Genomic DNA, 57370 nt, shown 5'->3' on the forward strand with positions numbered 1-57370 from the left:
GCCCCGCCGCCGTAGGCATAGGAGCCCCAGGCGAGGAAGGCATCGGCGAAATCCTCCCGCCCCTGCCAGATACCCTCATCCATCAGCGCCTGAAGACCGGCACCATAGGCACCGGGCATGGAGCCGAACACGCGGATGGAGGCCTCGGCAAAGGCATCATCCCGGGCAAGGCCCCTCGCCTGCAGCTCCGCCCGCTCGGCCCGCACCCGCGCGGCCATCGGATTGGCGCTTTCCGGCTCGTCGAGCGCGGCCACCGCCCGCACCGCACTGGTGAACAGGTCCATCTGATGCGGGAAGGCATCGCGGAAGAAACCGGAGATGCGCAGCGTCACGTCGATGCGCGGCCGGCGCAGCTCCGACAGGGGCATGATTTCAAAGCCGGTGACACGGCCCGAGCCCGGCTCCCACACCGGCCTTGCGCCGATCAGCGCCAGCGCCTGCGCAATGTCATCGCCGCCGGTGCGCATGTTGGCGGTGCCCCAGCAGGTCAGCACCAGCGCCTTCGGCCACTCGCCCTCGTCCTGAAAATAGCGCAGCGCCACTTCCGCCGCCGAAGCCTGACCCAGCCGCCAGGCAATCTCGGTCGGCACGGCGCGCACATCGACCGAATAGAAATTCCGGCCCGTCGGCAGCACATCCGGCCGGCCCCGCGTCGGCGCGCCAGACGGCCCCGGCGGCACGAAACGGCCATCCAGCGCCGCCAGAACCGCCGCTGTTTCCGCAGATCCGGAGGCGACGACGGCAGGCCTCAAAGTGGATTCAATCTCCTGAAGAGCAGAAGCTGCTGCAACCAGATCCGGACATTTCATTTCCCCGGAGACAAGCTTGACGGCCAGAAGCTCCAACCGCTCCACCGTGTCACCGCAGGAGCGCCACAGGGCATCGGACATGCCCGCCAGAAGCTCCGGCTTCGGCCCATTCCAAGGGGCGGCAAAATCGCAGGACAGCGGATCGAAGTCTGGCGCATCGGCGAGCAGATCACGCGCCAGCGCCCGGATCAGGCTTTCATCCTGAGGCCTGCTTCCACGCGGCACGCGCACCAGCGCGACCAGCAGATCATGCAACAACCGCCCCTGCGGGCTCTCGCCCAGCACATGCAGCCCGTCGCGGATCTGCAATTCCTTGAGGTCACACAGATGCGCATCCAACCGCGCCAGACGGGTCGTCTCGCACATGTCCGGCGTCAGGCCGATATCCGCATCAAGCCCGTGAACGGAAGCAAGCTCCAGAATATCCCGCGTGAGCACCTTCTGCCGGCGCGGATCAACACCGCTGGCGAGATAGTACTCATCGAGCAGGTTTTCCATTTCATTGGCAACGCCATAATTTTCGGCCCGCGTCAGTGGCGGCGTCAGGTGATCGACAATAACGGCGGAAGCCCGGCGCTTCGCCTGCATGCCCTCACCCGGATCATTGACAATGAAAGGATAGATGTTCGGTACCGGTCCTAGCACCGCTTCCGGGTAGCATTCTTCGGACAGCGCCAGCGCCTTGCCCGGCAGCCATTCCAGATTGCCATGCTTGCCGAGATGGACGACGGCATCGATACCGGCCACCTCGCGCAGCCAGATGTAGAAGGCAAAGTAGTTGTGCGGCGGCACCAGATCCGGATCGTGATAGGTCGCCTTGGGGTCGATGTTATAGCCGCGCGCAGGCTGAATGCCTGCATAGATGCTGCCAAAGCGGGTCAGCGGCAGTTCGAAAGCGCCATCGCGCAAGGCAGGGTCATCCTCCGGCCCGCCCCAGCGCGCCGTCACCTGCGCCTGCACCGCCTCTGGCAGGGACGCAAAGGCCCTGCGGTAATCCGCAAGCGCAAAGCGCACATCCACCCGGCGCCCGGCACGCCCATGGATATCATTGGTCACGCCCGCCGTCAGATGGGCCATCAGCGTTTCGGAAGTAACCGGCGCATCAATTGGGACGTCATAGCCTGCGTCCCGCAGATCCGCGATCAGCGCCGCGCAGGAGGCGGGCGTATCCAGCCCCACACCATTGGCAATGCGCCCGTCGCTGTTGGGATAATTCGCCAGCACCAGCGCCACCTTGCGCGCGGCAGCGGGCTTGCCGCCCAGCTTCGCCCAGTTTGCCGCAAGAGCGGCCACATAGGCCATGCGGCTCTCTTCGGGCCTGAAGACCACGGGGCGGAACTGGGTGGCAGGATCAAGGATGCCTTCTTCCTTGAAGGAGACCGCCCGCGTCATCAACCGGCCGTCCAGCTCCGGCAGCACCACATGCATGGCCAGATCGCGCACGGAAAGGCCCTGCGTGCTATCGGCCCAGCCCGCACGGGACGAAGAGGAGAACACCACCTGCAGCACCGGGCGGCCCGGCGCATCCAGCGGCGACGGCTGATGCACGCGTCCGCCACTGGAAACGGCAAAGGCCGTCGCATTCAGCACCACGGCAGGCGGCAGCGCCTCGAACAGGGCCGACAGCACGGCAGCCGATTCCGCATCCTTCAGCGAGGCCACGAAGATGGGCAGCACGTTGAGCCCCTGCCCCTCCAGATGACGGCAGAGCGCCTCGGCAGGCGCCGTCTCGCCCGCCTGCACCAGCGCCCGGTAGAAGACCAGCGCCGCCACCGGCCTTGCCGGATCTGCGAAGCTGGCCGTCAGATCATCGAGCCCCGGCGCGGTGTGGCCGGGCAGGAAAATGCCCGCACGCGGCAGCGGCGCAGGCAGCGGCGGCTCCTGATCCTTGCCAATGAGATGAGCGCAAAACCTCAGCGCATTGCGGTAATTCTCTGCGCCACCTTCAATGCAGTAGCGCCACAGCCGCCGCACGGCGTCCACCGGCACGGTGGAGAGAGCGGCCAGATCCTCATCCCACTTGTCGCAACCCGCAAAGACGGCCAGCTGCAACCCGTTGCGGTTGACTTCCTCCCGCAGCCGGTCGAGCCCGTAGGACCAGTAGCCCGCCCCGCCCAGCAGCCGCAGCACCACAAGCTTTGAACCGGCCAGCGTCTTTTCCGCGTAAAGATCGACGGAATAGGGATGGGTCAGCGCCAGAATGCTGGCCAGCCGCAGCGAAACGGCCCCGCCAAGGGAGGCATGCGCGGCGGCGAAAGCCGATAGTTCCGTATCGGCTGCCGACAGGAACACCAGATCGGCCGGGTCCTGCGCGAGGTCCACGGCATCGCCGCCGTCATCAATTCGCCGGGTTTGACTTGCGAGGATATGCATCTGGCACGCCTTCAATAGGCTCAGACTGGGTGTGCCTGTCCCCGCGTCCCGCCCCTTGCGCATGATGCGTCAGGAGCGGGGCGGCGGGGGTCCACACCGCGAAGGATCAGGCCGCGCGGCCTGCCTGCAGGGAAGCGAGTGCGTCCGTGACGGCGGCGAGATCCAGCCCCTTCAGACCGATCACCACCAGCTTGCCGGGCGCCTTGGCACCTGCCGCGAACCAGGCCTCGACACGCGGGCCAACCGCCTGCACCAGCGCAGGCGCGGCCTTGCCGGAGACCGTCACCGCGCCCTTGATGCGCAGCACGCCCTTCAGCGCCATGGCCTGCTGCACCACCGCCTCAACGTCCTTCAGCGAGGCAAACTCGGGCGCTGCGACCACGTGGCTCTCGAAATCATCGTGGTGGTGATCATGATCATCATGGTCATGGTCATGGTCATGGTCATGGTCATCATCGTGGTCGTGGTCATCATCGTCATGATGATGGTGGTGATGATGCGCACGGCGGGCGGCCAGATCATCCTCGGCCGCAGAGGAGCGGCCCAGCAGTACGTCGATGGGCAGCGAGCCCTTTTCAGCGGCGATGATCTCCACCCCGGCGCGCACATCTTCGGCGATATGCTCACGGATATGCTCCAGTGCGTGATCATCCACCAGATCGGCCTTGTTCAGCACCACCAGATCGGCGCAGGCGAGCTGATCGTGGAAGAGTTCCTCCACCGGATTGTCATGATCCAGCGTTTCGTCGGCAGCGCGCTGCGCGGCAAGGGCTTCCTCATCCAGCACGATGCGCCCTTCGGCGAGAGCTGCCGCATCCAGCACGGTGACGACACCATCCACCGTCACCCGCGTCTTCACGCTGGGCCAGGTGAAGGCCCGCACCAGCGGCTGGGGCAGCGCGAGGCCCGAGGTCTCGATGACGATGTGATCCGGCGGCGTTTCGCGGGCCAGCAGCATTTCCATCGCCGGGAGGAAATCATCGGCCACGGTGCAGCAGATGCAGCCGTTGGTCAGCTCCACCACATCATCGGCAGAGCAGGACGGATCGGCACAGCCATCCAGCAGCGAGCCGTCAAAACCCATATCGCCGAACTCGTTGACGATCAGCGCAATGCGCCGCCCGCCCGCGTTGGTCAGGAGATTGCGGATGAGCGTCGTCTTGCCCGCGCCCAGAAAGCCGGTGACGATGGTGGCCGGGATCTTGGCCACGGCTGGGGTCTGAAAATCGGTCATAGGGAGATATCCGGTTGGGAGGAAGGCTTGAGCACGAGCGGCAGACCGGCGGCCACGAAGACCACCCGGGTGCAGACGGCAGCAAGCTCCTGATTGAGACGGCCCTGCGCATCGCGGAACTGACGCGCCATGGCGTTGTCCGGCACGATGCCGAGGCCCACTTCATTCGAAACGAAAACAACAGGCGCAGGCAGATTGGGCACAAGCGCGCAAAGCGCCTGCGTGGCGGCAGCAAGGTCTACCCCGGCCATCATCAGATTGGTCAGCCAGAGCGTCAGGCAATCAACCAGCACCGCCCGTCCGGGCAAGGCTTCGCGCCGGAGCACGTCCGTCAGATCCAATCCGACGCCGCCCTTGTCCTCGATGGTGCGCCACTCTACCCCGCGCCGGGCGCGGTGCAGGCCGATGCGGCCTTCCATCTCCCCGTCCCATGCGGCGGAGGTCGCCACATAGACAGGCTCAAGCCCGCTTCCGAGGATCAGCTGCTCTGCATATCTGCTCTTGCCGGAGCGTGCGCCCCCCGTCACCAGAACGGAAGATGCGGCCCCCTGCCCTTCAGCCTGCGCCATGGGTCAGCCGCAGGCTTGCGGCATGGCAGCGTCGGGCTCTCTTGCGGACGCGCGGGCGCGATCCGCCCTGCCATCCGCCCAGTCTGGGGGAGTAGAAATCATGTCAGGTCCTCCGGTCCGCCCACCCGGCGGCCTTGGGGTTGCACCACATCAGGCCGGTCTCCTGGCTCGCGGGTCTTCACCTTGCCGCGCCTTCCCGCAAGGGCTGGCCTTGCAGTGGCATGAGGCGGCAAGATTCTCCGCTGACAGTTGCGGGGGCAGCTGCGGCTTTGGAGCCCCGGATTGAGTCGCTCCGCACCGCATTCCCGTTTCATCCCCTTGGGCTTGGCCCGCCGGGGAACCTGATCCTCTCCTTGTAACGGCTTGACGCCAGCGCAGCAAGGACGCCCTTTGGGCACCTCTGCGGCGCAATCGCCGCCCCCGCATCCCGGGCAATGGGTTCAAGCACCGGCACGGATGGGTTATCCACTGGCCCAAGCCGTTGAAAGACCGCAGATTTCCGCCAAAGCCGCCCCTGTGGAAAACTTTCTTGAAGAAAGGGCTTGGCAAATGCTCAAGGCCTTTGTTATACGCCTCTCACCGACGGCGGCGCACACAGCCGCCACCGCAAAGGGCACTGCCCTTCTGGTGATCCGCGATAGCTCAGTTGGTAGAGCGTTCGACTGTTAATCGAATGGTCGCAGGTTCGAGTCCTGCTCGCGGAGCCAACCTTTTCTCTTCCCTGGATAAAATCCAAAGCTTGCCAGCAACGGCAAGGCTTTTTGCGTTTGTGCGGTAGACTGCGCCTCACGCGGGCTTGCGGTAGAGCAGCCAGAGGAAATACGGCCCGCCGATGAAGGAGGCGAGGATGCCGGCGGGGATCTCGTAAGGAAAATCGAGCGTGCGGCCCAGCCAGTCGGCGCTGACCATCAGCGCTGCGCCGATCGCTGCAGCACAGACGATCCGCAGCAGCGCACGCCCCGGCGCCACAGAGGCCGCAATATGGGGCGCGATCAGGCCGATGAAGCTCAACGGGCCGGTGATCAGCGTTGCGGCGGCCGTCAGCAGGGCCGAGAACGCCAGAAGCGCGGTGCGCGAGCGGCGGGGCGAAAGGCCCAGCGCCCGGGCTGTGGTGTCGCCCAGCGGCAGAATGTCGAGCCAACGCCCCATCAGCGGCAGCACCAGCAGCACAACGAGCAGGATGCCGGAAGCGGCAAGGGCCGTCAGTCCGGCGGCGCGGTAGGTCGGCCCCATGGACCAGGCCAGCACGAAGACCGCACGCGGATCACCGCTGGCCAGAATGAAGGATATGAGCGCGGCGGCAAACGTGCCGATGGCAACACCGGCCAGCAGCACCGGCCCCGGTGCGTGGCCGGACTTGCGGGTGATGGCCAGTACGAAGAGGAAGGCAAGCACCGCCCCGCCCGCTCCGCCCCCCAGCAGCAGGAGCGGCGAGAAGGAACCGGTCAAAAGCAGCGCCCCGGTGATGCCGAGCCCCGCCCCGGAACTGACGCCCAGCCCCTCGGGACTGGCGAGCGGATTGCCGGTCATCGCCTGAATGAGACCTCCGGCCAGCGCCAGCATCGCCCCGGCAGCGGCTGCGGCCAGCACCCGCGGCCAGCGCCCTTCAACTAGTTCTCCGGCGGAGAGGCCGCCGGGATGCAGCTGGCTGGTGAGGGAAAAGACCGTGAGCGCGGCAAGACAGGCCAGAGCCAGCAGCAGGACGAGGCGCTGACGGCTGGCGGCCAGAACGGATGGCGCCGGCATGTGTGAACCGCCGATGCGCGTGCTCGCAGGCATGCGGCGCAGCAGCACCAGCAGCAGCACGGCTCCGGCCATGGCGGTGGCTGTTCCCGTGGGCACTTCGGCAATCATGCCGGACAGCGCCAGGACGATGCTGTCGGCAAGCAGCAGCAGCGCCGCGCCGATGATGGGCGCAGAGACAAAACGCCCGGCAAAACTCCGGGCACCGGCCAGCGTTGCCAGATGCGGCGCGGCAAGGCCGACGAAGGCAATCACCCCCACGCGCACCACCACCAGCGCGGAAAGACAGCAGGCCAGCGACAGGGCAACAAGCCGGATCGTGCGGATGGAGAGGCCCAGGCTGCGGGCGCTGGCATCATCGAGCCCGGCAACCGTCAGCGGCCTGAGCAACAGTGCCAGCAGCGGCACGCAGACCGCAAGCCTGACGGACAGGGCCGAGGCATCGGAAAAATCATTCTGCACCAGCGAGCCGCTGGCCCAGATGAAGACCGAGCGCAGATATTCATGCTGGAACAGGGCCAGCACAACGGAAGCCGATCCGGCAAAGAAGCTGACGATCATGCCGCACAAGAGCAGGGTCACCGGCGAAAAACCGTGGCGGGAGGCAAGCATCCCCACCAGCGCCAGTGCGGCAAAGCCGCCCGCCAGCCCCGCCGCCTCGCGCTGCCACATGGCGAGTGCGGGCACGAGCAGCGTTGCCGCCATGATGCCAAGCTGTGCACCGGAAAGAAGACCAAGGGTTGCCGGTTCCGCCAGCGGGTTCTTCAGTACCTGCTGAAACACCACTCCCGCCAGCGCCAGGGCGGCCCCGGCCAGCACCGCCACAGCAAGGCGCGGCAGCAGCGCATAATGCAGATAGATTTCCCCGAAGACAGCCGGGTCCGGATCAAGCAGCGCCGCGCCCAGCGCAGACAGGGGCACATGGGCGCTGTAGGACAAAAGGGTCAGGACGGCGGCAGGCACCAGCAGCGCCGCAAGAAGCAAGGGAAGACGAAGCGTCATGAGGTCTGCAGGGCCTTGGTGAGAATACCGGCAAAACGCAGGGCGGACGGCAAAGCTCCGAAGACCCAGACCGGTGGAATGCTGACAACGCGCCCTGCCCGCACCGCCGGGATGGCCCGCCACAACCCGCTGGCGGCGAGCGCTTCCGGCGGACCAGGCTCGATGATGACGATGCGTGCTTCCGGGTTGGCGGCAATCGCGTCGAGGCCTGCGGTCGAGAAGCCCCAATGACTGCCGCTGTGCTGCCAGGCGGATGGCAGGCCGAGACGGCCCAGCACATCGTGGAAAAGACTGCCGGGGCCGTAGATATCGGCGAGCCGGTCACTGGCAAATTTCAGGATCAGCAGAGGCCGGCCATCATAGGACTGAAGCTCGTTTCGCAAGGCTGTGAACTGGAACTCAGCTTGTTCCAGATAGGCACGCCCCGCTTCCTGAAGCTGCAGGCGGGCGGCAATCACCTCAAGTCCCTCTTCAGCCCGTTTCAGCGGCTGGCGTTCCGGTGTGTAGAGCGGCAGGGAAAGCACGGGCGCAACCGGCTCCAGCATGGCCGCCGGAACGCCATAGCCGGTCTGGGTGACAATCAGATCCGGCCGGAAGGCGCGCAGCAGTTCCATGTTGGGCCAGGAGCGCAGGCCCAGATCGATGGTGCCCTCCGCCAGCGCCGGGCTGACGACACGCGCGCCATAGAGCGGGGCTTCCGCCACCGCGGCAGGTGCCACGCCCAGCGCCAGCAACGTTTCGGCCCAGGCCCAGTCCAGCACGGCGATGCGCGGCGCCAGCTCTCCTGCCCGGCCGGTCCGGGCCAAAAGCGGGAGGGAGGCAAACCCAAGCAACGCGGCGGCAAATTGCCGCCGCGTCAGAGCATTCGGTCCGGAGATCATCCGCTCCGGCATTACCAGCTGTATTTCAGCGTGGCATAGACCGTGCGGCCCTCGCCCCAGTAGCAGCCCGTCGTGCTGAGACAGGTGGAGACATACTTCTTGTCGAAGATGTTGCTGACATTGAGCGAGGTCTTCAGCCCGGCGAGCTTCGGATCCACCTTGCCGAAGTCATAGCGCAGCGCCGCATCAAACAGGGTGTAGTCCGGCACATCGAAGGCGTTGGCGTTGTCGCCGAATGTCTGCCCCATGTAGCGGGCGCCGCCGCCGAAGCTGAGCCCACCCCAGGCCTGATCGGACTGGACGGTGTAGTCCAGCCAGAGCGATGCCTGGTGCTCGGGCACGAAGGCCAGACGCTTGCCCTTGTTGCTGGTGCCGCTGGAGGTGGCATTGTCGCGGGTGATCTCGCTGTCCGTATAGGCATAGGAACCCGTGAGCGAAAGGCCGGAGGCGAGTTCGGCCTTGCCTTCCAGCTCGATGCCGCGCATGCGCACCTCACCGGTCTGCACGCGGAAGCTCGTGTTGACCGGATCAGGCGTGAGCACGTTCTGCTGCGTCAGCTGATAGGCCGACAGGGTGATGAAGCTGTTCATGCCATTGGGCTGGAACTTCACCCCGGCCTCGAACTGCTCGCCCGTGGTCGGATTGAACGGCGAACCGCTGCGGTCCGTGCCGCTTGCCGGGTTGAACGAGGTGGAGTAGCTGGCATAGGGCGACAGGCCATTGTCGAAATTGTAGACGAGGCCCGCCCGCCAGGTGAACTTGCCGTCCTGCTGGTTCACCGGGGTGTTGGTTGTGGCTGTCCGGGTGCGCGTGTCAGTGTTGGCCCAGTCATAGCGCCCGCCAAGCGACAGGACGAAGTTGTTCCACTCGATCTGGTCCTGCGCATAAAGCCCTGCCTGCGAGCGCTGCTGGTCGATCCAGGTCGCCGTCGCAGGGCGGGAGATGCTGGTTGCCCCATAGACCGGATTATAGGCGTTGAAGGGCGTATAGATCACCGAAAGCGCCGATTCTTCAAACGAGCTGTCCTCGAAGGAGTAATCGAAGCCGAACAGCATCGTGTGCTTCGCACTGCCGGTGCTGAACCGCGCAATGGCGTTGTTGTCCACCGTGAAGAGGTTCGAGGTTTCCGGGAAGGCCCAGGCATAGCGCAGCAGCGAGGATGGGTTGCAGCTGGCCGCAGACAGGCAGAAGGCCTGCACGCGCTGTGTATCGGTATCGACGAAGCCATAGCGCAGGTTCTGCCTGAACGACCATGTGTCGTTGAACTCATGGCTGAATTCATAGCCGATGAAGGCCTGCTCGTTTTCGAACTTGTCATAGCCCGGTTCGCCGACGAAGGCGTTGCGCGGCAGGGCGGAATAAGTGCCGGTGTATAGCGTGCCATTGGCAGGCAGCGCCGGAGCACCGCCGCCGCCGGGGGAGTCGATCTTCTGGTATTCGCCCAGAACCGTCAGCGTCGTGGCATCGAACAGCTTGAAGGTGAAGGACGGCGCGATGTAGCCCTTCTTCTCTTCCACATGGTCATACTGGGTGTCGCTGAGGCGCCCCACGCCGACGATGCGGTAGAGCATGGCACCGTCCTGATCGAGCTTTCCGCCAAAATCGAAGGCGGTCTGGAACCGGTTGTGGCTGCCATATTGCAGCTCGACTTCGCGGATCTCCTCATTGCGCGGCCGCTTGCTGACCATGTTCAGCATGCCGCCGGGCTGGCCCTGACCATAGAGAACCGACGCTGGCCCCTTCAGCACTTCGGCGCGCTCCAGCCCATAGGGCTCGATCCTCGGCTGCGAATAGCCGCGAGCACCGAAGGGAAGGCGCAGGCCGTCCTTGTAGCGCCCCGGCGTGAAGCCGCGCACCGTCAGCCAGTCGTGGCGCACATCCGTATCGGCGTACTGAGCGACGACGCCGGGCGTGTAGCGCATCGCCTGCGTGATGGTCGCAGCGCCCTTCTCCGCCATCTCGTCACGGGTCACGACATTGACGGCTTGCGGCGTGTCCCTGAGTGACGTTCCGGTCTTGGTCGCCGTCGCGCTCTGGGTGGCGACGATGCCATTCACCGGGCCCCAGGCGTTTTCGCCCTCGATGGTCACCGTCTGCAACTGTGTCGCGCCATCCACCGTGGCGCCTGTGGCAGCGGCTGCGGCCGGATCAACAATGGTCACCGTGTTGGCGGCGGTAAAGCGGTAGGACAGGCCGGTTCCAGCCAGAATCCGGTTGAGCGCTTCGGAGGGCGTCAGCGTGCCGGAAACGCCCGGCGACGTCTTGCCCTGCACAAGAGCTGCCGGATAGAGCACCTGCAGATTGGACCGGTCGCCAAAACGGGAGATCGCTGTACCCAGCGCACCTGCCGGAACGGAGTAACTGACAGTGGCCGCCTGCTGCGCCGCTGCCGGGCCGGTGTAGATCACACTTGCGGTGAAAACCGCCGTTGACGCCAGAAGCGCCAACCCCAAACCGCTCATCCGCGCTGCCCGCGCCCCGGATGCCCTTTGCCCAAACTGCTTTGCCATGACCCCTGTCCAACTCTTGCATTTGCATTTTGTCCGGGCGCGAACGCACCCGTCTGATGCAAGGACGGTTTCAAAGGCCAGACACCTCACCCCCAAAGTGGAAAATAATTATCAGGTTTCTTTTCCGGCTGTGTCCACCCGGTCAGACCGGGTGCAACACGACCAGCCAGGGCGAGATCTGGAAGCTTCTCACCGGCAGCGTCTGGCGGATTGCCTCCAGAACGCCGTCCGGATTGCGGATGTCGAAGATGCCGCTGACACGCATGTTCAGAAGGCGGCTGTCCGTCACCCGGATCGTGCCGGAGCGGTAGCGGTTGACATCCGCCAGCACCTGCCGCAGCGGCCTGTCCTCAAAGATCAGCTTGCCGCGCCGCCAAGCGATTTCCGCTTCCATGTCGACGGGACGGATCTGGCCCAGATGCACATCGTCATAGGTGACAAGCTCGCCTGCCTTCACGACGGTATCCGACTTGTCCGGCCCAACCACCGAAACGGCGCTTTCCTCCACCGAAACCGTGACGGCCCCGCCCCATTCATGAACAACGAAACGGGTGCCCAGCGCGGTTGTGGAACCGGCGGCCGCCAGCACGGTAAAGGGGCGGCCGGGATCTTTGGCCACATCGAAGAAGGCGCGCCCGCGCAGCAGACGGATGCTGCGAAGGGTCTCGCTGAAATCCAGCGCAATGGCGGTGTCTGCATCAAGGTCCACCCGGCTGCCATCCTCGAGCGTCAGGCTGCGCTGTTCGCCGGTGCCGGTGAAGTGATCGCTTGTCAGGAAATCCGGCGGGCCGGCAACCGCCACCACACCGGCGGCAGCCAGCGCTGCGGCACCAGCGGACAGGAACGCACGGCGCGAGGCAAAGCCCTTCCGGGCAGAGGGCGGAACCATGGCCCCGGACATGTCCAAGGCCTCACGCGGATCCGCAATCCGGCCGAGATCCTGCCAGATGCCGCCGAGCCGCGCATATTCGGCCCGGTTCAGCGGATCGGCGGCCATCCAGCGTGCATGGCCGGCGCGGTCCCCTTCTCCCGCATCACCTGAGTTGAGACGGACGAACCAGCTCAGAGCCTCATCGCGAGCTCTCTGCTGTCTGTCTGTATTCGTTGAACCCATCATGGCCACCGGCTGTTTCCCCGTGCGCGGCCGCACGGCACGCCCTTGCGCGCATATCCTTCCCATAGACGGATTCGGTAGCGTCTCACCTCACCCATATCGCGCATCTTTTTGCCGGATTCAGTCAATGAGTGTACCCATCCGGTCGCGCAGATGCGCGAGCGCCTTCATGACCAGCTTCTCGACAGCACTTTTCGTGATGCCCAGTTCAGCGGCAATCTGCGTGTGCGTCAGACCATCGAACTTGTGCATCAGGAGCACCTGCTTCTGGCGCGGCGGCAGCTCAGCTATGGCTTCCTGCAGGCGCAGAAGGCGCTGGCGGTAGTCGGTGATCTGCTCCGGCGAGGCGCTGTCATCCACGGCAGCGGCCAGTTCCTCGCTGGGCGCGTAGCCCACCGCAGAGCGCTGCCCGCGCAGCCGGTCGGTTGCAACATTGTTCGCCATGCGGAAGAGATAGGACCGCGGATTGCGGATGTCGCTCTCGGCGGGAATCGCTTCAAGCCGCAGATAAGTATCCTGCATCACGTCCTGCGGATCGAGATCACGGCCGAAGCGGCGCGAGAGATGGCGCGACAGCTCCGTGTAACTGGACACGAAGCAGTCAAGCATACTCTTCTTCTTGTCTTCGGCCATGCAGGAACCAATCGGGGCAGGAACCAGTCAGGAGCTTCGCCGCTCACGCACAGGCCCGAACGGACAGAAATCTCTCACGGCAGCGTTTGGGGTTATTCCCGCTGCCGTGTTCCGTCTTTAGCAAAAGTCTACTTTAAAAATCCAGTTTTATAAGCAGCTGCATGGGGACTGTTGAACAGACCTGCGGGGAAAGTCCGCATGACGGGTGTCTCAGCCCCTTCAGCCATCCTTCCGCTGCGTTTCTGCCCCCTGCCCTGCGGCCTGCAGGATCCGCGCGCGCAGCCAGCGAAGGGCCGGGTCCCTGTCGCGGCTCTTGTGCCAGATCTGAACGTAAGGCACGGGCGGCAGCGGAATGGGCGCCGGCAGAATGATCAGGTGATCGTCCAGAACAAGGTCCCGCAGGCTGCCTCTGGCGACCGTGAGAATGAGGTCCGTGCCCGCAATCAGCTCCGGTGCGACGCCCCAGTGCGGCAGCACCAGCGCCAGCCGGCGGGTGTGGCCGGAACGGGCAAGCGTTTCGTCCACCTCATTGATGGTGTCATCACGCATGGCGACCATGGCATGGGGCCGCGAGAAATACATTGCAGCATCCAGCGGCTTTCCCTCCAGCGTCCGCCGGTCCAGCAGGCAGGCATAGTCATCGTTGATGATCAGCTCCGACCTGACCTGCGGCGGCAGAACGGGGAACACCCCGAGCCCGAGATCCAGATCACCATCGCAGACACCGGCGGCCATGGCTTCACGGCTGAACTGGCTGATCGCAAGATCGATGCCCGGCGCATGCTGCCGCAGATCGCGCACCAGATGCGGCAGCAGCATGGCCCCGCCATAATCCGACATGGACAGGCGGAACCGGTGGCGGGTGCCTTGCGGGTCGAAACCCTGCGGCCCCAGCACGCCGCGCACCCCGGCCAGCGCATCGGCCAGCGGCTGGGCGATTTCCAGCGCCCGGATGGTCGGAACAAGGCCGCCGCCCTGGCGCACCAGCAGCGGATCCCCCAGCAGCTCCCGCAACCGCGCAAGGGCGTGGCTGACGGCGGGCTGGCTCATGTTCAGCCGGGCGGCGGCGCGCGAAACATGGCGCTCCGTCAGAAGCGCATCCAGCACCACCAGAAGATTGAGATCAACCGACCTCAGATTATGCAGCTGATGCATGTTTGTCCGCCTGATACGAATTTCACATTCGCAAGGACTATATCTAAACCGGGGCCGAAGTTCATCAGAAAGGACAGTCCGATGCAGTTTCAAGCCCCCTTCACCCTTCTTGGCGCCGCCCTTCTGGCAGGGGCCGTCGTCCCCTTCCAGGCCGGAGCCAATGCCGCGATGGGCCGGGCCCTCGGCCATCCCCTCTGGGCCACGGTGGTATCCCTTGGTGTGAGCATGCTCTGCGTCATTCCGGTGATGCTGGCCATGAAAGTTCCGTTCCCCAGCCTTGGCAACCTTGCCGGACAGCCCAAATGGATCTGGACCGGCGGCCTTGCCGGGGTCATCTACATCACGGCCGCAATTCTGGTTGCACCGAAACTTGGGGCCGCCGGTTTCATGACGGCCGTGATTGCCGGGCAGCTCGCCGCCTCGCTTCTGGTCGATGCCTATGGTCTCATGGGCTTCAGCGCCCGCGATATTTCGCCCTCGCGTCTCATCGGCATCCTGCTCGTGGTGGCCGGAGTTGCGCTGATACAGGGCGCCGCTTTCCTGAAGGTCTCGCCTGTATCCGGCAGCGGAAGCTGACACAGAAGAGCGGCCACAATCACTGGGTACTCACCTGAAGCTTAGTATGAACGCGTTCAATAAAAATTCAGTCAACACGGTTTTCCGATTGACCACCTACCGGCCCAACTGTAAACGCGTTTATTGAACTAATTCATTAAACGCGATCAGGTAACATCATGCCAAGACCCGCAATGACTGATGAAGAGCTTGCTGCCGTTCAGGCCCGCATTCTGGCTGAAACCGCACGCATCGTTGCTGCCGAGGGCTATGCCGCCCTGTCCATGCGCAAGCTGGCCGAAGGCCTCAACCTGACGGCAGGAGCGCTCTACCGCTACTTCCCGACGAAGCAGCATCTGATGATCGCCTATTGCTCCAGTGCAATCGAGACGCTGAACGAGCGGACCTTTGCCATTCATGGCATGGACCTTCCCTCGGTCGAAATCCTGCGCAAACTGATCATGGCCTATTCAGAATTTGCCCTGGAAGATACCGACAGGTTCCGGCTCATGTTCCTTGATCTGGAGATGAGCCACCAGATGGAAATCGCCTTTGCTGACGATAAGCTGACCGGCTACGAACTGCTGAAAGCACGGATGGCGATCGCAATGGAGGAGGGAGCCATCCGCCGCATGGATCCGGGCCATGCAACCCATCTCCTTTGGAGTGCGGTGCATGGTGCCGTCGTGCTGCTGCTCAACGTGAAGGACCTGGATCTTGGCGATCCGTGCAGCCTGATCCGTGATGCAGCCGAGATGGCCCTGCGCGGCCTTGCCCCCGACAGCGCAGGTGCCGAAACCCGCGAGACACGGGCAGCCTGACGCCATCAGGGCCTGGCTGCGGCACTGCGGTCAGATCTTGTAGTACTCACGGTACCATTTCACGAATTTTGCCACGCCTTCGCGCACGCCCGTGCGGGGGCGGTAGCCGGTGAGCGTCTGCAACAGGCTGGCATCGGCCCAGGTGGCGGGCACATCACCGGCCTGCATCGGCATCAGCTTGCGCTCCGCCGTGCGGCCGGTCGCCTCCTCAATGGCGGCGATGAACTCGGTCAACTGCACGCTTTCCGAATTGCCGATGTTGACGACGCGCCAGGGAGCGACCGGCGACAGGCTGTCGCCTTCCGGAACGCCTGCGCCCTCTTCGGGCCGCACCGGGGCTGCATCGATCAGGAGGCGGATACCCTCCACCAGATCCTCCACATAGGTGAAGTCCCGGCTCATGTCGCCGTAGTTATAGACCTCGATCGGATTGCCTTCGAGGATCGACTTGGTGAACTTGAACAGCGCCATGTCCGGGCGCCCCCAGGGGCCATAGACCGTGAAGAAACGGAACATGGTGATGGGCGTGCCATAGAGATGGGCATAGGAATGAGCCATCACCTCGCAGGCCTTCTTGGTCGCCGCATAGAATGACATCTGGTGATCGGCCTTCACCGTCTCCTGAAACGGCATGTCCGTGTTGGCGCCATAGGCCGAAGAGGTGGAGGCGATCAGCAGGTGCTGCGGCGGAAAGGCTCTCGCGGCTTCCAGCATCTCGAATGTGCCGGCAATGTTGCTGTCGAGATAGGAGCGCGGCGCCTCGATGGAGTAACGCACACCCGCCTGGGCGGCCAGATGCACGACAACATCCGGGCGGTTGGCCTCGAACAGCGAGCGCACCAGGTCCCCATCCTCGACGCGGCCTGTGACGGCGGTGAAGTGCTCGTTCTGCAGCAGCATCTGGTGACGGCGCTCCTTGAGCCGCACGTCGTAGTAATCCGTCATGGCATCGAGGCCAATAACGCGGAACCCCTCTTCCAGCAGCCGGGTGCAGAGAAAATATCCGATGAAGCCGGCCGAACCCGTCACGAGCGCAGTACGCATGATTGAAACCCTTTGAAGAAAAAGCTGAAAGCAGCAGCAAAATATGCAGCGCCGGAGCCGTCATAGCATCCGGACAGCCCAGAGCCAAGGATTAGCACCGCCGGACCGGCCAGTCCAAAAGCAGAAAGCGCCAGCCTTGCAGCCAGCGCTTTCCGTAGTGTTCAATTTCCTTGCCCGGTCAGGCGACGGCGCGGGCCAGCGCGCAGCGCGACCACAGGGCATTCAGCGCGCCGACCAGATGGTCGATATCGGCATCCGAATGGAACGGCGTCGGCGTGATGCGCAGCCGCTCGGTGCCCTTCGGCACGGTCGGGTAATTGATCGGCTGGACATAGATGCCGTAGTTGTCGAGCAGGATGTCCGAGATCCACTTGCACTTGGACGCATTGCCGACCATCACCGGAACGATGTGGCTGGGATTGTCCATATGCGGGATGCCGCGGCGGTCCAGCAGGCTGCGCAGACGGGCCACGCGGTCCTGATGCGCCTCACGCTCGGCCGTGCTCTGCTTCAGATGACGGATCGAAGCCGTGGCGCCAGCGGCCAGGGACGGCGGCAGCGCGGTGGTGAAGATGAAGCCGGACGCGAAGGAGCGCACGAAGTCGCAGAGCTGGTGCGAGCCGGTGATATAACCGCCCATCACGCCAAAGGCCTTGCCAAGCGTGCCTTCGATCACCGTCAGACGGTCCATCAGACCTTCGCGCTCGGCAATGCCGCCGCCGCGCGGGCCGTAGAGACCGACCGCATGCACCTCATCCAGATAGGTCATCGCGCCATAGCGTTCGGCCACGTCGCAGATTTCCTTGATGGGGGCGATGTCGCCGTCCATCGAATAGACGCTCTCGAAGGCAACGAGCTTGGGAGCCGCCGGATCATCGGCAGCGAGCTTGCGCTCCAGATCTTCCGGGCTGTTGTGCTTCCACACGCGCTTTTCGGCGCGGCTGTGGCGGATGCCCTCGATCATCGAGGCATGGTTCAGCGCATCGGAATAAACGATGCAGCCGGGGATCTTCGAGGCCAGCGTGCCGAGGGCTGCCCAGTTGGACACATAGCCCGAGGTGAAGATGAGCGCCGATTCCTTGCCATGCAGATCCGCGAGCTCATGTTCAAGCTGGACATGGTAGTGGTTGGTGCCCGAGATGTTGCGTGTGCCGCCAGCGCCCGCACCGCAGCTGTCGATCGCATCCTTCATGGCGGTAACCACATCCGGATGCTGGCCCATGCCAAGATAATCGTTGGAGCACCACACGGTCACTTCGTGGGTGGAGCCATCTTCGCGGAAACGGGTCGCCTTGGGAAACTCGCCTGAATGACGCTTCAGATCAGCGAATACGCGATAGTTGCCGTCCTCCCGCAAGCCGTCCAGCGCCTGCGCAAAGAAGCTCTCGAAGTCCATGGCGTATTCCCTCTTCTTCTCAAGCAGACGCATTCCACGTCCGCCATTGGCGTCCTGCAAGCCCTTGTGTCCGGAGCCGGTCATCATCTGGCCAGCCCTCCCAGGCGGATCTGATAAGGGGAAGTTGCCCCGCCCCACTCACGCGTCCTGTGATCCGAAGCCTGACAGCCTCGAGACCTTGCACCATGTAGCGCAAGGTAGCGCCCTAACACATAGTTTAAAATGCCGCAGGCTGTCATTATTCTAATTCCGGGTTACAGAATTCTTTTTAGGAGAAGAGCCCGGCCGGTCAACTCTGAGACACCTGCCCCGCCGCCCTCTCTTCCGGCGATTGTTCCGGAACCTTAGCCTCCCGCCCGCGTTAACACTTTGATCTGGGACAAGCCGGGCATCACGGCAAGTTGATGCTCACGTCTTTTCCCGGCCAGAAATAACAGCACCGCTGAAAACAGGAGCAAAATCAAGGAACTGAGCCAGACCGGAAGCATGAAGCCCCGGCCGCAGCCAATCAGGAAAGATCAGAAACCACGTCATTTTGTGATTCGGATAACATCTATCTTAAGGGAAATGGCGTAATAATGGCTGCATCACAGCAACCGGATGAGCAAGGCACCTGTCAAAAAGACGAGGTGTACTTCAGACCTTAAAAAAACCGGTGCCGTGATCTGTGTTCAGACGTGACTGTCATGCCGAGGGAGGCAAAAATGACGCATCGTCTCATGAAGAAAGCCATCATTCCGGCAGTTGCCATCATGCTTTCTGCCGCCCCGCTCGCGCTTGCCGCCCCCAAGTCGGAACGGCATCTGCTGCCCGAGGACAACCTCTCCGTCACGCTCGCCAGCCTTGGCGCCGGGCCTGCGGCCGGTGAGGACACCTCCATCTGGGTTGGACCGGTCGACATTCAGGGCCGCAAGGTCATCTGGGTCGAACTGATCGACTCCGAGGGCGAAGTCATCTACGCGTCAGAAGTCGCGCAGAACGAAACCCATCTCCTTCCCGATGGCCGCGCCATCGTCGTGAGCCCGCTCAATGCGCCGGAAGGCACGCTTGCCGTGGCCAAGGACGAATCGCGTGTCCCTTCGGAAACCGGCCAGATGATCACCCGCCGCGTGGTGGATGATGAGGAAGGCAAGACTGCCGTCGAACTGGTCCAGACACCGCCGCAGCAGCCGTCCATTCTGCTGCAGCTGGCAAAGGCCGGCGAATCCGTGTGGCACGGCATCGTTGCCTTCTTCCAGGGCGCAGCCGACTCGGTCCGCGTTGCCTGGAACTGGATCGTGGATACGGTTGCCGTCTGACACCAACGCTCAATGAGCTTGTTTCATTGAAGATTGGCCACGCCCCTGCGCGCAGGAGCAAGCCTTCGCGTCATGCGCCAGCATCGCCAGATCTGGCGTGAGGGCTGGGATCAGCCACTGGCCCTGCCGGATCCGCTCCGGCAGGCAGCATGATCAGAACAGCGGCGGCTTGGGCCGCGGGGCGGGCACGGTGCCCATTGCGCCCTCAGCTTGTTCGCCGGTGCCTGCCGCGCCGCCGAGTGTGTCTGCGCCCTCTTCCACCACAGTGACCGGGGGACCGGAATAGCCAGCCGGAGGCGGCACGGTGGAGGTCTGGCGGCAGTCGGTCAGCCACACGTCATAGACAGCATGCTCGACGCCATGCAGGCCCGGGCTTGCGGCAAACATCCAGCCGGAGAAGATCCGCTGGATCTCGTTGTTCAGCGTCACCTCATCCACCTGCACGAAGGCCGTGGTCAGTGGATTTTCGGTCTGCGGCCGGGTGTGACAGACGCGCGGCGTCACCTGAAGCGCGCCGAACTGCACCGTCTCGCCGATATAGACATCAAAAGACGTGATGCGGCCGGTGATCTTGTCGAGCCCGGAGAAGACAGCCACCGGGTTCTCGATGACATCCGCGCGGGCGGGCACAGCGGCAAGGGCGCAGACAAGGGCGCCAGCAAGGGCTGTGCCGAAGACCGGCCTGCTCTTCATCCTGTTGATTTGCCGCATGATTGTCCCTGGCAAGTCCCTGAGTTTGGCGGGCGTAACACCCGATTGCGGCTGCCGGAAGGCAAGCCCTTGCGCGGCAACGGTTTCAGCCGCCGCGCAAGACTGTTTATCAGCCCAGAGACGCCAGACGGCTGACGGCCGTCTGCACCTGCGTCTTGCGGGCGGAAAGCTCGGCCAGCTTCTCGCGCTCGCCCTCGACAACCTCTTCCTTTGCCTTCTCGACAAAGGCCGGGTTGGAGAGCTTCTTCTCGATGCGGCCGATCTCGTCCTCAAGCTTGCCAAGCTCCTTGGCAAGCCGTGCCTTTTCGGCGCCCAGATCAATCACACCGGCCAGCGGCAGGCAGACCGTGGCATCGCCCACAATGATCTGAGCCGCGCCCTTGGGCAGCTCGTCCGCGAGCGTCAGGCTTTCGGCGCGGGCAAGGCGCAGGATGGCGGCCTCGTGGGTCTTCACCCTCGCAACCGTCACATCGCCTGCACCGACCATCACCACCGGGATCTGTGCACCGGCCGGAACGTTCATTTCCGAGCGCACGGAGCGGATTTCGGAAATGAGGCCGACGAGCCAGTTGATCTCTTCAGCGGCCGCAGCATCCGCCAGAGCGGGAGCCGGCCAGCGGGTCAGCATCAGGATCTGGTCCGGTGCGCCGGTTTCCTCGCCGAGACGCGCCCACAGCTCTTCGGTCAGGAAGGGCATGAAGGGGTGGAGGATCTTCAGGATCTCGTCCAGCGTCCAGGCTGCGGTCGCGCGGATTTCCGCCTTGGCGGCGTCATCCGTGCCGTTGAACACGGGCTTGGCCAGCTCCAGGAACCAGTCGCAATAAGTGTTCCAGACAAAACGGTAGACGCCATTGGCCGCATCGTTGAAGCGGTAGGCCTCCAGTGCCTCGCGCACTTCCTCGGCGCAGCGGCCGACTTCCGTGGCGATCCAGCGGTTGAGCGTATGGGTGGCGCGGGCCGGATCAAACCCGGCGACGCGCTTGCAGCCGTTCATCTCGGCAAAGCGGGCCGCATTCCACAGCTTGGTGGCAAAGTTGCGGTAGCCGCCGACACGGCTGGTGGCCAGCTTGATGTCGCGGCCCTGCGCCGCCATGGCCGCCAGCGTGAAGCGCAGCGCATCGGCGCCGAACTCGTCGATCAGCTGCAGCGGGTCGATGACGTTGCCCTTGGACTTCGACATCTTCTGCCCCTTCTCGTCACGGACGAGGGCATGGATGTAGACGGTGTCGAAGGGCTCGGTCTTCATGAAGTGCAGCGACATCATCATCATGCGGGCGACCCAGAAGAAGATGATGTCGAAGCCGGTGATCAGCACCGACGTCGGGAAGTAGCGGGCCAGTTCCGGTGTCTTGTCCGGCCAGCCGAGCGTCGAGAACGGCCACAGGGCGGAGGAGAACCAGGTGTCGAGCACGTCCTCGTCGCGGTAGAGCAGAACGCTCTCCCCTGCCCCGGCCGCCCCGGCTTCCCAGGCGGCCAGCGCCTGTTCCATGGCCGCCATTTCAACAGGCTTGCCATAGTGGGCAGCGGCTGCCTTCAGCGCTTCGGCTTCCGTCTTCTCGACGAAGATCTTGCCATCGGGACCATACCAGGCCGGGATCTGATGGCCCCACCACAGCTGGCGCGAAATGCACCAGGGCTGGATGTTCTCCATCCACTCGTAATAGGTCTTGTCCCAGTTGGACGGCACGAATTTGGTGCGGCCCTCGCGGACAGAGGCAATCGCAGGCTTGGCCAGCGTCGCGGCATCCACATACCACTGATCGGTCAGCATCGGCTCGATGGGCACACCGCCACGGTCGCCATGCGGCACCATGTGGGTGTGATCCTCGATGCGATCCAGCAGCCCCTGCTCCTCCATCTGCGCAACAAGCGCCTTGCGCACGGCAAAGCGGTCCTGCCCGTGGAAGGCGGCGATGGTGGCATCCAGCATCTCAGACGCCGGCACACCGGCGAGGAATTCGGCATTCTCGGCCAGAATGACCCGTGCCTCACGGTCGAGAACCGAAATCATCGGCAGGTCATGGCGCTTGCCGACCTCGAAATCGTTGAAGTCATGCGCCGGGGTGATCTTGACCGCGCCGGACCCGGCGGTGGGATCGGCATAGTCATCACCCACGATCGGCACGCGGCGGCCGACCAGCGGCAGGATGATGTGCTTGCCGATCAGGTCCTTGTAGCGCGGATCTTCCGGGTTCACGGCAACGGCGGTGTCGCCCAGCATGGTTTCCGGACGGGTGGTGGCCACAACGATGTAATCGCGGGTCTCATACTCCGTCGCATTGCCATCATCATCGAAGGCCACCGGATGCTGATAGGTGGCACCGCCTTCCAGCGGATAGCGGAAGTGCCAGAGGTTGCCCTTGATCTCCTGCTGCACGACTTCCAGGTCGGAAATCGCGGTCAGCAGCTTCGGGTCCCAGTTAACGAGACGCTTGTCCTTGTAGATCAGGCCGTCGCGGAAGAGCGACACGAAGACTTCCAGAACGGCAGCCGACAGGCCTTCATCCATGGTGAAGCGCTCGCGGTCCCAGTCGCAGGACGCGCCAAGGCGCTTCAGCTGATTGAAGATCATGCCGCCGGATTCGCCCTTCCAGTTCCAGACGCGCTCGATGAAGGCATCACGGCCCATGTCACGGCGCGAGGGTTCCTTGCGCTCGGCGAGCTGGCGCTCGACAACCATCTGAGTGGCGATACCTGCGTGATCCATGCCCGGCTGCCACAGGACATCCTTGCCGCGCATGCGCTCGAAGCGGATGAGGATGTCCTGCAGCGTGTTGTTGAGCGCATGGCCCATGTGCAGGGAGCCCGTCACGTTCGGCGGCGGGATCACGATCGTATAGGACGGGGCGCCATCGGCGGCACCGACACCGGCGCGCGAGGCTCCGGCCTTTTCCCACATTTCGGTGATCCGCGGCTCGACGGCCGCTGCGTCATAGGTCTTGTCAAGCATGAGGGCTTCTCGGGACTTTCCGTTATCTGGGCCTGTGTAAATCGGATGGCGGGCAGCGAGTCAACATCCTGAGCGGAATGGGGCCTGAAGAGAGGCAGAAATGGCAACGCCGCCCGCAGGCGGCGTTCCGGTCATGCATGGCACATAACAAGCCGCCGCAGATCAGCGCTTGCGTACCACGCGTTCGATTTCCTGGCGAACGAGACGTTCCACCATGACGGGCAGGTTCTGATCCAGCCAGCTCTTCAGCATCGGGCGCAGCATCTCCTTCACCAGATCCTCCAGCGTGCGGGCATTGGCCGACAGGATGGTGCTGGACAGGTTCTCGAAAGCGGCACTGACGGCTGCTCCCGCCATGTCCGAGACAAGCGGCGTCTCCTCGTCCAGCGGATCGAGATTGTCCATGGAAACGGGCGCAAGGCCTTCGGCCGCAGACGAGCGGGCCGGCTGCGGCGCGAGCCTTGGTGCCGGAGCAGGCTCATCCCCGTCTTCCATGAAAGCGATGTCACCGGCGTCATCGTCCATCGTATCGGGCATGCCCTCAACCATGGCGAAGGGGTCGTCTTCCTCTTCTTCCTCGACGGCCAGTTCCTCGGTCAGCTCCAGAACATCTTCATCGGCAAGGTCTTCATCGGCCTCGAAGGCCGCGATGTCATCATCGATGGCAGCATCGCCGTCATCATCATCATCGCCCGCCATGTCGAACAGCTTGTCCAGGTCATCCTGCGACATGCCGACTTCTTCTTCCTCAGGCATTTCATTGACTTGCGGCATTTCGGCTACGAGCTCCGGGGCTGCTGGTGCAGTCTTGCTGGCGGCAGGAGATTCCTCGTCGGAAATGATCCGGCGAATGGAGGCGAGAATTTCCTCCATCGAGGGTTCCTGTGCCTGACTGGCCTTCGACATGAGTTCCCCCAGAACTGGTTACAAACGCACTGGACCGAAGTTCCAAAAGTTACGATTCGGTTAAGGATATTATGCTGAGTCGCCTGTCAACATCATAGGCCGCTAGTTCAGGACAGCCTGCTTATCCCCTTTTAATAGGAAAAACTTGCCGGGTTGACCAGCCTTCTCAATGGAAAACGCGCCCCGGAAGGGCGCGTTCTCTGAACTCCTGGCGATTTCGCAAATCAGCGCCGAATCATCAGCGGCCGTCCGGCGTACGCATACCGAACCACTTGTCGCGAACCTTGCTGTAGTGTTCGGTGGGCTCGTAGCGAGCCACCTGCAGGTTCAGGAATTCCGCATCAAGACGCCCCATGGCGGACAGCAACTGGTAACCGCTAACAATGCGGTTGCGTTGCGCGGTCACCAGGTTCGAACGCTGTATGATAAGCTCCCGCTGCGCATTCAACACATCCAGAGTGGTACGCTGACCAACACGCTGCTCTTCAATCACACCCTGCAGAGCCAGTTGCTGCGCTTCCACGGCGGCCTGGGCAGCTGTGATAGAAGCTTCAGCGGCCTGATAGTTGCCCCAGGCTGAAATCACGTTAGCGCGCACTTGGTTGCGCAAAACATCCAGCTGAATCTCTGCCTGGCCGAGCTCTTCCTTAGCCTGACGCACGCGGGACGAAAGTGCTCCACCCTGATAAAGTGGAACAGACACCCGCCCAACCACGGAGGCAGAGTTCACCGAACTGATAGACTGGGACGGCTTCCAGTCCCGGCCGATAGAGCCTTCCAGCGTGACGGTCGGCAGCTGTTCGCCCTCGATAGCCTTCACGTTGTAGAGGGCGGCGTCAACCTGATGCTGCGCCTGACGAAGCAGCGGCTGCAGCTCCTCACCCATCCGGATGGCTTCCTCGACCGAGCGCGGCATCATCTTGCCAATCGGCGTCGAAGCCGACAGGTTGCGGGCCTCAATGCCAACGATCTGCTCATAGACGGCACGGCTGGCATTCAGATTTGCAATGGCCGAGTTGAGGCTCGCCTGAGCTTCGGCGTAACGTGCTTCTGCCTGAGACACGTCCGTACGGGTGCCCTCCCCCACCTCAAACTGGTCCTTGGACGCGCGCACCTGCTCACGCAGGAATTCAACCGAGCTGCGCTGCAGGGCAACAAGCGCGGTGTCGCGGATTACATTCACATAGGCCTGCGCGGCAGACAGCAGCACATCCTGCTCGGTCGCACTCAGGCTCTCGCGCTGAGCACGCACAAGAGCTTCGGCCTGCTTGGTCGAGTTCACCGTCCGGAAACCGCGGAACAAAGCCTGCTGAATGGACAGGGACATGGACGCATTATTACGGATGTTATCGGGACCGATGCCAGTGGAAGTGCGGATCGAACCAGCCGACGCATTCGCTACAATGGTCGGGCGCCAGCCCGCAAGCGCCTGAGGCACACGCTCATCGGTAGCACGCAATGCAGCACGGGCCGCATTCAGGGTTGGGTTGTTGGCATATGCCAGCGCCAATGCTTCAGAAATGCTCTCAGCCTTAGCCGTGGAAGAAAGCGTGAAAGCACTGATGCTCAGCAAAGCAGCAGAAAGGGTTACTCGAAAACGCACTGAAAACGCCCCTTGATGTACGGGCCCCCACCCGTGCTGTCATTTGGCGGGGAGTATACCCAGCTGCAACGCTGTGCCTACCCCTCACCGAAAATTAAGAATCTGTTTCTGTCCGGCTGCGGCAGCGTTGCAACAGGTAACGCCATACGTAAAGCGCCCGAAAACTGCAGCTTTTCAACAGCTTCCGGGCGCGAGACTTGAACGGCGTTCAGATATGTGTGTTCTCAGAAGACGAATTCGGGGGCCTTACCGAAGCCGGGCAGAGTATGCGCGCTGGCGTTGAAGCCAAAGCGGGCACCAATCACCGACCCGGAGTTCTGGTAGACACGGGCAAGGCCGGCCCCGCCACGCCCTTCGATGGCCACGAGCCGCCCGCCTTCCTTCAGCTGGCTGGCCAGTTGCTCCGGAATGAAGTCAACGGCGCCATCCAGAAGGATCACGTCATAAGGGCCTTCCGAAGCGCAGCCCTCAGCGAGCTTGCCTTCCACGACGGCGGCATTCTCAATGCCCAGGCTGACGAGGGTCTGGCTGGCGCGGGCCGCAAGCCCGGCATCCTCTTCCACCTGGACCACCGTTCCGGCGATCCCTGCGAGCACAGCGGTGCTGTAGCCGGACGCTCCGCCAACAACGAGCACAACGTCATCCGCTTTCACTTCGGCAAGCTGGATCAGTTTGCCAAGCACATGCGGCTTCAGGAGATAGCGCGGTGCCCCTGTGTCGGACACGAGCGTGTCTTCATCGATATAGGCAACCGGCTTCTTTGAACCTGCCACGAACAGCTCACGCGGGACGGATTCCATCGCGTCGAGGATCCGCAGATCCGTGACATCATTGGTTCTGAGCTGGTTATCCACCATTCGCGTGCGGGATTGCGCGTAGTCACCCATCGCGTGCCTCTTTCGATTTCTTGCGAAAGCCTCTCCAACTTTCTTGCCTGATCCATTACCGGGCGCAGGCAGGCGTGACAAGGGGCAGATCGGCGCAGCCCCCTGCCTTCTCGAGACATTCAAACCAGCCTCTTCTGCATGGGGCCGGGGCCATGATGCTCCTCACCCTGCGTTCTCCGCCGATTGCAGCCCTGCCCGCCGGCACAGATGCAACTGATCAAGGAAGGGAAAACGCAAAGAGGCCGCTTGACAGGAAAGAGGCGGTAGTCGAAAAGACGCGCCAAGGCCTCGTGGCGGAGTGGTTACGCAGCGGATTGCAAATCCGTCCACCCCGGTTCGATTCCGGGCGAGGCCTCCATCCCCCTTTACACCTCATAAAAGACAGTCAGGTTACAGCGCTCAGCCTTGCGCTTCGAGCAGAGCCGTGGCTTCGTCAGCTGTCATGGGCATACCGAGAAAGTAGCCTTGCGCCTCCGGGCAGCCAATTGCCCGCAGTGCCTCAACCTGTGCTTCCCGTTCGACGCCTTCGGCGATGACCCGCAGCTTCAGCTTCTGCCCGAGTGTCACCACGGTCTCGGCAATCCCCCGGTCGCTTTCGTCCCTGTCAATGTGGCGGACAAGGGCCTCGTCAATCTTGAGCCGGGAGACGGGGAAACGTCTGAGTGAAGCAAGGCTGGAGTGCCCTTTGCCGAAGTCGTCGATGGCGAGACCAACGCCCAGCGCGTGCAACTCGGCCATGACGGCCACCGCCCGCTCCACGTTCTGCATCAGAACGCCTTCGGTGATTTCCAGCTCCAGCAGCCCCGGCCGCAAACCTGCCTGTTTCAGGGCGCCCATGACGGTCTGGGTCCAGTCCGGATCACTGAACTGCTGCGGCGCGATGTTGATGCTGATCTTGAAGCCGGAGAACCCCTGCTCCTGCCAGAGCCGCGCCTGCTCCACGGCCTGGCCCAGAACCACGTGGCCAAGTTCACAAATCAGCCCCGCCTCCTCCATCAGCGGCACGAAATAGCGCGGCATGATGAGGCCTTCGAAGGGATTTTCCCAGCGCACCAGCCCTTCGAAACCGGTAATCCGGTTCTCCATGAGATCGACCTGCGGCTGGTAATGCAGGATGAATTCATTGTTGCGCAGCGCACGGCGTATCCCTTCAAGCATCTGAAGCTTGCAGGACGACGTCTGCCCTTCGACGGGAGAATACAGGTGAAACGTGTTCCGTCCGGCGCGTTTGGCCGTGTACATCGCGGTATCGGCACACTGTACCAGCGCGGCAGCCTCCGTCGCATCATCTGGATAGCAGGCAGCACCCATGCTGCTGGTGACGTGAAAAGACTGCCCGGCCAAATGCACCGGCAAAGACAGCTTTTCCCGCAGACCGCGCAGGAATGGGGGCAATTCCTCAGACGAGGCAATCGAACCCTCCAGGATCAGCACAAACTCATCGCCGCCAAGGCGCAGCACCTTGCCACGGTCCTGGACCTCATCGCTCAGCCTTGCTGCAATGGACAGCAGAAGCCGGTCACCGGCGGCATGGCCGAGACTGTCATTGACGGTCTTGAAATTGTCGAGATCGACAAAGACCACCGCCACACGTTCATCCGGCAGGTGCACCCTGGCCAGCGCCGCGTCGATGAAGCTCTCCAGCTGGCTGCGGTTCGGCAGGCTGGTCAGCGGATCGTGGTGGGCGAGAAAGCGTATCTTCTCCTCGGCCCGCTTGCGTTCAATGGCAATGGCTGCGATCCGGGCCGTATCGGCGATCAACCGGTCTTCCACGGGTCCCGGCACGCCCGGGGTCTGCTTGTAAATGGCGAATGTGCCGAGCACCCGATTGTCCAGCGACATGATCGGTGTGGACCAGCAGCAGCGCAGCCCGAATTTCGTGGCGAGCGGATGATAGTCAGCCCAGAGCGGGTCGGCCTGAATGTCGGCAACCGTCACGGGTTTGCATGTGTAGGCCGCAGTGCCGCAGGAGCCGACGCTGGGGCCGATCTCGACACCATCAATCGCATCGCAATAGGCCTTCGGAAGGCTGGGCGCCGCACCGTGGCGCAGATGGCGGCCATCCTCATCCAGAAGCAGGACGGAACAGATGGCACCGTCCAGTTGCCCCTCGATCAGACGGACCATGCATTCCAGAACATCCGAGAGAGGGGCGCTGGAGGCAATCATCTCCAGCACATGCGCCTGGGCATCGCGCAGGCCATCGGCCTTGCGCCGCTCGGTGATGTCGCGGCAGACACCGAAGAGGCCAACGATGTTCCCGTCATCGTCCCGGAGAGGATATTTCGACGACGCAAACCAGCGGCGGGCACCATTGGGTTGAATGATGCATTCCTCCTTGTCGATCAAGGGAATGCCGGTGCGCAAAACCTGCCTCTCATCCCTGAAAAAGCCCATGGCCACAGGAAAGGGATGCAGCTCGAGATCCGTCTTGCCGATCAGGCTGTCCGCCGACTCCAGCCCAAGATCGGCTGCAATGGCACGATTGGCGAGCACAAACCGGCAGCGGGCGTCCTTGACGAACAGGTAGTCAGCCACCTGATCAAACATGGTGCGCAGCCAGACATGCTCCTGCAGGAACTTTTCCCGTACCTGCAAGCCGGATTTGTGCATGGAACCGTCCTGCTCCGGCTGAGTTTCCAGCAAACCGGACATCTCTGCGTGGTCAGTACTGTCAAAATTACCACGCCCAGAAATTACAGGATTCCATTTGGAATTCATAATACTTCCCCTGAGGCAATCCGAGTCATGCTTCAGCATCATCGACAACCTAAAGTCATAAACTTAAATGAACCGCAAAACATCAACTTGGTGATGTCAATTTGTATAAATTCAGACTTAATACCAAGGCTTTCGATGCTGACGCATCACGCCTTGAAATTGCTCAGGCGCCGCACGGGCTTGACCGGCGCTCGATGAGCTTGACTCATCGAGCGCCGGTGTAAGTTCCGGAGCCGTGACAGGAGCACACTCAGACAAGGGCCGAGGGCGGCCGCCAGGGCAAAAAAACTTTTGCCGGGCGCTCCGATCGGGTTATCTCCAGCTCACAAAGGCTCCTCCGGCAGGGCTACAATCCAATCAAGAGAGCATGATGAAACACGGCGGCGATCTGTTTCAGGCCATGGCAACCTACGGCGGGGCGGAGGAAGACTGGCTGGACCTGTCGACCGGCATCAATCCGCATGCCTATCCGGTGCCTGCCAGCCTGCCGGCGTCCGTATGGACCCGCCTGCCCGCGCATGCCGGGCATGAGAGCCTGCTGGATGCAGCCCGTGCGGCCTATCAGGTGCCCGCGCATCTCGGCCTTGCCGCAGCGCCGGGCACGCAGGTCATCCTGCCGCATCTGCCGGCCCTTCTGCCCGAAGGCAGAATCACCATCGCAGGCCCCACCTATTCCAGCCACGGCGATGCCTGGCGGGGCGCCGGACGGCAGGTGAGCGAAGCTTCAGACATTTTCCACGAGAGGCCGGAAGGCCGGATTGCCCTCGTCGTCAGCCCCAACAATCCCGATGGCCGCTGGCATGAACCGCAGGCGCTTCTGAACCTTGCCAGAGACATGCAGCAGCGCCGCGGCTTTCTGGTGGTGGATGAGGCCTTTGCCGACGTGGATCCGTCCCGCAGCCTGCTGCCGCATCTGACGGATGAGCCGGTTCTGGTGCTGCGCTCCTTCGGCAAGTTCTTCGGTCTTGCCGGATTGCGCCTCGGCTTTCTGGCGGGGCCGCAGAATGTGACGGATGCCCTTGCCCGGCGCCTGGAAAGCTGGTCCGTCAGCGGCCCGGCGCTGGAAGTCGGTGTTCAGGCCCTGCGGGATCTGGACTGGCAGGCCGCCATGCGCAAGACGCTGGCGCAGGAAATGGCCGCACTTGAAGACGTGCTGCGGGCCGCAGGTGTTGCGATCCGCGGCGGCACTTCGCTTTACGTGCTGGCAGAGCATCCGGGCGCCGCCCGCCTGCATCAGGCGCTGGCGCGGCATCATATCTGGGCGCGCGCCTTCGACTATGCCCCGGCCTGGCTACGCTTCGGCCTGCCCGGCTCGCCGGAAGGCCTTGCCCGTCTGCAGCAGGCACTCGCCAAAGCCATGGCATCGCGCGAAGAGGCAACATCGTGCTGAGTGATCCGCTGGCGCTCTGGCTGCTGCTGGGAGCCATTGCCCTTGATGCCGTCATCGGCGACCCGGACTGGCTGTGGCGGCGCCTGCCGCATCCGGTCGTGTGGATCGGCAAGCTGATCAGCCTTATGGACCGCTGCCTCAACCGCGAAAGCTGGCCTGCCGCCTTGCGCCGTATGGCTGGCATACTGACGCTTGTCCTGCTGGTGGCAGGTGGCGCGGGCACCGGCTTTCTGCTGCAGGCAGGCCTTTCCGCCCTGCCCTATGGCGAGGCCGGGATCATTGTCATCGCCGCCGTGTTCCTCGCCCAGAACAGCCTCTATGTGCATGTGAAGGCCGTCGCCGATGGCCTGCGGGACGGCAGGCTGGCGGGTGGACGCCGGGCCGTGTCGATGATCGTCGGGCGCGATCCGGAGCAGCTGGACGAAAGCGGCGTTTCCCGCGCCGCCATCGAATCCTGCGCCGAGAACTTCTCCGATGGCGTTGTGGCTCCCGTCTTCTGGTTCGCCGTACTCGGCCTGCCGGGGCTCATCGCCTACAAGGCCGTCAACACGGCCGATTCCATGATCGGCCACAAGACGGCCCGGCACCAGGATTTCGGCTGGGCTTCCGCCCGTTTTGATGACCTGATCAACCTGCCTGCGTCACGGCTTTCGGCGCTGTTCATTGCGCTCGCAGCACCTCTTGTTCACGGCTCGCCATTCCGTGCCCTGTCCACAGTTCGCCGGGATGCCGGGCTGCACCGCTCCCCCAATGCGGGTTGGCCGGAGGCGGCGATGGCCGGGGCCCTTGGCGTCGCACTGGCGGGCCCGCGCGCCTATGCCACCTACCGGGTGGAAGACCCCTTCATGAACCCGCAAGGGAACAAGGATGCAGGCGAAGCCGACATCCGCCGGGCCCTGCATGTGCTTGCAGGGGCTTGCGCAATCGAGGCTTTGCTGCTTCTCATCATGGCTCTGGCATTATCCTGATGCCATGATCCATGAAAACACTGGCCGGACCGTGAGATGATCCCGTTTTCCGCAGCTGCCGAGAATAACAAGACCCCCATCCTCGAAATCCTGAAAGACGCCTTTGCCGGGTCAAGCCGTGTGCTGGAAATTGCCAGCGGCACAGGCCAGCACGCGGTGCATTTCGCCAAGAACCTGCCGCATCTCGTCTGGCAGCCCAGCGATCTGCCCGAGCATCTGGCGGGTCTTGAACAGCGGATCGTTGAAACCGACCTCGACAACATCGAGGAACCGCTGGAGCTCGACGTGCTCGACCTGCCCTGGCCGACGCCGGACCGGGAGGCAGACGACGCCTTCGACGCCATCTACACCTCGAACAGCCTGCACATCGTCAGCTGGGAGGGCGTCGAGGCGTTCTTTGAAGGGGTCGGCGAAACGCTGGCAGAGGGCGGCACGCTCGCCATCTATGGCGCCTTCAAATATGGCGGGGCCTTCACCACCCCCAGCAACGAAGCCTTTGACCAGAGCCTGCGCAAGAAGGACCCGAAGAGCGGGTTGCGCGACTTTGAAAAAGTCGACGCCCTCGCCCGTGCGATCGGCCTGACGCTCCTCGCCGACCATGCGATGCCGGCCAACAACCAGCTGCTGATCTACCGGCGAGGCTGAGGGGCTCAGCCCCTCCCCCACTCTGCGCCGCCCCGGGCGGAGCGAAGCGCAGACCCGGGGACCACTCTCTCGCAGAGCGGTGAGACATCTTTGCGGCAGAGAGGCTGGCACAGTCCCGCTGCCGCAGAGCTTCAGACAACGGCACCTCTCCGGAAACGAGTAGCCCCCGGCTCGCGCTCCGCTTGGCCGGGGTGACTCAGTGCCTGCGGCCAGAGGGCGAGCCCCATTAGGGCTCGCGTCTGTTGCTCAGAGCGGAATGTTGTCGTGCTTCTTCCAGGGCAGCTCTTCCTGCTTGGAGCGCAGCAGGGCGAGCGCGCGGGAGACGCGTTTGCGGGTGGAATGGGGCATGATCACTTCATCGATGTAGCCGCGCTCGGCCGCGACGAAGGGATTGGCGAAGCGGTCCTCATAGTCCTTGGTGCGCTTGGCGATCTTGTCCTTGTCGGAGAGCTCGGAGCGATAGAGGATTTCCACCGCGCCCTTGGCGCCCATCACCGCGATTTCGGCGCTCGGCCAGGCGTAGTTGATGTCGCCGCCGATGTGCTTGGAACTCATCACGTCATAGGCCCCGCCATAGGCCTTGCGGGTGATGACGGTGATTTTCGGCACGGTTGCCTCCGCATAGGCGAACAGCAGCTTGGCGCCGTGCTTGATCAGCCCGCCATATTCCTGCGCCGTGCCCGGCAGGAAGCCCGGCACATCGACGAAGGTGACGACCGGAATGTTGAAGCAGTCGCAGAAGCGCACGAAACGGGCGGCCTTGCGGCTGGCGTCACTGTCCAGCACTCCGGCCAGCACCATCGGCTGGTTGGCAATGATGCCCACGGTGCGCCCTTCGAGGCGGCCGAAGCCGGTGATGATGTTCTTCGCAAAACCCGCCTGGATCTCGAAGAAATCCCCCTCGTCCAGCGTCTTCATCACAAGCTCCTTCATGTCGTAGGGCTTGTTCGGATTGTCCGGCACCAGCGTGTCGAGGCTCATGTCGATGCGGGAGGGATCGTCATGGCAATCCACCTCCGGCACATCGGCCAGATTGTTCATCGGCAGGAAGTCGATGAGGCGGCGCATTTCCAGAAGCGCCTCAACATCATTCTCGAAGGCGCCGTCCGCGATGGAGGACTTGGTGGTGTGGATGCTGGCACCGCCCAGTTCCTCGGAGGTCACCGTCTCGTTGGTCACGGTCTTCACCACATCCGGGCCGGTGACGAACATGTAGGACGTATCGCGCACCATGAAGATGAAGTCGGTCATGGCCGGAGAATAGACGTCACCGCCCGCGCAAGGGCCCATGATCAGCGAGATCTGCGGAATGACGCCGGAGGCGGTGACATTGCGCTGGAACACCTCGCCGTAACCGGCCAGCGCTGCCACGCCTTCCTGAATGCGCGCGCCGCCGGCATCGAACAGGCCGATGATGGGCGCGCGGTTCTTCAGGGCCATGTCCTGGATCTTGATGATTTTTTGGGCATGAGTCTCGGACAGGGAGCCGCCGAAGACCGTGAAGTCCTTGGAAAAAACATAGACGACACGGCCATTTACGGTGCCCCAGCCGGTGACGACGCCATCGCCCGGGATATGCGCCTCGTCCATGCCGAAGTCCGTGCAGCGGTGCTGCTTGAACATGTCGAATTCCTCGAAGGACCCTTCGTCCAGCAGGATGTCGATCCGCTCGCGCGCCGTCAGCTTGCCGCGCCCGTGCTGGGCGTCAATGCGGCGTTGCCCGCCTCCCAGCCGCGCTGTCTCGCGCCGGTGCTCCAGTTCGGCCAGGATATCCTTCATCATCCGCCTCTTCAGAAAAAAACATCTGCCGCAGGGTCTACCACGTCAGGGCCAAAGACGAGAAGTCAGCACAAAGAAGGACCTTTGCCGTCAACGCCGGGAACATTGCACAACTTCTAGGCACATGAGCGTGAAGATTGTTCTTTTGCAGCCTGCGCGGATTTGCCATGCTTGCCTAAATGAACAGCAATAACGGCGGGGTACGGAATGGCGCCAGAGCGGGAGGTCTTCAATGAGATGCTGGGGGCAGACGGGCGGCCAAGGCCGGCCTACGCAAGACTGGCCGAATGGCTCGACAGCCAGCCGAAAAACTTCCTGACGCGCAAAAGCCGGGAAGCCGAAACAATCTTCAGGCGCCTTGGCATCACCTTTGCCGTCTATGGCGCCCAGGAGGCGACGGAACGCCTCATCCCCTTCGACCCCATCCCGCGCATCATCTCCGCCGCCGAGTGGCGCCGCCTGTCGGCCGGCATCGAGCAGCGCGTGCGTGCCCTCAACGCCTTTCTGCATGACATCTACCACCGGCAGGAAATCATCCGCGCCGGGCGGCTGCCGGCCGAACTGATCCTGCAGAACGATGCCTTCCTGCCGGAAATGGTGGGCTTTACCCCGGCCCGGCGCGTCTATTCGCACATCATCGGCACCGATCTGGTGCGTGTCGGCGAAAATGACTTCTACGTGCTGGAAGACAACACGCGCACGCCCTCCGGCGTCTCCTACATGCTGGAGAACCGGGAGACCATGATGCGCATGTTCCCGGATCTGTTCCAGATGCACCGGGTGGCGGCAATCGAGCAATATCCGGATCTTCTGCGCCAGACGCTGGAAAGCGTTGCGCCCGATACGACGCGCAAGGAGCCGACGATCTGCATCCTGACGCCGGGCATCTACAACTCGGCCTATTTCGAGCACGCTTTCCTCGCCGACCAGATGGGCGTGGAGCTGGTGGAAGGGCGCGATCTTTTCGTCGACAATGGCAAGGTCTGGATGCGCACCACGCGCCAGCCCAAGCAGGTGGACGTGATCTACCGGCGCATTGACGATGCCTTCCTCGATCCCCTCACCTTCCGCCCGGATTCCATGCTGGGCGTGCCGGGGCTCTTCGATGCCTACCGGGCGGGCACGGTCACCATCTGCAACGCGCCGGGCACCGGCATTGCCGATGACAAGGCAATCTATGCCTATGTGCCGGACATCATCGAGTTCTACACCGGCCAGAAGCCGATCCTGAACAACGTGCCGACCTGGAACTGCTCGCGGCCGGACGACTTTGCCTATGTGCTCGACAACCTCGCCGATATCGTCGTCAAGGAAGTGCATGGCTCGGGCGGCTACGGCATGCTGATCGGCCCGACCGCGTCCAAGCGCGAAATTGCCGCCTTCCGGGAGATCCTGAAGGCCAATCCGAAGAACTATATCGCCCAGCCGACCCTGTCGCTGTCTGCCTGCCCCACCCATGTGGCCTCCGGGGTTGCCCCCCGCCACGTGGACCTGCGCCCCTATGTCCTGATCGGTGATCAGGTGCGGATCACCCCCGGCGGGCTGACCCGCGTGGCGCTGAAGAAGGGCTCCCTGGTCGTGAATTCGAGCCAGGGCGGCGGCACCAAGGATACCTGGGTTCTGGAGGACTGATCATCATGCTCGGCCGCACAGCCGCCTCCCTTTTCTGGATGTCGCGCTACAAGGAGCGCTCCCACAACACCGCACGCCTGCTGGAAGCGGCATGGCGCACCGCCATGATCCCGCAACAGGGCATGAACGAGGCCGAAGACTGGCGCTCGGCGCTGGCAGGCTCGGGCTGCGAAGCGGCCTTCATGGAGAAATCCGGCGAGGTGACCTCGCGCGCGGTGACGAATTTCATGCTGTTCGACAAGGAGAACCCCTCCTCCGTCCGCAACAGCCTGGAGATGGCCCGCAACAATGCCCGCGCCGTGCGCACCGGCATCACGTCCGAACTCTGGGAGGCGATCAACACCACCTGGATCGAGTTCAGCGACGTCAAGCCCCACACGCTGGCGCAGGACAAGCTGCCGGAGTTCCTCACCTGGATCGGCCAGCGCGCCATGCTGTTTCGCGGCGCGCTGCTGGGCACGCTGCTGCGCGACGACGGTTATTCCTTCTCGCAGCTTGGCCATTTCGTCGAGCGGGCTGACCATACGGCCCGGGTGCTGGATGCCAAGTACTGGATCCTGCTGCCCGTCACCGACATGGCCGGCAAGGGGCACCATCACCAGTGGTCCTCGATCCTGCGCGTCATGTCTGGCCTCAGAAGCTACCGCTTCGCTTTCCCCAATGCAGAGCTGAAAGCGGCCAACATTGCCGAGTTCCTGATCCTGCGCCGGGAGATGCCGCGCTCGCTGGCGCACAGCTACGACTGGCTCAACAGCACGATGAATGATCTGACCGCTTATTACGGCGAGCAGATGCCGAGCGCTCCCCTCGCAGGCACGATGCAGGAACAGCTCAGGACCGGGCACATGCGGGATATCTACAGCAAGGGCCTGCATGAGTTCCTGGTGGACTTCACCCTCCGGAACAACGCTTTCGCCGATCGGGTCGCCCGTGATTACAATTTCGCCTGACCGAAGAAGAAGGCCGAAGCCAGGAGACAGCATCCGATGCGCCTGACAGTCCGCCACACGACGCATTACCGTTACGACACCCCGCTTGCCAATGCGATGCAGCAGCTGCGGCTGACCCCGCCATCCTGCGCGGGCCAGACGATCCTTGACTGGCGCATCGAGGCGCCGGGCATGGACCGGGCCACCACCTACCGGGATGCCTTCGGCAATCTGGTGCATATGGTCTCCAGCCGCGAAGCGCTGGAGGCAGTCACCATCACCGCCTCCGGCACGGTTGAGACCACCGACCTCAACGGCGTTCTGGGTGAGGAACCCGTGGAGACGCCGGTGCGGATCTACACCCGCGTCACGCCGTTGACAGAGGCCAACAACGCCATTCGCAAGCTCTCCGGCCTGCTGACGCCGGAAGACCAGATCGGCGGCTGCCATGCCCTGATGCATGCGATCCGCGACAAGGTGGCCTACAAGGTGGGGGTCACCGAAACCCACGCCACCGCCATTCAGGTGCTCGCCGCCGGGGAAGGCGTGTGCCAGGACCATGCTCACATCTTCATCGCCGCCGCCCGTGCGGCCGGGGTGCCCGCCCGCTATGTCTCGGGCTATCTGCTGCTGGACGAGGATCAGGAGTCCGAGGCTCATCACGCCTGGGCCGAGGCTTATGTCGAGGGGCTCGGCTGGGTCGGCTTTGACGTTTCCAATGCGATTTGCCCGACCGAGCGCTATATCCGCTTGACGGCCGGGCTGGACTCGCGTTCCGCTGCTCCGATACGCGGCATCCGGTTCGGCGGCATGGAAGAAAACCTCAATGTCGAGGTTGATGTCACCCGCGCCGGAAGCCAGCAGCAACAATAACGGGCCGAAGCGGCCGGATGATGAAGCGGACCCCCCTGCCGTGACTTACTGCGTTGGCCTGAAACTTGACCGTGGTCTCGTCTTTGCTGCCGACACCCGCACCAATGCGGGTGTCGACAATATCGCCACCTTCAAGAAGCTGCATGTCTGGGAAGAGCCCGGCGAGCGTGTCTTCACCCTGCTGACGGCCGGCAATCTCGCCATCACCCAGTCGGTGGTGTCGATCCTGTCCGAACAGATCGCCTCGCCCACCCTCAACAAGACCAATCTGATGAGCGTGAACACCATGTTCCAGGCGGCCCGGCTTGTCGGGCAGGCCGTGCGGGATGTGCGGGCGCTGGATGGCGATGCACTGGCGGCAAGCGCGGAGAGCTTCTTCGTCACCTTCATCTTCGGCGGCCAGATCAAGGGCGAGGCGCCGCGCCTGTTCCAGATCTATTCGGCTGGCAATTTCATCGAGGCCACCGACGACACCATGTTCTTCCAGATCGGCGAGCACAAATATGGCAAGCCGATCCTCGACCGGGTGACCCGCCGCGACATGCGCCTTGGCGCTGCGGCCAAGATGGCGCTGCTGTCCTTCGATTCCACCCTGCGCTCGAACCTGTCGGTCGGCATGCCCATCGACCTGATGCTCTACAACACCGACAGCTTCACCGCCCACCGCCAGAAGCGCATCGACCGCGACGATCCCTATTTCCAGGCCCTCTCCACCGGCTGGTCCAACGCCCTGCGCAAGGCCTTCACGGAAATTCCTGAATTCGAGATCTGAGGCGCCGGAAGCCGGACCGTCCCGGCTGTGCCTTGGGCATTCGGCCTTTCTTGCTGCGCCGTCCCGGCCTTGTGCCGGGACCTGTCAGGGACGTGTGGCAACAGATTGAAAACTTGAAGAATTTGACCGGAAGTGCGCCCATTACAGGCCCCGGCACAAGGCCGGGGCGGCGCGGAGTGTGGGGAGAGGCAGTGCTTTACTCTGCAGCTGCAAGTCCTGAAGCCGCAGCCCTACGCCCCCGGCACTGAGTCACCCCGGCCAAGCGTAGCGCGAGCCGGGGACCACTCGCTTGCAGAGCTTTCAAGTTTGTTCCAGCGGTGAGGCCGAAAGGCGAGCCAGTCCGCCGCGCCGCTCTGGTCAATGGCATCTCTCTGCGAGCGAGTAGACCCCGGATCTCCGCTACGCTCCGTCCGGGGCGACGCGGAGAGGGTGGTGAGCGGTGTTGCGCCGCTCACACACAGATTCAAGCGGTTGAGAAACTGATTCAACTCCGCGGCAATCAAATTCAACAGGCTCGAAAACTGATTCAACGTGCTGCGAACTTGATTCCGCTTAACCCCTCAACAAGCTGAAATAAAAAACTTTTTCCTATCCGTGACCAAGGATCAGCGCGGCGGCGTCGAACTCGGTCTTCTTGTAGGTGCGGATGCGGCGGGCCTCGGTGTCCTCGCCCCAGAGTTCGGCGTTCCAGTCCTCGTCCACATGAGCAGCGGCCCAGAGGTCTTCGGCGCCGTGGTTACGGCGGGCGAGAAGCAGGGCGATGACGGCCGAGCCGGTGACGCTGGTCACCGTGTGCAGGGCGGCGAGTTCCAGCGCGGAGAAACCATCCAGCGCCTTGCGGAAAGCCGCGACCAGCGCCTCGTCCTGCGGCACATGCATAATGCCGCCGGACAGGCGGAAACGCCCGCCGAGTTCGGCTTCAGCAGCCCCCAGCAGCGGGTCCCAGATCTGGCGCTGGCGTTCGGTCAGCCGCTCCGGCTCGCTGGCGCGGTAGCACAGGGCATCATTGCCGGCGTAACGGGCGATCTCGTCCGCGACTTCCGCAAAGCGGTCCCCGACCGCATCGATCGCTGCATTGGCGATACGGGTCAGCGGCATGATGCCGGGGTTGATCACCTTTTCCTGCGCGTGCCATTCGGCGGCAACTGCGGCAGCAAGTCTGGCATCGGGCAGGAGCAGCGGCTTGCGGCCCGGTGTCTTCACCGCGCGGCCATCCAGCAGCACTGCGTGGCCACCCTCAGCGGGAGCGGACGAAGCAGCATCATAGAAGCGCTTGGGCAGTTCCCGCCGTGAGAGCTCTTTGGCCCGCTCGACCGGATCATATTTGGCAAGGTCCGCGTGGATCTCTTCAAAGATATCGCGCATCAAAGGGTCTCCAGTGTCCAGCCGAGGCAGCGGGCAATCGCGCCATCGAGTTCGTCAAATTGGTCGATCACCGCATGGGCCCCTGCCCCATGCAGCAGGTCTGCCGTGTGATAGCCCCAGGACACACCGACGGCGAGCGCACCGGCGGCCCGGGCCATTTCCATGTCAAAGCTGGTGTCGCCGATCATCACTGTGCGCAGGGGCTCGGCGCCCGTCTCGCCCATGGCCCGCAGTACCATGTCCGGATGCGGCTTGGAGGGGCTGGTGTCGGCGGTCTGGATGGTGATGAAGCGGCCTTCCAGATCATGCAGTTTCAGCATGTGGTCCACACCGCGCCGGGCCTTGCCGGTGGCGATGCCCAGCAGCACGTCTTCGCGCGCGCCAAGGCGCAGGATGGCCTCGCGGGCGCCCGGATAAAGCGGATCATGATCAAGCCCCGCCGCGCGGCGGCTGCGCTTGGAGGCCCGGTAGGCCTCGGACATCATCCCCACCTTGCCGCGGTGACCGGGGCCCACCAGACGGGCGAAGGCCTGTTCCAGCGACAGGCCGACGATGGACAGCGCTTCCTTGCGGCCCGGCATCGGCAGGCCGGCGGCGGCAAAGCCGACCTCAAGCCCGTGCAGGATGGTCTCCTGGCTGTCGATCAGCGTGCCGTCGCAGTCAAAGATCACAAGATACATGGGCAGGCAGGGTCCTCATACCAAGTCTTTTGATGCTGACGCATCACGCCTTGAAGTTGCTCATGCGCCGCACGGGCTTGACCAGGTCTCAATGAGCGAGGCTCATCGAGACCTGGTATCAGTCTTCCTCGTCCAGCTCCGGAACATAGTCTGCTACGTCGAAGCCGAGCAGGTTCCAGGTCTGCTGCATGTGCGGGGGCAGCGGCGCGGAGACGTCGATCTTCCCGTGACCCGATGGGTGCGGAATGATGATGCGCCGGGCCAGCAGGTGCAGGCGGTTCTGGATGCCGCCGGGCAGCTCCCAGTTCTCCACGTTGAAATACTTGTCGTCCCCGATGATCGGGTGATGAATGTGGGCGGCATGAGCGCGCAGCTGATGGGTGCGGCCGGTCACCGGCTTCATGGTCACCCAGGACAGCTTCTGCGCCGACTGCTCCACCACATTGTAGAGCGACACCGCGTGCTGGGCCTCGTCCTCGCCATGACGGGCAATGCGCATGCGCTCCTCGCTCTCGTCACGGGCGAGATAGGTGGAGATGCGGCCCTGCTTCGGCTTCGGCACGCCGGCCAGCATCGCCCAGTAGATCTTGCGGGTGTTGCGGTGGCGGAAGGACTTGGTCAGCTCCTGCGCGGCAAGGCGGGTCTTGGCGACGAGGATGATGCCGGAGGTTTCCCGGTCCAGCCGGTGCACGAGGCGGGGCTTGTTGCCCTTGCTGTCGGTGAAGGCATCCAGCATGCCGTCGAGATGGCGGCGCAGGCCCGAACCGCCCTGCACGGCAAGACCAGCGGGCTTGTTCAGCACCATCACCATGCTGTCCTCGAACAGCATCATGTCCTCGATGGCCTTGCGGTCGTCATCGATGAGCTTGGTGGACTTCGGCCGGGCGTTCTTGCGGTCGTCCGCCTCGATTTCGATGCCGAGCGGCGGGATGCGCACGCTCTGGCCGGAAGCGAGGCGGGTGGCGCTTTCTGCGCGCTTGCCATCGACGCGCACCTGACCGGTGCGCAGCAGCTTCTGCAGGTGGCCGAAGCCAAGGCCCGGGAAATGGACCTTGAACCAACGGTCGAGGCGCATGCCAGCCTCATCGGCGGACACGGTCTTGAGTTCAATAGCGGACATATGGGTCTCGTTCTGGCGCTTGCCCGGCTTGGAGCGGGTATCCGGGACGGCCAACGCGGCACGTCAAACCGGCCCGGCAGGGCGCAGCTGTTGTTGTGCTCCTCTTAAGCGTCCTTGGCCCGCAAGGGAAGAGATTTCGCATCCCGGACGCGTCACAAGGCCCGAAAGGCCAGAGTTTCAGGCTCCGACACTGCGGGCAATGGCGAGACCGGCAAAGACCGCGAGGATGGACAGGAGAACCGACAGGACCACATAGAGCAGCGCCAACTGCACCGCCCCCTTCTCCCACAGCAGCGCCATGTCCAGCGAGAAGGCGGAAAAGGTGGTGAAGCCACCGAGGATGCCGGTCGCCACGAAAAGCCGCAGCCCGGCCGAGGTGCCGGGATTGTAGCGCAGCAGCCAGCCAATGAAGAGGCCCATGATCAGCGATCCGGCCACATTCACCGTCAGCGTGCCATAGGGAAAATTCGGCCCGAACCAGCGCAGGGTCAGGAGGTTCATCCCGTGCCGGAGCGCCGCACCAATACCGCCGCCGAGCGCGACGATCAGAAAACTGCCCATTCTTTCAACCTTCCTGCGGAAGCGGCTCCTCCGCGTGCCTAACGCTGCCCGGGCCAATCCGTTCCTCGATCAGGCGCCTCACCGCTGGAATCAATGCAGGGTCCGCTTTCAGATGCGCGGCCTCTTCATCGACGATGGCCAGAAACAGGTTGCGCCTCAGCCTCTGCTCCTCTTCCGCCGCCAGCACACGGCTGCCGATGGAAGACTGGACGATGCGCATCAGCCGGTCCGCCGCCGTCAGCCGGCCCCAGAGATAGTCATGCTCGCGCCAGGAGCGGTTGAAGAAGGCGCCGAAGGTGTTGAGCGCCGATCCCTTCAGCACGAATCCCTCATCCAGCAGGGAACTGGCGTCCCGCGGGCTGATCCGGTCGATCAGCGTTTCGTTCACTTCCGAAAAATCCGTGCGCTGGAAAACGGGCAGCGTCACCAGATCATAGAAGGCAAAGCCCACATAGGCGCGCGTCAGATCCTGCCGCAGGCCCGGCACGAGGTAGGTGAAGGTCATCACCGCAAAAATATCATCCTGCAGCCGGTCGAGATCCCCCAGCCGCATGTGGGCACGGATCGCGGCAAGCGCTGCCTCTACCGCCTTCGGACTGTCCTCCGTGCCAAGTCCGGCTGCCAGCTCGCAAATGTCTTGCGGATAGGCCGCCGCGTTCCAGCAGCGCAGCAGCATGTCGATCTGTTCGTAAAGTTCGCGCTTCAGCGCATCCAGATCATCCGGCTTCTGCACCGCCACGTCATGGCTGCGGGACTGGTAGAAGCTGTTGAGGCGGCGCACCACGAAGCGCAGGCGGCGGATGCGGTAGTCGACATCCAGCCCCTTCAGCAGGCTGATCATGGCCTGCGAGGAACCGAAGTTGCCCGCCTCCATGGCCTCCGGCAGACCTGCCTTGAGACGGGAGAGTACATCGTCCAGATCAAGCTCTGCCCCTGCCCTCGCGGCCAGCTCGCAGATCAGCCCCGCCAGCCGCTCGGCCAGTGCCTCCACCTTCAGCGTCTGATAGCTGAGATAGGCATAGCCTGCCTGCACATGGGCGGCCTCGTTCGCCTTGACCCGGCAGCGGGTCAGTTCTTCGATGGTCAGCGGCTGAGTGGAAGCGGCCGGCAGAATGCGCCCGACCTCCGCCTCCACCAGCGGATCGGTGGCGGCAATCACCTCGGCAAGGCGCCGCGCCCGCCGGTTGCGCGCCTCGATGGCCTTGAGGTCATCCCCCACCGGTTCATTGCGCGGGATATGCGCAAGAGAGGACAGGATGACACGGAAGAAGCCGGGCACAGTGTCGCCATTGCCGTTCGGTCCCACGCCCTTGCCGTTGAAGGGCACCGGGTCCACATAGACCAGCCGCCGGGCGACTTCGCGGGTGGCGGGCCGCTCGTCTATCGCCTCGATCACCGGGCCGAAGGGCTTGTTCATCACCACGCTGCCATCAACAAAGCAGCGCCGCTCCACATCTTCGACTGACCCGCCGATCGTGCTGCGCAGGAACTCCTCCCGCGTTTCCCAGGTCTCGCTCCGCTCTGCCAGCAGCCTGTCCATTTCCCCAACGGTTGCCGGAGGGAAAGCGCCGGGGAAGGAAGAGGTGGCGCGGGCGGCAAAGACGAGGCCGGGAATGTGGCGGGGCGTAAAGCTGCTGTCCAGAACGCCCGGCATGCGGTGATGACAGGAAAAGCGCAGAATGCGCCGGTGCTCGCGCTCCTCGATGAAGGCCGGTTCATCAATGTGGATGCGCTGCCGGCGGCCGTAATAGTCGGTCAGGGTGACGAACAGCTCCAGCTTCTGTCCGCGCGGCACCAGCGTTGCGCCCTCGCGCCAGCTCGCATCCATGGCGTGGCAGGCATCCAGCATCCAGCCGCAATAGCGCGAACCGGAAAACGGCGGGGTGAACCAGCGCGACTGGGTGAGCAGACGCAGCTTGTCACGGGTCTCCGGGCTGTCGATCTGCGCCTTGAGACCCGAAGTGATCAGCCGGTCGATCACCGGCGACATGCCACTCTTGAGGTAACGGGTGATGCCGTCCTGCGGCTGGGCCAGGCGCGTCACATCGGCGTTCTCAAGCCAGAGGTCGCGGTGGGCATCGAGCGGCAGATCATGGGCAATGGCACGGGCGAGCATCACCCCGTTGACGCCGCCTGCCGATGCCCCGGCAATGGCATCCACCACCACGCGGACATTCACGTCAGGCTCATAGGCCCGCAGCAGGTCGAGATAGGCCAGTGTGGACGGCGACAGCGTTCCGGCTGCCGTCTCCTCCGCCGCTTCCTGCGGATCGCGCGAGGCATTGAGGCTGGAAGCCTTGACGAGATTGAGGACTTCGCGGCTGACACCATGCATGTAGATGGCAAGGGAAACGCCGCCGTAGAACACGAGCGCGAGGCGGATCTCGATCTGCTTCATGGGCGAATCCCCGGACCGACAGGCCGCCAGCATCGCGCAGCCGCCCTCCGACGGCAAGGCGAAGTTAGGAGGGTGTTACCGTCTCACCCGCCGCGCTCGCGGCGGAGCCTCGACCAGTATTCGAGCCGCTTGCGCAACTCGCGCTCGAAGCCGCGCTCCACCGGGTCATAGAACACCTGGCGGCCCATGCTTTCGGGGAAATAGTCCTGACCGGAGAAGGCATCCGGCTGATCGTGGTCATAAGCGTAGCCGTCGCCATAGCCTTCGGACTTCATCAGCTTGGTCGGGGCGTTGAGGATATGCTTGGGCGGCAGCAGCGAGCCGTGGCTCTTGGCCGCCCGCACCGCCGCCTTGTAGGCCGTATAGACCGCGTTCGACTTGGGCGCGGTCGCCAAATAGACGACGCATTGCGCCAGCGCCAGTTCGCCTTCCGGGGAGCCGAGCATCTGATAGGCATCGCGCGCGGCATTGGCCTGCGTCAGCGCCTGAGGATCGGCAAGGCCGATGTCCTCCACCGCCATGCGGATCAGGCGGCGGGCGAGGTACAGCGGGTCCTCGCCGCCATCGAGCATGCGCGCGAACCAGTAGAGCGCCGCATCAGGGTCCGAACCGCGCACCGACTTGTGCAGGGCGGAAATCAGATTGTAGTGGCCGTCCTGGCTCTTGTCATAGATCGGTGCCCGGCGCTGGACGATCTCCTGCAGGCGTGCTGCGGTGAAGACTTCCCCCTCCCCGGCTGCACGCCAGACATCTTCCGCCAGCGTCAGGGCGGAACGGCCATCGCCATCAGCCATGCGCATCAGCACGCCGCGCGCTTCTTCATCAAGCGGCAGAGGCTTGCCCTCCTCCTGCTCGGCCCGCGCCAGCAGCCGCTCCACTGCCTCCCGGTCGAGTGAGCGGAAGGTCATCACGTGCGAGCGCGACAGGAGCGCGGCATTGAGCTCGAAGGACGGGTTCTCGGTCGTCGCCCCCACCAGCGTGATGGTGCCGTCTTCCATCACCGGCAGGAAGCTGTCCTGCTGGGCGCGGTTGAAGCGGTGGATCTCGTCCACGAACAGCAGCGTTCCCCGCCCGCCCATGCGCCGGGCACGGGCCGCCTCAAACACCTTCTTGAGGTCGGCAACGCCGGAAAAGATCGCCGAGATCTGTTCAAAGCCCAGATCCGTTTCCGCTGCCAGCAGCCGGGCGACGGTGGTCTTGCCGGTGCCCGGAGGCCCCCAGAAGATCAGCGAGCCAAGGCTGCGGTTGCGCAGCATGCGCGACAGGGTGCCGTCCGGCCCGAGCAGATGGTCCTGCCCTGCCACATCCTCAAGCCGCTTCGGGCGCAGCCTGTCCGCCAGCGGGCGCGGCCCGGCGGGTTGGGAGGCAAGCATCTGCCCGGAAGCGGAAAAGAGGTCACTCATGACGGATCAACTGCATGGTCAGCCGCGCAGGGCCAGACGTGTCGTCTCCCCGCCCCGCTTGATATCGAGAAGCCAGAACCTTGCAGGGCGGCGCAGCATCCGGTCAAGCTCTGCTGTGGTGGTGACCTTCTGTTCGTTCACACCTACGATGATATCCCCCGGCCGCAAGCCCACCCGGTTGGCAGGAGAGCCCTGTGCCACTTCGCTGATCACGACGCCCTCGTCCATGGTGTCGAGGCGCAGTTCATCCGAGACGGCCGGGGAAAGATTCAGCACGGTCGCGCCCGCAAAAGGCGAATAGGCCTCGATCTGGCGGGCATCGCGCGCCGGGGTTTCGGGCGCGGCCGTCAGCGCCACATCGGCTTGCAGTTCCGATCCGTTGCGCAGGAAGGTGAATTTCGCCGCACCGCCCAGCTGCCGGGTGGCAAAACGGTAGCCGAAGGAATCGGGATCGAGCACTTCGGCCCCATCCACCGCCGTCACAAGGTCACCGACCTTCAGCCCGGCCGTGTCTGCCGGGGAGCCCGGGAACACCTTGGTGACCAGCACGCCGCGCGGCCGGTCGAGGCCAAGGGCTTCAGCAATTTCCGCCCCAACCACCTGAACCGTCGCTCCCAGCCAGGGCCGCTGCACCTTGCCGGACGTCTGCGCCGATGTGGCGACGAATCTCACCATATTGGCGGGGATCGCAAAGCCGATGCCGATGGAGCCGCCGGAACGGGAGAAAATCGCGGTGTTGATGCCGACCAGCCGTCCGTGCATGTCGACCAGCGCGCCGCCCGAGTTGCCCGGGTTGATGGCGGCATCGGTCTGGATGAAGAACTGATAGTCGGTCACGCCCACCTGCGTGCGGGCCAGAGCCGAGACGATGCCCTGCGTCACCGTCTGGCCGACACCGAAGGGATTGCCGATGGCCAGCACCATGTCACCGACTTCCAGCCCGTCCGAATCGGCAAATTCCACCGTCGGGAAATTGCCGCCTTCGCGGATCTTCAGCACGGCCAGATCCGTCCGCTCGTCCTTGAGGATGATGTCGGCATCGAACTCGCGCCGGTCGCTGAGTGCCACGCGCACCTCGTCGGCATTCTCGATGACGTGATTGTTGGTGATGATGATGCCTTCGGGGGCAATGATCACGCCCGACCCGAGGGAAGACTGTACCCGCCTGCGCTGGCCGCCGGGGGCGTTGTCAGGCACGCCGAAGAAGCGGCGGAAGAAGGGATCATCCAGAAAGGGCGAAACCTGCCGCTGCTCCACCATGCGCGTCGCATAGACGTTGACGACTGCAGGCGCCACCTTCTTCACGACCGGGGCAAAAGACAGGGTGATTTCCGCATCGCTCTTTGGAACCTGCCGTTCCTGGGCAATGGCGGTGCCGGCAGCGCCGGGCACGGCAATGGCCCCCAGAATCAGGGTGCAAGCCAGCAAGCGGGTGAAACAGGCCCGAAGGCGGTGGCCCGCGAACGGGGCATGGCTGTGGGACAAGGCCATCATCAAAGCTCCCTCAAAATGCAGAATCCGGCCCGAAGGCCGGATTCGATACATGCCAGATAGGAAGCCTGTCCCGCAATGCCAAGCCTTGCAGCCCGGCATTGCAGTCTGACCGGCTCAGGCCGAGCGGACCTGCGACAGGAAGGAGCGGACCTCCTCGTCGAGGTGGCGGGCCTGGCTGGTCAGTTCGCTGGCCGAGGCGACGAAGCCATCGGCAGCGGTGCCGGTGCGCTCGGTCACGTCGTTCACGCGGCGGATGTTGCTCGTCACCTCTTCGGTGCCGCGCGCTGCACGCTGCGTGTTGTCGGCGATGCCCTGCGTTGCGGCGCTCTGCTCTTCGACGGCGGAAGACACCTCGGTCACCGACATGGTGATCTCACCGATGGTCTCCTGGATCTCGGCGATTGCGGCAACGGCATCATCCGTGGCGCTGCGGATCGCGTCGATCTGCTGCTGGATTTCGCCGGTCGCCTTGCCGGTCTGCGAGGCCAGTTCCTTCACTTCCGACGCCACGACCGCAAAGCCGCGGCCGGCCTCGCCTGCACGCGCCGCCTCGATGGTGGCGTTGAGGGCAAGCAGGTTGGTCTGATCGGCGATATCGGAGATCAGCGTCACCACCTCACCGATGCGGTTGGCAGCTTCTGCCAGCGACCGCACGGTGGTGTTGGTGGCCTGAGCGCGGATCGTTGCCGTTTGGGCCACGCTGGACGAGCGGGCGATCAGTTCGGAGATCTGGCGGATCGAGCTCGACAGCTGGTCCGAAGCCGAAGCGATCGACTGCACTTCTTCCATGGCCTGGTTGGACATGTCAGCCGCACGAGACGCGCTGTCGCCAGCCGACTGCGTCATTTCCTGCACTTCGCGGGCCGCGGACTGCAGGCTCTGCGCCGAACGGGAGACGGTTTCCACCACGCGGCCAACGGATGCCTCAAATTCGGCAGCTAGACCGGAGAGCATTTCCTTGCGCTGTTCGGCCTGCGAGCGGGCGGCAATCGCTTCTTCCTGCGCACGGCGCTCCTGCTCGGCAGCCGCATTCTCGCGGATCTGCAGAACCGCGCGGCCGATCTCACCGATTTCATCACCGCGGCGGGCCGCAGAAATGTCCTGCGACAGGTTGCCATTGGCAATGGAGGTCAGGGCCTGAACGAGCACCTGCAGCGGCTTGGTGATGGTGCGGGAGAACAACAGGGCCACGACCGCCACGATACCCAGCGTGATCAGCGTCAGCATGATCATCCGGTCACGCATGGCCGTGACGGCACTCAGCGTTTCTTCGACGGTCTTGTCCGCCACAACGGCATAGGTCTGTCCCATGAAGTTGATCGGTTCGGCGAGAACCATGCGGTCCAGCCCATCCTTGCCGGTCACAACGCCGGTCGAACCACCACCACGCAGGGCGTCCTCAATCGGCTTGCCAGAAACCTGGAACTTGAGGGCGGTCGGATAGTCCAGGGCCGGCATCGTCGTCAGCACCATGCCGCCCTGCGCGACCAGATAGGTCTGCCCCGTTTCGCCAAGGCCCTTCCGGTCGGCCAGAACCTTGTCCAGCATCGGAGAGGTCACGCGCATGGCGATGACACCAAGATACTTGCTCTCGCCAAACTCGTTCACATAGACGGGTTGTGCTAGGAACATCGACGGGATGGCATCGGCGCCATATTCACTGAAGCCGGTTGCCACCTGAGTGCCTGCGGGCTGGCCCGCAGCCAGCTTGAACGCCTCGCCCAGACCGGTCGCGGCCAGCGAACCGTCGGTGACGGACTGAAGGAAGTCGTCGCCCTTGGTCACGGAGTAGAGAACGAGGCCGTCATTGGTGATGCCGTAGATATCGCCGTAGCCACCAGCCTTCCAGGCCGACAGGAACGAGCCATGCAGCTCGCCATGGCGCCAGGAATACATGGTCTTGTTGGTCTTGCCGTTCAGTTCGGCACGATCGGCGGCGGCGCTGCCGGCAGCCTGATAGTAGCTGCGGATCGAATCCATATCCGTGGTCAGATTCGCACGCGTGCTCGCCAGATCCTTCATGACCAGGGTCGCCGCAGCGCCCGAGGCCAGATTGGACAGATCCGACTGAATACCATCGAGCTTGGCGGACAGCAGAGCGTGACGGGACTGAACCATCAGGCTGAGCTCGGAAACGCCCGCCTTTTCAAGGCCGTCGCGGCCGGTTGTATAACCGATCACCCCAACCACTGCACAGGAAACCAATGCAAGGCCAACAGTGACAGCAGGTATAATCGTGGAAAGACGTAAAAAGCCCCGGCTCTTGACGCCGGCATTCTGACTTCCGCTCATAGCGCACCCAGCTCCATGGAAAGGAAAAGTGGACGCAGCATCTCCTTAATGATCTTAAGAACAAGATAATTTTGACAAGTGATCTGAGCAGACACACAAATTCAGCAGAAAATATCGACAAAAAGCAAAAGGCGGGCACAGGGCCCGCCTTTCACGTTTTTTATACTTCCGAAACCTTACGCTGCGTTTTCAGCAGCCTGTTCCGCTTCGTGACGGGCACGGTCGGCAGCGCCGCGTGCAGACATGTCACGGTCAACCAGCTCGATCACAGCCATCGGTGCGCTGTCGCCGTAACGGAAGCCAGCCTTGACCACGCGGGTGTAGCCACCGTTGCGCTCCTTGTAACGGCTGGCGAGCACGTCAAACAGCTTGCGGACCATGGCAACGTCACGAACCTGCGAGATCGCCTGACGGCGGGCATGCAGGTCGCCGCGCTTGCCGAGGGTGACAAGCTTGTCCATGATCGGCTTCATTTCCTTGGCCTTCGGCAGCGTCGTGACGATGGCTTCGTGTTCAATCAGCGAGGCCGCCATGTTGGCGAACATCGCAGTACGGTGGCTCGTGGTGCGGCCGAGCTTGCGGCCGGATTTACCGTGGCGCATGGCCTTCTCCTTTAGACGTTAAGCGGGCATCCTCAGCGGGACTGCCGCCCTGTTGTTCTGCCAGGGGCGAAACCGCCCCTTAGTACTGATGGTCCTCGTAGCGCTTGGCGAGGTCCTCGATGTTCTCCGGCGGCCAGTTGGCCACGTCCATGCCCAGATGCAGACCCATCTGTGCGAGAACTTCCTTGATCTCGTTAAGCGACTTGCGGCCGAAGTTCGGCGTGCGGAGCATTTCCGCCTCGGTCTTCTGGATGAGATCGCCGATATAAACGATGTTGTCGTTCTTCAGGCAATTTGCCGAACGAACGGACAGCTCGAGCTCGTCGACCTTCTTGAGAAGGGCCGGGTTGAATGCCAGTTCCGGAACGCTGTCTTCTGCAATCTCGCGCTTCGGCTCTTCGAAGTTGACGAAGATCGAAAGCTGGTCCTGCAGAATGCGTGCCGCGTAAGCCACCGCATCTTCCGGCTTCACCGAACCATCGGTTTCGACCGTCAGCGTCAGCTTGTCATAGTCAAGAACCTGGCCTTCACGGGTGTTTTCCACCTTGTAGGACACTTTCTTGACCGGGGAGTACAGGCTGTCGACCGGGATCAGACCAATCGGAGCGTCCTCAGGACGGTTCCGCTCGGCTGCCACGTAGCCCTTGCCGGTGTTGACCGTAAACTCCATGCGGATTTCCGCGCCCTCATCGAGGGTGCAGAGCACGAGTTCCGGGTTCAGCACTTCAACGTCGCCAACCGTCTGGATGTCACCAGCCGTCACGACGCCAGGACCCTGCTTGCGCACAACCATGCGCTTGGGTCCCTCGCCTTCCATGCGGATCGCGATTTCCTTGATGTTCAGGATGATGTCCGTCACATCTTCGCGCACGCCCGGAATGGACGAGAATTCGTGCAGAACGCCGTCGATCTGCACAGCCGTTACAGCAGCACCCTGCAGCGAGGACAGCAGGATGCGGCGCAGGGCGTTGCCGAGCGTGAGGCCATAGCCGCGCTCAAGCGGCTCGGCGACCACGGTGCCGGTCGTGCGCGGGTTTTCACCCGGCTTCACTTCCAGCTTGTTCGGCTTGATCAGCTCTTGCCAGTTCTTCTGAATCGTCACGTTCTTACCTCGTCGGCTGTCCCGCCGGAGCTCGCCGGCCATTCTTCGCCATTGGAGGAAACCAGGTATCTGAAAGTCAAAAGACCTCAGACGCGGCGGCGCTTGCGCGGACGGCACCCGTTGTGCGGGATCGGCGTCACATCGCGGATCGACGTGATGAGGAAGCCGGCAGCCTGCAGGGCGCGCAGAGCCGATTCACGGCCCGAACCGGGACCACGAACTTCGACTTCGAGCGTGCGCATGCCGTGCTCGGAAGCCTTGCGGGCTGCGTCTTCTGCAGCAACCTGAGCTGCGTAGGGGGTCGACTTACGCGAACCCTTGAAGCCGAGAGCACCAGCGGACGACCAGGAAATCGCATTTCCCTGCGCGTCGGTGATGGTGATCATGGTGTTGTTGAACGTGGAGTTCACGTGTGCCACGCCAGAAGAGATGTTCTTGCGTTCGCGGCGGCGCACGCGTGTCGTGTCCTTAGCCATTCTTGATTCCTTGGTTTGATCTCTGCACCGCCGTAATACCGGCGGCTACACCAGCCGATGAGGCAGATTACTTCTTCTTGCCAGCGATCGGCTTCGCCGGGCCCTTGCGGGTCCGCGCATTCGTATGGGTGCGCTGGCCACGGACCGGCAGGCCGCGGCGATGACGCAGGCCGCGGTAGCAGCCAAGGTCCATCAGGCGTTTGATGTTCATCGCGGTCTCGCGGCGCAGGTCACCTTCCACGAGGTAGTCGCGGTCGATGGTCTCGCGGATCGCCAGCACTTCGGCGTCAGACAGCTGATTCACGCGGCGCTCCGGCGCAATGTTCACCTTTTCGATGATTTCCTGCGCGAACTTGGCACCAATGCCGTGAATGTACTGAAGCGCGATGACAACGCGCTTGTTCGTCGGGATGTTAACGCCAGCAATACGTGCCACGTGCGTCTCCATATCTTGCGGCTTATGTGCCGCGGTTGCATTTCCCCGCGTCCGGTGGAGCCCGGCCCTTGCGGGAGTTTGTTGGCTGGCTTTGACCAGCACAGAATGTGCCGGCCCCGGTGTTTCCGGGATCGGCACATAATCTTGAGGATTAGAGCGCGGTATTTACCGGCTCTCAACCCGTTCGTCAAGCTTCGAAAGAACGGCAGCAATGGCGGCCGTCACATCATCGATCGGCTGCATGCCATCGATGACCGTGAGAAGACCGTTCTTCTCGTAGTAGGGAATGACCACGGCCGTATCGCGGTTATAGGCTTCAAGGCGCTGCTTGAAGACTTCCGGATCATCATCCTTGCGGACCGGCTGGCCGGCGGCCTTGGCCTCTTCCGCACGGTTGATGATTCGCGACACGAGCCTGGACTGGTCCACACGCAGCTCGATCACCGCATCGAGACCGATGCGGTTCTCTGCGAGCATCTGATCCAGAGCCTCTGCCTGGGCCAGCGTGCGCGGGAAGCCATCGAGGATGAACCCCTTCTGTGCGTCCGCTTCACCAATCCGGTCACGGATGATGCCGACAACGATCTCGTCGGAGACGAGCCCGCCAGCGTCCATCACCGCCTTGGCTTTGAGGCCAACCTCGGTTCCGGCTGCGACGGCGGCACGAAGCATGTCGCCGGTCGACAGTTGCGGAATGCCATGTTTGGCAACAAGCCGGGCCGCCTGAGTACCCTTCCCTGCACCGGGAGGTCCGACCAGAATCAACCTCATCTACGCTTCCCCCTGAGCTTTGCTTTCTTCACCAGCCCCTCGTACTGGTGCGCAAGCAGATGGCCCTGGATCTGGGAAACGGTGTCCATCGTGACGCTCACAACGATCAGCAGCGAGGTTCCTCCGAAATAGAACGGAACGCCCGTCGCGGAAATGAGGAATTCGGGTAATAGGCAGACCGCCGTGATGTAGATGGCGCCCAGTACCGTAATGCGGGTCAGCACATGGTCAATGAATTGAGCCGTACGCTCGCCCGGACGAATTCCCGGAATGAATCCGCCGTGCCGCTTCAGATTGTCCGCCGTTTCCGACGGGCTGAACACGATGGCCGTGTAGAAGAAGCAGAAGAACACGATCATTGCCGCGTAGAAGATCATGTACAGCGGCTGTCCATGACCAAGCAGCGTCGTCACCGTCGTCAGCCAGGCCGGACCGCTGCCCGCGGAGAACCCGGCAATGGTTGCCGGAATGAGCAGAAGCGACGAAGCGAAGATCGGCGGGATGACGCCCGCGGTGTTGAGCTTGAGGGGCAGGAACGACGTGTTGCCCTCAAACATCTTGTTGCCAACCTGGCGCTTCGGATACTGGATCAGAAGCCGGCGCTGCGCCCGCTCCATGAACACGATCAGCGCAATGACGCCGATTGCCAGAATGAGAAGCACGGGAATGAGCCAGCCCGCGATGGCGTCCTGACGGCCCAGCTCGAACAGCGATACGAGCGCTGTCGGCAGACCGGCCACGATGCCGGCGAAGATGATCAGCGAAATGCCGTTACCGATGCCGCGCGAGGTGATCTGCTCACCCAGCCACATCAGGAACATGGTGCCGCCCGTTAGGCTGAGAACAGCGGAAAGACGGAAGAACCAGCCCGGATCGGTCACCACATTGGCCGAACCCTCAAGCCCGACCGCAATGCCGTAGGACTGCGCAATCGCCAGAAGCACCGTGCCGTAGCGGGTGTACTGGTTGATGACCTTGCGGCCCTGCTCCCCTTCCTTCTTCAGCGCCTCGAGCGTCGGAACGACGGTCGTCATCAGCTGCATGATGATGGAAGCGGAGATATAGGGCATGATGCCCAGGGCAAAGATCGCCATACGCTCGACGGCGCCGCCGGCGAACATGTTGAACATGCCGATCACACCAGACTGAGCCTGGCTGAAGGCCTGTGCAAAAGCGGCCGGATTGATCCCGGGCAGCGGGATGTAAGTGCCGAACCGATAAACCAAAAGCGCCCCCAGCGTGAACCAGATGCGCTTCTTGAGTTCTTCAGCCTTCGCGAAAGCCGAGAAATTGAGATTTGATGCCAGCTGTTCGGCAGCGGATGCCATGCCGTTCTCCGGAGGTTGCTGTCCGAGAAAAAGGGCGAAGCCCAGGCCTATTCGGCCTGAGCTCCGAGGATCACGACCTTGCCGCCGGCCTTCTCGACAGCCTCGACAGCCGTCTTGGAAGCGCCAGCAACTTCAAAGGTCACTGCGGCCTTCAGCTCGCCATCGGCCAGGAGGCGAACGCCGTCCTTGATGCGCTTGACGATGCCGGCAGCCTTGAGAGCCTCAACCGTGATCGAAGCCTTGGCATCCAGCTTGCCCTCGTCGAGAGCAACCTGCACGCGGCCGAGCGACACAATGTTGAAGTCCTTGGCAAAGATGTTGGTGAAACCGCGCTTCGGCAGGCGGCGATGCAGCGGCATCTGACCACCTTCAAAGCCCTTGATCGCCACGCCGGAACGGGACTTCTGACCCTTCACGCCGCGGCCACCAGTCTTGCCCTTGCCAGAGCCGATACCGCGGCCAACGCGGGTACGGTCCTTAACGGAACCAGGATTGTCCCGCAGGTCATTGAGCTTCATAGTCTTCTCTCCTGCCCTCACGCTTCGTCAACGATGCGGACGAGGTGCGGAAGCTTGCGGATCATGCCGCGCACTTCCGGAGTGTCCTTGAGCGTCGAGCGGCGGTGCATCTTGTTCAGGCCGAGGCCGATCAAGGTTGCCTGCTGCTCCTTGGGACGGCGCAGCGGGCTGCCGATCTGCTCGACCGTTACGGTCTTTTCGGTGTTCGCCATGGAACTACCCCTCGTTCAACTGGTTACCGGGGTGCCGGGCTTCAAGCCTCGGCACCTGCCGGAACCGTTTCGTCGTTGTCGCGGCGGCGGCCCTGAAGCACCGAGACCTTGAGGCCGCGACGGGCCGCGACAGCACGCGGGCTGTCTTCCTTGGTCAGGGCGGCAAAGGTTGCGCGCACCATGTTGTACGGGTTCGAGGAGCCAAGCGACTTGGCAACCACGTCCTGGACGCCGAGCGTCTCGAACACGGCGCGCATCGGGCCACCCGCGATGATACCGGTACCAGCCGGAGCTGCACGCAGAATCACCTTGCCGGCGCCATGACGGCCCTCGACATCGTGATGCAGCGTACGGCCCTCGCGCAGCGGCACGCGAACCATAGCACGCTTGGCAGCTTCCGTTGCCTTGCGGATCGCTTCCGGCACTTCGCGAGCCTTGCCGTGGCCGAAGCCGACGCGGCCCTTCTGGTCACCCACGACGACGAGCGCGGCAAAGCCGAAACGACGGCCACCCTTGACCACCTTCGCGACGCGGTTGATGTGTACGAGCTTGTCGACGAACTCGCTGTCGCGCTCTTCGCGATCGCGCTCCCGTGTGTCCTGTCTCGCCATATTATTCGTCTTCCGTTCTTCAGAGCGCCAAGCGCTGGTCAGAATTCAAGTCCGCCCTCGCGGGCTGCATCTGCAAGCGCCTTGATGCGCCCGTGATACATGTACCCGCCACGGTCGAACACGACCTGCTTGACGCCAGCGGCCACAGCGCGCTCGGCGACAAGCTTGCCGACAGCTGCAGCCGCAGCCACATCGGCGCCCGTCTTCAATGCGCCCCGCACGTCCTTTTCAAGCGTGGAGGCAGAGGCAATGGTATGCCCCTTGGCGTCGTCGATGATCTGGGCATAGATCTGCTTCGACGAGCGGAATACGGAAAGGCGCGGACGACCGTTCGCCACCTTCTTGATCGAACGGCGCACGCGGTCGCGACGACGCTCGAAAGCAGTTTTGCTGTTCGCCATGATCCGGGTCCGTTACTTCTTCTTGCCTTCTTTGCGAACGATGAACTCGCCCGCATAGCGAATGCCCTTGCCCTTGTACGGCTCGGGGCCACGGTATTCGCGGATGTTAGCCGCGACCTGACCGACGACCTGCTTGTCGATGCCGGAGATAAGAATCTCGGTCGGCTTCGGGCACTTGACTTCAATTCCCTCCGGGACCTCGTAAACGACGTCGTGGGAGAAGCCAAGGGCGAGCTGGACATTGCGGCCCTGCATCTGAGCACGGTAACCCACACCGGTGATCTCGAGCTTGCGTTCGAAGCCCTGGCTCACGCCGGTGATCAGGTTCTGGATCATGGTCCGGGTCATGCCCCACATGGAGCGTGCCGGCTTGCTGTCATTACGGGGATCAACCTGGATCCCGGCATCCGTCATTTCGGCGAGCACCAGATCGTTGAGCACGAAGGACAGCTGGCCCTTCGGTCCCTTGACCTCGATGGTGCGGCCGTTGATCGTTGCCGTTACCCCGCTCGGCACGGGGACTGGCTTTTTGCCAATACGAGACATCTGATCAACCTTGTCACATAAATAGGAAGGTCACTGCCGCGTCAGAAGACGCGGCAGAGCACTTCACCACCAACATTCTCATCCCGCGCCTGATGGTCGCTCATGACACCACGGGGCGTCGACAGGATCGACACACCAAGGCCATTCGCGACATGCGGAATGTTCTTTACCGACGAGTACACGCGGCGGCCCGGCTTGGAGATACGTTCGATCTCACGAATCACCGGTACACCATCGAAATACTTCAGTTCGATCTCAAGCTCGGACTTGCCGTCCTCGAATTCGACCGTCGTGTAGCCACGGATGTAACCTTCCTTGGCCAAAACATCAAGCACATGCGCACGCAGCTTCGAATGAGGTGAGGACACCTTGTTCTTGCGGCGCAGCTGCGCGTTCCGGATGCGGGTGAGCATATCACCCAACGGATCGGAAATTGCCATCGCAGCCTCTCCTTACCAGCTCGACTTGACCAGGCCCGGGATCTTACCCAGGGAACCCAGCTCACGCAGCGCAACGCGCGACATCTTCAGCTTGCGGTAGAAGCCGCGCGGACGGCCGGTGACTTCACACCGGTTGCGCACACGGTTCGGTGCCGAATTGCGCGGCAGTGCCGCGAGCTTCAGACGGGCGGCGAAACGCTCTTCCAGAGACAGCGTTTCATCCTTGGCTGCGGCCTTGAGAGCAGCACGCTTTGCAGCGTACTTCAGCACAAGGCGCTCGCGCCGCTTGTTCTTCTCGATCGCGCTCTTCTTCGCCATCGTTTTTCCTCGTTCCTTTCCCGTATATCCGCGTTACTTGCGGAACGGGAAGTTGAACGCGCGCAGCAGTTCGCGCGCCTCTTCATCGGTGTTGGCCGTGGTGCACACGACCACGTCCATACCCCAAATCTGGTCGACCTTGTCGTACTCGATTTCGGGGAAAACGATGTGTTCCTTAATGCCCATGGCGTAGTTGCCACGGCCATCGAAGCTCTTCGGGTTCAGACCGCGGAAGTCACGAACGCGCGGAAGCGCGATGGTGATCAGACGGTCGAGAAACTCGAACATCTGTTCGCGGCGCAGCGTCACCTTGGCGCCGAGGGGCATGCCCTCACGCACCTTGAAGGTGGCGATGGAGTTCGCAGCCTTGGTGATCACCGGCTTCTGACCGGC

General features: G+C 63.2%; 50 protein-coding genes, 2 tRNA genes and 1 riboswitch (2 of these 53 cut by a window edge). Of the genes, 12 read left to right on the plus strand and 40 right to left on the minus strand.

The window, feature by feature from the left end; genetic code table 11:
• The 3 genes from cobN to cobU all read right to left on the minus strand — a co-directional run.
• Positions 1-3182, minus strand: the 5' portion of a protein-coding gene (gene cobN / locus IF10I1_RS17675; protein WP_186393728.1) for a cobaltochelatase subunit CobN. The gene continues 574 nt to the left of window position 1, outside the view; only the first 3182 of its 3756 coding nucleotides appear in the window; it begins with the start codon at positions 3180-3182; its stop codon lies off the left edge, out of view.
• Between the two features lie 106 nt (positions 3183-3288).
• Positions 3289-4416, minus strand: a complete 1128-nt coding sequence (cobW, locus tag IF10I1_RS17680; RefSeq protein WP_186393729.1) for a cobalamin biosynthesis protein CobW — start codon at positions 4414-4416, stop codon at positions 3289-3291.
• Positions 4413-4985: a bifunctional adenosylcobinamide kinase/adenosylcobinamide-phosphate guanylyltransferase gene (cobU, locus tag IF10I1_RS17685; RefSeq protein ID WP_186393730.1), complete on the minus strand. Its 573-nt coding sequence runs from the start codon at positions 4983-4985 to the stop codon at positions 4413-4415. The genes cobW and cobU overlap by 4 nt, the downstream gene beginning before the upstream one ends.
• Before the next feature lie 135 nt (positions 4986-5120).
• A riboswitch (cobalamin riboswitch) is annotated at positions 5121-5345 on the minus strand.
• Positions 5346-5616: 271 nt separating this feature from the next.
• Here cobU and IF10I1_RS17690 point away from each other — a divergent pair.
• Positions 5617-5692: transfer RNA gene (locus tag IF10I1_RS17690), tRNA-Asn, on the plus strand.
• Between the two features lie 79 nt (positions 5693-5771).
• On the opposite strand, the gene fhuB is transcribed toward IF10I1_RS17690, so the two are convergent.
• The 6 genes from fhuB to IF10I1_RS17720 form a co-directional block, all read right to left on the minus strand.
• Positions 5772-7730, minus strand: coding sequence for a Fe(3+)-hydroxamate ABC transporter permease FhuB (gene fhuB / locus IF10I1_RS17695; RefSeq protein WP_186393731.1), 1959 nt, complete (start codon positions 7728-7730; stop codon positions 5772-5774).
• Entirely contained in the window at positions 7727-8611 is an 885-nt protein-coding gene (locus IF10I1_RS17700; RefSeq protein WP_186393732.1) for an ABC transporter substrate-binding protein, read from the minus strand. The genes fhuB and IF10I1_RS17700 overlap by 4 nt, the downstream gene beginning before the upstream one ends.
• Before the next feature lie 11 nt (positions 8612-8622).
• Complete coding sequence (locus tag IF10I1_RS17705; RefSeq protein ID WP_244284744.1) at positions 8623-11121, minus strand: TonB-dependent siderophore receptor; 2499 nt, start codon at positions 11119-11121, stop codon at positions 8623-8625.
• 142 nt (positions 11122-11263) lie between these two features.
• Complete coding sequence (locus tag IF10I1_RS17710) at positions 11264-12238, minus strand: FecR family protein (RefSeq protein ID WP_186393733.1); 975 nt, start codon at positions 12236-12238, stop codon at positions 11264-11266.
• A gap of 117 nt (positions 12239-12355) precedes the next feature.
• Positions 12356-12844 carry an RNA polymerase sigma factor gene (locus tag IF10I1_RS17715; RefSeq protein ID WP_244293764.1) on the minus strand — a complete coding sequence of 163 codons (489 nt, stop codon included), beginning with the start codon at positions 12842-12844 and terminating at the stop codon, positions 12356-12358.
• 243 nt (positions 12845-13087) lie between these two features.
• Entirely contained in the window at positions 13088-14023 is a 936-nt protein-coding gene (locus IF10I1_RS17720; RefSeq protein WP_186393735.1) for a LysR substrate-binding domain-containing protein, read from the minus strand.
• Positions 14024-14104: 81 nt separating this feature from the next.
• Here IF10I1_RS17720 and IF10I1_RS17725 point away from each other — a divergent pair, with 81 nt between their 5' ends.
• Together IF10I1_RS17725 and IF10I1_RS17730 are read left to right on the plus strand one after the other, a co-directional pair.
• The gene (locus IF10I1_RS17725; RefSeq protein ID WP_186393736.1) at positions 14105-14599 is read left to right on the plus strand and encodes a DMT family transporter; all 495 of its coding nucleotides are present in this window, start codon (positions 14105-14107) and stop codon (positions 14597-14599) included.
• 173 nt (positions 14600-14772) lie between these two features.
• On the plus strand, positions 14773-15399 hold the full coding sequence (locus IF10I1_RS17730; RefSeq protein ID WP_050474690.1) for a TetR/AcrR family transcriptional regulator: 627 nt from the start codon (positions 14773-14775) through the stop codon (positions 15397-15399).
• Positions 15400-15429: 30 nt separating this feature from the next.
• On the opposite strand, the gene IF10I1_RS17735 is transcribed toward IF10I1_RS17730, so the two are convergent.
• Together IF10I1_RS17735 and hemA are read right to left on the minus strand one after the other, a co-directional pair.
• The gene (locus tag IF10I1_RS17735) at positions 15430-16443 is read right to left on the minus strand and encodes an SDR family NAD(P)-dependent oxidoreductase (RefSeq protein WP_123194012.1); all 1014 of its coding nucleotides are present in this window, start codon (positions 16441-16443) and stop codon (positions 15430-15432) included.
• Between the two features lie 178 nt (positions 16444-16621).
• Positions 16622-17839 carry a 5-aminolevulinate synthase gene (gene hemA / locus IF10I1_RS17740; protein WP_186394026.1) on the minus strand — a complete coding sequence of 406 codons (1218 nt, stop codon included), beginning with the start codon at positions 17837-17839 and terminating at the stop codon, positions 16622-16624.
• A 704-nt stretch (positions 17840-18543) separates the two neighbouring features.
• Between hemA and IF10I1_RS17745 the strand changes: the two genes are divergently transcribed.
• Positions 18544-19137 carry a hypothetical protein gene (locus IF10I1_RS17745; RefSeq protein WP_208977387.1) on the plus strand — a complete coding sequence of 198 codons (594 nt, stop codon included), beginning with the start codon at positions 18544-18546 and terminating at the stop codon, positions 19135-19137.
• A gap of 153 nt (positions 19138-19290) precedes the next feature.
• On the opposite strand, the gene IF10I1_RS17750 is transcribed toward IF10I1_RS17745, so the two are convergent.
• From IF10I1_RS17750 to IF10I1_RS17770, 5 genes are all read right to left on the minus strand, one after another.
• A complete protein-coding gene (locus IF10I1_RS17750; protein ID WP_186393737.1) occupies positions 19291-19830 on the minus strand; it encodes a DUF2155 domain-containing protein in 540 nt (179 codons plus the stop codon).
• A gap of 127 nt (positions 19831-19957) precedes the next feature.
• On the minus strand, positions 19958-22798 hold the full coding sequence (locus IF10I1_RS17755; protein WP_186393738.1) for a valine--tRNA ligase: 2841 nt from the start codon (positions 22796-22798) through the stop codon (positions 19958-19960).
• Between the two features lie 162 nt (positions 22799-22960).
• Positions 22961-23704 carry a PopZ family protein gene (locus tag IF10I1_RS17760; protein WP_186424592.1) on the minus strand — a complete coding sequence of 248 codons (744 nt, stop codon included), beginning with the start codon at positions 23702-23704 and terminating at the stop codon, positions 22961-22963.
• 238 nt (positions 23705-23942) lie between these two features.
• Positions 23943-25307, minus strand: a complete 1365-nt coding sequence (locus tag IF10I1_RS17765; protein ID WP_244284746.1) for a TolC family outer membrane protein — start codon at positions 25305-25307, stop codon at positions 23943-23945.
• A 224-nt stretch (positions 25308-25531) separates the two neighbouring features.
• Entirely contained in the window at positions 25532-26194 is a 663-nt protein-coding gene (locus tag IF10I1_RS17770) for a protein-L-isoaspartate O-methyltransferase (RefSeq protein ID WP_050474685.1), read from the minus strand.
• Between the two features lie 284 nt (positions 26195-26478).
• Between IF10I1_RS17770 and IF10I1_RS17775 the strand changes: the two genes are divergently transcribed.
• Positions 26479-26552: transfer RNA gene (locus IF10I1_RS17775), tRNA-Cys, on the plus strand.
• Positions 26553-26593: 41 nt separating this feature from the next.
• On the opposite strand, the gene IF10I1_RS17780 is transcribed toward IF10I1_RS17775, so the two are convergent.
• Positions 26594-28807, minus strand: coding sequence for a bifunctional diguanylate cyclase/phosphodiesterase (locus tag IF10I1_RS17780; RefSeq protein WP_058900176.1), 2214 nt, complete (start codon positions 28805-28807; stop codon positions 26594-26596).
• A 478-nt stretch (positions 28808-29285) separates the two neighbouring features.
• Between IF10I1_RS17780 and cobD the strand changes: the two genes are divergently transcribed.
• From cobD to IF10I1_RS17795, 3 genes are read left to right on the plus strand one after another with little or no spacing between them, the layout of a single operon-like run.
• Positions 29286-30305, plus strand: a complete 1020-nt coding sequence (cobD, locus tag IF10I1_RS17785) for a threonine-phosphate decarboxylase CobD (protein WP_186393740.1) — start codon at positions 29286-29288, stop codon at positions 30303-30305.
• Positions 30299-31273: an adenosylcobinamide-phosphate synthase CbiB gene (cbiB, locus tag IF10I1_RS17790; protein WP_186393741.1), complete on the plus strand. Its 975-nt coding sequence runs from the start codon at positions 30299-30301 to the stop codon at positions 31271-31273. Before cobD ends, cbiB begins: the two co-directional genes overlap by 7 nt.
• A gap of 36 nt (positions 31274-31309) precedes the next feature.
• Positions 31310-31918, plus strand: coding sequence for a DUF938 domain-containing protein (locus IF10I1_RS17795; protein WP_122519817.1), 609 nt, complete (start codon positions 31310-31312; stop codon positions 31916-31918).
• Positions 31919-32164: 246 nt separating this feature from the next.
• Here IF10I1_RS17795 and IF10I1_RS17800 read toward each other — a convergent pair whose 3' ends face one another.
• Entirely contained in the window at positions 32165-33697 is a 1533-nt protein-coding gene (locus IF10I1_RS17800) for an acyl-CoA carboxylase subunit beta (RefSeq protein WP_050474744.1), read from the minus strand.
• Between the two features lie 207 nt (positions 33698-33904).
• On the opposite strand from IF10I1_RS17800, the gene IF10I1_RS17805 reads away from it, so the two are divergent.
• From IF10I1_RS17805 to IF10I1_RS17820, 4 genes are read left to right on the plus strand one after another with little or no spacing between them, the layout of a single operon-like run.
• On the plus strand, positions 33905-35329 hold the full coding sequence (locus IF10I1_RS17805; protein ID WP_019965835.1) for a circularly permuted type 2 ATP-grasp protein: 1425 nt from the start codon (positions 33905-33907) through the stop codon (positions 35327-35329).
• Positions 35330-35334: 5 nt separating this feature from the next.
• Positions 35335-36279 (plus strand): alpha-E domain-containing protein, encoded by a 945-nt coding sequence (locus IF10I1_RS17810; RefSeq protein WP_094462893.1) that lies wholly within the window; start codon positions 35335-35337, stop codon positions 36277-36279.
• Positions 36280-36315: 36 nt separating this feature from the next.
• A complete protein-coding gene (locus IF10I1_RS17815) occupies positions 36316-37131 on the plus strand; it encodes a transglutaminase family protein (RefSeq protein ID WP_050474680.1) in 816 nt (271 codons plus the stop codon).
• Positions 37132-37171: 40 nt separating this feature from the next.
• On the plus strand, positions 37172-37903 hold the full coding sequence (locus IF10I1_RS17820; protein ID WP_186394028.1) for a proteasome-type protease: 732 nt from the start codon (positions 37172-37174) through the stop codon (positions 37901-37903).
• A 588-nt stretch (positions 37904-38491) separates the two neighbouring features.
• On the opposite strand, the gene IF10I1_RS17825 is transcribed toward IF10I1_RS17820, so the two are convergent.
• From IF10I1_RS17825 to rplE, 22 genes are all read right to left on the minus strand, one after another.
• Positions 38492-39268, minus strand: coding sequence for an ATP12 family chaperone protein (locus IF10I1_RS17825; RefSeq protein ID WP_186393742.1), 777 nt, complete (start codon positions 39266-39268; stop codon positions 38492-38494).
• Positions 39268-39948, minus strand: a complete 681-nt coding sequence (locus IF10I1_RS17830; protein ID WP_186393743.1) for an HAD-IA family hydrolase — start codon at positions 39946-39948, stop codon at positions 39268-39270. Before IF10I1_RS17830 ends, IF10I1_RS17825 begins: the two co-directional genes overlap by 1 nt.
• A 118-nt stretch (positions 39949-40066) precedes the next feature.
• The gene (locus tag IF10I1_RS17835) at positions 40067-41068 is read right to left on the minus strand and encodes an RluA family pseudouridine synthase (RefSeq protein WP_094462999.1); all 1002 of its coding nucleotides are present in this window, start codon (positions 41066-41068) and stop codon (positions 40067-40069) included.
• 177 nt (positions 41069-41245) lie between these two features.
• On the minus strand, positions 41246-41629 hold the full coding sequence (gene crcB, locus IF10I1_RS17840; RefSeq protein WP_162544281.1) for a fluoride efflux transporter CrcB: 384 nt from the start codon (positions 41627-41629) through the stop codon (positions 41246-41248).
• Positions 41630-41633: 4 nt separating this feature from the next.
• Positions 41634-44027, minus strand: coding sequence for a patatin-like protein (locus IF10I1_RS17845; protein WP_186415457.1), 2394 nt, complete (start codon positions 44025-44027; stop codon positions 41634-41636).
• 83 nt (positions 44028-44110) lie between these two features.
• The gene (locus IF10I1_RS17850; RefSeq protein WP_186415456.1) at positions 44111-45430 is read right to left on the minus strand and encodes a replication-associated recombination protein A; all 1320 of its coding nucleotides are present in this window, start codon (positions 45428-45430) and stop codon (positions 44111-44113) included.
• Positions 45431-45448: 18 nt separating this feature from the next.
• Positions 45449-46924 carry a DegQ family serine endoprotease gene (locus IF10I1_RS17855; RefSeq protein WP_186393746.1) on the minus strand — a complete coding sequence of 492 codons (1476 nt, stop codon included), beginning with the start codon at positions 46922-46924 and terminating at the stop codon, positions 45449-45451.
• Between the two features lie 114 nt (positions 46925-47038).
• A complete protein-coding gene (locus IF10I1_RS17860; protein WP_208977386.1) occupies positions 47039-49105 on the minus strand; it encodes a methyl-accepting chemotaxis protein in 2067 nt (688 codons plus the stop codon).
• Between the two features lie 287 nt (positions 49106-49392).
• Positions 49393-49818 carry a 50S ribosomal protein L17 gene (rplQ, locus tag IF10I1_RS17865; RefSeq protein WP_026355984.1) on the minus strand — a complete coding sequence of 142 codons (426 nt, stop codon included), beginning with the start codon at positions 49816-49818 and terminating at the stop codon, positions 49393-49395.
• 79 nt (positions 49819-49897) lie between these two features.
• On the minus strand, positions 49898-50962 hold the full coding sequence (locus tag IF10I1_RS17870) for a DNA-directed RNA polymerase subunit alpha (protein ID WP_019965848.1): 1065 nt from the start codon (positions 50960-50962) through the stop codon (positions 49898-49900).
• A gap of 44 nt (positions 50963-51006) precedes the next feature.
• Complete coding sequence (rpsK, locus tag IF10I1_RS17875; RefSeq protein ID WP_019965849.1) at positions 51007-51396, minus strand: 30S ribosomal protein S11; 390 nt, start codon at positions 51394-51396, stop codon at positions 51007-51009.
• 67 nt (positions 51397-51463) lie between these two features.
• The gene (gene rpsM, locus IF10I1_RS17880; protein WP_026355986.1) at positions 51464-51832 is read right to left on the minus strand and encodes a 30S ribosomal protein S13; all 369 of its coding nucleotides are present in this window, start codon (positions 51830-51832) and stop codon (positions 51464-51466) included.
• A 165-nt stretch (positions 51833-51997) separates the two neighbouring features.
• Entirely contained in the window at positions 51998-52603 is a 606-nt protein-coding gene (locus IF10I1_RS17885; protein WP_050474673.1) for an adenylate kinase, read from the minus strand.
• A complete protein-coding gene (gene secY, locus IF10I1_RS17890) occupies positions 52600-53931 on the minus strand; it encodes a preprotein translocase subunit SecY (RefSeq protein WP_050474672.1) in 1332 nt (443 codons plus the stop codon). Before secY ends, IF10I1_RS17885 begins: the two co-directional genes overlap by 4 nt.
• A gap of 47 nt (positions 53932-53978) precedes the next feature.
• A complete protein-coding gene (rplO, locus tag IF10I1_RS17895; RefSeq protein WP_122519811.1) occupies positions 53979-54449 on the minus strand; it encodes a 50S ribosomal protein L15 in 471 nt (156 codons plus the stop codon).
• Positions 54450-54466: 17 nt separating this feature from the next.
• On the minus strand, positions 54467-54661 hold the full coding sequence (gene rpmD, locus IF10I1_RS17900; RefSeq protein WP_019965854.1) for a 50S ribosomal protein L30: 195 nt from the start codon (positions 54659-54661) through the stop codon (positions 54467-54469).
• A 41-nt stretch (positions 54662-54702) separates the two neighbouring features.
• Positions 54703-55272 (minus strand): 30S ribosomal protein S5, encoded by a 570-nt coding sequence (gene rpsE / locus IF10I1_RS17905; protein ID WP_019965855.1) that lies wholly within the window; start codon positions 55270-55272, stop codon positions 54703-54705.
• Positions 55273-55310: 38 nt separating this feature from the next.
• A complete protein-coding gene (gene rplR / locus IF10I1_RS17910; RefSeq protein ID WP_019965856.1) occupies positions 55311-55673 on the minus strand; it encodes a 50S ribosomal protein L18 in 363 nt (120 codons plus the stop codon).
• A 12-nt stretch (positions 55674-55685) separates the two neighbouring features.
• A complete protein-coding gene (rplF, locus tag IF10I1_RS17915; RefSeq protein WP_026355988.1) occupies positions 55686-56219 on the minus strand; it encodes a 50S ribosomal protein L6 in 534 nt (177 codons plus the stop codon).
• A gap of 41 nt (positions 56220-56260) precedes the next feature.
• Positions 56261-56659, minus strand: coding sequence for a 30S ribosomal protein S8 (gene rpsH / locus IF10I1_RS17920; RefSeq protein ID WP_019965858.1), 399 nt, complete (start codon positions 56657-56659; stop codon positions 56261-56263).
• A gap of 12 nt (positions 56660-56671) precedes the next feature.
• Positions 56672-56977 (minus strand): 30S ribosomal protein S14, encoded by a 306-nt coding sequence (gene rpsN, locus IF10I1_RS17925; RefSeq protein WP_019965859.1) that lies wholly within the window; start codon positions 56975-56977, stop codon positions 56672-56674.
• A gap of 33 nt (positions 56978-57010) precedes the next feature.
• On the minus strand, positions 57011-57370 hold the 3' portion of the coding sequence (rplE, locus tag IF10I1_RS17930; RefSeq protein WP_050474670.1) for a 50S ribosomal protein L5. The gene runs 195 nt beyond the window's last position; the window shows 360 of its 555 coding nt (coding positions 196-555); the start codon falls outside the window, past its right edge — the gene reads right to left on this strand; it ends in the stop codon at positions 57011-57013.

It is taken from the genome of Pannonibacter sp. I15F10I1 (assembly GCF_900185665.1).
In the GTDB taxonomy this organism is placed as follows: domain Bacteria; phylum Pseudomonadota; class Alphaproteobacteria; order Rhizobiales; family Stappiaceae; genus Pannonibacter; species Pannonibacter indicus.

Bases quoted from the DNA above. Each gene is read 5' to 3' on its own strand.
- cobW (WP_186393729.1), bottom strand. From the start codon at position 4,416: ATGACCGATTTTCAGACCCCAGCCGTGGCCAAGATCCCGGCCACCATC.
- cobU (WP_186393730.1), bottom strand. From the start codon at position 4,985: ATGGCGCAGGCTGAAGGGCAGGGGGCCGCATCTTCCGTTCTGGTGACG.
- fhuB (WP_186393731.1), bottom strand. From the start codon at position 7,730: ATGACGCTTCGTCTTCCCTTGCTTCTTGCGGCGCTGCTGGTGCCTGCC.
- IF10I1_RS17700 (WP_186393732.1), bottom strand. From the start codon at position 8,611: ATGATCTCCGGACCGAATGCTCTGACGCGGCGGCAATTTGCCGCCGCG.
- IF10I1_RS17705 (WP_244284744.1), bottom strand. From the start codon at position 11,121: ATGGCAAAGCAGTTTGGGCAAAGGGCATCCGGGGCGCGGGCAGCGCGG.
- IF10I1_RS17710 (WP_186393733.1), bottom strand. From the start codon at position 12,238: ATGATGGGTTCAACGAATACAGACAGACAGCAGAGAGCTCGCGATGAG.
- IF10I1_RS17715 (WP_244293764.1), bottom strand. From the start codon at position 12,844: ATGCTTGACTGCTTCGTGTCCAGTTACACGGAGCTGTCGCGCCATCTC.
- IF10I1_RS17720 (WP_186393735.1), bottom strand. From the start codon at position 14,023: ATGCATCAGCTGCATAATCTGAGGTCGGTTGATCTCAATCTTCTGGTG.
- IF10I1_RS17725 (WP_186393736.1), top strand. From the start codon at position 14,105: ATGCAGTTTCAAGCCCCCTTCACCCTTCTTGGCGCCGCCCTTCTGGCA.
- IF10I1_RS17730 (WP_050474690.1), top strand. From the start codon at position 14,773: ATGACTGATGAAGAGCTTGCTGCCGTTCAGGCCCGCATTCTGGCTGAA.
- IF10I1_RS17735 (WP_123194012.1), bottom strand. From the start codon at position 16,443: ATGCGTACTGCGCTCGTGACGGGTTCGGCCGGCTTCATCGGATATTTT.
- hemA (WP_186394026.1), bottom strand. From the start codon at position 17,839: ATGGACTTCGAGAGCTTCTTTGCGCAGGCGCTGGACGGCTTGCGGGAG.
- IF10I1_RS17745 (WP_208977387.1), top strand. From the start codon at position 18,544: ATGACGCATCGTCTCATGAAGAAAGCCATCATTCCGGCAGTTGCCATC.
- IF10I1_RS17750 (WP_186393737.1), bottom strand. From the start codon at position 19,830: ATGAAGAGCAGGCCGGTCTTCGGCACAGCCCTTGCTGGCGCCCTTGTC.
- IF10I1_RS17755 (WP_186393738.1), bottom strand. From the start codon at position 22,798: ATGCTTGACAAGACCTATGACGCAGCGGCCGTCGAGCCGCGGATCACC.
- IF10I1_RS17760 (WP_186424592.1), bottom strand. From the start codon at position 23,704: ATGTCGAAGGCCAGTCAGGCACAGGAACCCTCGATGGAGGAAATTCTC.
- IF10I1_RS17770 (WP_050474685.1), bottom strand. From the start codon at position 26,194: ATGGGTGACTACGCGCAATCCCGCACGCGAATGGTGGATAACCAGCTC.
- IF10I1_RS17780 (WP_058900176.1), bottom strand. From the start codon at position 28,807: ATGCACAAATCCGGCTTGCAGGTACGGGAAAAGTTCCTGCAGGAGCAT.
- cobD (WP_186393740.1), top strand. From the start codon at position 29,286: ATGAAACACGGCGGCGATCTGTTTCAGGCCATGGCAACCTACGGCGGG.
- IF10I1_RS17795 (WP_122519817.1), top strand. From the start codon at position 31,310: ATGATCCCGTTTTCCGCAGCTGCCGAGAATAACAAGACCCCCATCCTC.
- IF10I1_RS17800 (WP_050474744.1), bottom strand. From the start codon at position 33,697: ATGAAGGATATCCTGGCCGAACTGGAGCACCGGCGCGAGACAGCGCGG.
- IF10I1_RS17805 (WP_019965835.1), top strand. From the start codon at position 33,905: ATGGCGCCAGAGCGGGAGGTCTTCAATGAGATGCTGGGGGCAGACGGG.
- IF10I1_RS17810 (WP_094462893.1), top strand. From the start codon at position 35,335: ATGCTCGGCCGCACAGCCGCCTCCCTTTTCTGGATGTCGCGCTACAAG.
- IF10I1_RS17815 (WP_050474680.1), top strand. From the start codon at position 36,316: ATGCGCCTGACAGTCCGCCACACGACGCATTACCGTTACGACACCCCG.
- IF10I1_RS17825 (WP_186393742.1), bottom strand. From the start codon at position 39,268: ATGCGCGATATCTTTGAAGAGATCCACGCGGACCTTGCCAAATATGAT.
- IF10I1_RS17830 (WP_186393743.1), bottom strand. From the start codon at position 39,948: ATGTATCTTGTGATCTTTGACTGCGACGGCACGCTGATCGACAGCCAG.
- IF10I1_RS17835 (WP_094462999.1), bottom strand. From the start codon at position 41,068: ATGTCCGCTATTGAACTCAAGACCGTGTCCGCCGATGAGGCTGGCATG.
- crcB (WP_162544281.1), bottom strand. From the start codon at position 41,629: ATGGGCAGTTTTCTGATCGTCGCGCTCGGCGGCGGTATTGGTGCGGCG.
- IF10I1_RS17845 (WP_186415457.1), bottom strand. From the start codon at position 44,027: ATGAAGCAGATCGAGATCCGCCTCGCGCTCGTGTTCTACGGCGGCGTT.
- IF10I1_RS17850 (WP_186415456.1), bottom strand. From the start codon at position 45,430: ATGAGTGACCTCTTTTCCGCTTCCGGGCAGATGCTTGCCTCCCAACCC.
- IF10I1_RS17855 (WP_186393746.1), bottom strand. From the start codon at position 46,924: ATGATGGCCTTGTCCCACAGCCATGCCCCGTTCGCGGGCCACCGCCTT.
- rplQ (WP_026355984.1), bottom strand. From the start codon at position 49,818: ATGCGCCACGGTAAATCCGGCCGCAAGCTCGGCCGCACCACGAGCCAC.
- IF10I1_RS17870 (WP_019965848.1), bottom strand. From the start codon at position 50,962: ATGGCCGGCGAGCTCCGGCGGGACAGCCGACGAGGTAAGAACGTGACG.
- rpsK (WP_019965849.1), bottom strand. From the start codon at position 51,396: ATGGCTAAGGACACGACACGCGTGCGCCGCCGCGAACGCAAGAACATC.
- IF10I1_RS17885 (WP_050474673.1), bottom strand. From the start codon at position 52,603: ATGAGGTTGATTCTGGTCGGACCTCCCGGTGCAGGGAAGGGTACTCAG.
- secY (WP_050474672.1), bottom strand. From the start codon at position 53,931: ATGGCATCCGCTGCCGAACAGCTGGCATCAAATCTCAATTTCTCGGCT.
- rplO (WP_122519811.1), bottom strand. From the start codon at position 54,449: ATGAAGCTCAATGACCTGCGGGACAATCCTGGTTCCGTTAAGGACCGT.
- rpmD (WP_019965854.1), bottom strand. From the start codon at position 54,661: ATGGCGAACACCGAAAAGACCGTAACGGTCGAGCAGATCGGCAGCCCG.
- rpsE (WP_019965855.1), bottom strand. From the start codon at position 55,272: ATGGCGAGACAGGACACACGGGAGCGCGATCGCGAAGAGCGCGACAGC.
- rplR (WP_019965856.1), bottom strand. From the start codon at position 55,673: ATGGCGAACAGCAAAACTGCTTTCGAGCGTCGTCGCGACCGCGTGCGC.
- rplF (WP_026355988.1), bottom strand. From the start codon at position 56,219: ATGTCTCGTATTGGCAAAAAGCCAGTCCCCGTGCCGAGCGGGGTAACG.
- rpsH (WP_019965858.1), bottom strand. From the start codon at position 56,659: ATGGCAATTTCCGATCCGTTGGGTGATATGCTCACCCGCATCCGGAAC.
- rpsN (WP_019965859.1), bottom strand. From the start codon at position 56,977: ATGGCGAAGAAGAGCGCGATCGAGAAGAACAAGCGGCGCGAGCGCCTT.